The organism is Chitinophaga sp. RAB17, assembly GCF_052114225.1.
Lineage (GTDB): Bacteria > Bacteroidota > Bacteroidia > Chitinophagales > Chitinophagaceae > Chitinophaga.
This window is the reverse complement of the sequence record NZ_JBFREI010000012.1, coordinates 1-57671: the sequence shown is the minus strand read 5'-3', so window position 1 is coordinate 57671 and position 57671 is coordinate 1. Positions and strand designations below refer to the sequence as shown.

At 45.1% G+C, this 57671-nt stretch carries 51 protein-coding genes (1 of these 51 running past the window's edge); 26 read left to right on the top strand and 25 right to left on the bottom strand.

Annotation, left to right across the window (positions count from 1 at the left end):
• A protein-coding gene (locus AB4Z08_RS29165; RefSeq protein WP_441577319.1) for a M15 family metallopeptidase crosses the window boundary here: on the bottom strand, window positions 1-128 show its 5' end (the start). The gene continues 550 nt to the left of window position 1, outside the view; the window shows 128 of its 678 coding nt (coding positions 1-128); the start codon lies at window positions 126-128; its stop codon lies off the left edge, out of view.
• A gap of 146 nt (window positions 129-274) precedes the next feature.
• Between AB4Z08_RS29165 and AB4Z08_RS29160 the strand changes: the two genes are divergently transcribed.
• The 9 genes from AB4Z08_RS29160 (at window position 275) to AB4Z08_RS29120 (ending at window position 8041) form a co-directional block, all read left to right on the top strand.
• Window positions 275-1057 (top strand): SDR family NAD(P)-dependent oxidoreductase, encoded by a 783-nt coding sequence (locus tag AB4Z08_RS29160; protein ID WP_441577318.1) that lies wholly within the window; start codon window positions 275-277, stop codon window positions 1055-1057.
• 75 nt (window positions 1058-1132) lie between these two features.
• Complete coding sequence (locus AB4Z08_RS29155; RefSeq protein WP_441577317.1) at window positions 1133-1879, top strand: hypothetical protein; 747 nt, start codon at window positions 1133-1135, stop codon at window positions 1877-1879.
• A 24-nt stretch (window positions 1880-1903) separates the two neighbouring features.
• Entirely contained in the window at window positions 1904-2755 is an 852-nt protein-coding gene (locus AB4Z08_RS29150) for a fumarylacetoacetate hydrolase family protein (protein ID WP_441577316.1), read from the top strand.
• A gap of 5 nt (window positions 2756-2760) precedes the next feature.
• Window positions 2761-3090 (top strand): L-rhamnose mutarotase, encoded by a 330-nt coding sequence (locus tag AB4Z08_RS29145; protein WP_441577315.1) that lies wholly within the window; start codon window positions 2761-2763, stop codon window positions 3088-3090.
• Window positions 3091-3221: 131 nt separating this feature from the next.
• Window positions 3222-4049, top strand: a complete 828-nt coding sequence (locus AB4Z08_RS29140) for an amidohydrolase family protein (RefSeq protein WP_441577314.1) — start codon at window positions 3222-3224, stop codon at window positions 4047-4049.
• A gap of 20 nt (window positions 4050-4069) precedes the next feature.
• Window positions 4070-4852 (top strand): SDR family oxidoreductase, encoded by a 783-nt coding sequence (locus AB4Z08_RS29135; RefSeq protein ID WP_441577313.1) that lies wholly within the window; start codon window positions 4070-4072, stop codon window positions 4850-4852.
• A gap of 60 nt (window positions 4853-4912) precedes the next feature.
• Window positions 4913-6151 carry a sugar MFS transporter gene (locus AB4Z08_RS29130; RefSeq protein WP_441577312.1) on the top strand — a complete coding sequence of 413 codons (1239 nt, stop codon included), beginning with the start codon at window positions 4913-4915 and terminating at the stop codon, window positions 6149-6151.
• 67 nt (window positions 6152-6218) lie between these two features.
• Window positions 6219-6995 (top strand): MbnP family protein, encoded by a 777-nt coding sequence (locus AB4Z08_RS29125; protein WP_441577311.1) that lies wholly within the window; start codon window positions 6219-6221, stop codon window positions 6993-6995.
• A complete protein-coding gene (locus AB4Z08_RS29120; RefSeq protein ID WP_441577310.1) occupies window positions 6992-8041 on the top strand; it encodes a cytochrome-c peroxidase in 1050 nt (349 codons plus the stop codon). The genes AB4Z08_RS29125 and AB4Z08_RS29120 overlap by 4 nt, the downstream gene beginning before the upstream one ends.
• 43 nt (window positions 8042-8084) lie before the next feature.
• Here AB4Z08_RS29120 and AB4Z08_RS29115 read toward each other — a convergent pair whose 3' ends face one another.
• From AB4Z08_RS29115 to AB4Z08_RS29100, 4 genes are all read right to left on the bottom strand, one after another.
• Window positions 8085-8663, bottom strand: coding sequence for a DNA-3-methyladenine glycosylase I (locus AB4Z08_RS29115; protein WP_441577309.1), 579 nt, complete (start codon window positions 8661-8663; stop codon window positions 8085-8087).
• On the bottom strand, window positions 8651-10852 hold the full coding sequence (locus tag AB4Z08_RS29110) for a DUF4954 family protein (RefSeq protein WP_441577308.1): 2202 nt from the start codon (window positions 10850-10852) through the stop codon (window positions 8651-8653). Before AB4Z08_RS29110 ends, AB4Z08_RS29115 begins: the two co-directional genes overlap by 13 nt.
• 114 nt (window positions 10853-10966) lie before the next feature.
• Window positions 10967-12802, bottom strand: coding sequence for a glutamine--fructose-6-phosphate transaminase (isomerizing) (glmS, locus tag AB4Z08_RS29105; RefSeq protein ID WP_441577307.1), 1836 nt, complete (start codon window positions 12800-12802; stop codon window positions 10967-10969).
• A gap of 263 nt (window positions 12803-13065) precedes the next feature.
• Window positions 13066-15435, bottom strand: coding sequence for a prolyl oligopeptidase family serine peptidase (locus AB4Z08_RS29100; RefSeq protein WP_441577306.1), 2370 nt, complete (start codon window positions 15433-15435; stop codon window positions 13066-13068).
• Between the two features lie 102 nt (window positions 15436-15537).
• On the opposite strand from AB4Z08_RS29100, the gene AB4Z08_RS29095 reads away from it, so the two are divergent.
• On the top strand, window positions 15538-16071 hold the full coding sequence (locus tag AB4Z08_RS29095) for a histidine phosphatase family protein (protein ID WP_441577305.1): 534 nt from the start codon (window positions 15538-15540) through the stop codon (window positions 16069-16071).
• A 102-nt stretch (window positions 16072-16173) separates the two neighbouring features.
• On the opposite strand, the gene mgtE is transcribed toward AB4Z08_RS29095, so the two are convergent.
• Together mgtE and AB4Z08_RS29085 are read right to left on the bottom strand one after the other, a co-directional pair.
• Window positions 16174-17550 carry a magnesium transporter gene (mgtE, locus tag AB4Z08_RS29090; RefSeq protein WP_441577304.1) on the bottom strand — a complete coding sequence of 459 codons (1377 nt, stop codon included), beginning with the start codon at window positions 17548-17550 and terminating at the stop codon, window positions 16174-16176.
• A gap of 58 nt (window positions 17551-17608) precedes the next feature.
• Entirely contained in the window at window positions 17609-18487 is an 879-nt protein-coding gene (locus AB4Z08_RS29085) for a bestrophin family protein (protein WP_441577303.1), read from the bottom strand.
• 125 nt (window positions 18488-18612) lie between these two features.
• Here AB4Z08_RS29085 and AB4Z08_RS29080 point away from each other — a divergent pair, with 125 nt between their 5' ends.
• From AB4Z08_RS29080 to hutG, 6 genes are all read left to right on the top strand, one after another.
• Window positions 18613-19014 carry an SET domain-containing protein gene (locus AB4Z08_RS29080; protein WP_133809085.1) on the top strand — a complete coding sequence of 134 codons (402 nt, stop codon included), beginning with the start codon at window positions 18613-18615 and terminating at the stop codon, window positions 19012-19014.
• A gap of 247 nt (window positions 19015-19261) precedes the next feature.
• The gene (locus AB4Z08_RS29075) at window positions 19262-19741 is read left to right on the top strand and encodes a MarR family winged helix-turn-helix transcriptional regulator (RefSeq protein WP_441577302.1); all 480 of its coding nucleotides are present in this window, start codon (window positions 19262-19264) and stop codon (window positions 19739-19741) included.
• A 30-nt stretch (window positions 19742-19771) separates the two neighbouring features.
• Window positions 19772-21340, top strand: coding sequence for a histidine ammonia-lyase (gene hutH, locus AB4Z08_RS29070; RefSeq protein WP_441577301.1), 1569 nt, complete (start codon window positions 19772-19774; stop codon window positions 21338-21340).
• On the top strand, window positions 21318-22991 hold the full coding sequence (hutU, locus tag AB4Z08_RS29065) for a urocanate hydratase (protein ID WP_441577300.1): 1674 nt from the start codon (window positions 21318-21320) through the stop codon (window positions 22989-22991). The genes hutH and hutU overlap by 23 nt, the downstream gene beginning before the upstream one ends.
• Before the next feature lie 102 nt (window positions 22992-23093).
• On the top strand, window positions 23094-24323 hold the full coding sequence (gene hutI / locus AB4Z08_RS29060; protein ID WP_441577299.1) for an imidazolonepropionase: 1230 nt from the start codon (window positions 23094-23096) through the stop codon (window positions 24321-24323).
• Between the two features lie 3 nt (window positions 24324-24326).
• Window positions 24327-25331, top strand: a complete 1005-nt coding sequence (gene hutG, locus AB4Z08_RS29055; RefSeq protein ID WP_441577298.1) for a formimidoylglutamase — start codon at window positions 24327-24329, stop codon at window positions 25329-25331.
• Between the two features lie 84 nt (window positions 25332-25415).
• Here hutG and AB4Z08_RS29050 read toward each other — a convergent pair whose 3' ends face one another.
• Entirely contained in the window at window positions 25416-26246 is an 831-nt protein-coding gene (locus tag AB4Z08_RS29050) for a CHAD domain-containing protein (protein WP_441577297.1), read from the bottom strand.
• Between the two features lie 79 nt (window positions 26247-26325).
• On the opposite strand from AB4Z08_RS29050, the gene AB4Z08_RS29045 reads away from it, so the two are divergent.
• Window positions 26326-26913: a hypothetical protein gene (locus AB4Z08_RS29045; protein ID WP_441577296.1), complete on the top strand. Its 588-nt coding sequence runs from the start codon at window positions 26326-26328 to the stop codon at window positions 26911-26913.
• 121 nt (window positions 26914-27034) lie between these two features.
• On the opposite strand, the gene purU is transcribed toward AB4Z08_RS29045, so the two are convergent.
• Complete coding sequence (gene purU, locus AB4Z08_RS29040; RefSeq protein WP_441577295.1) at window positions 27035-27904, bottom strand: formyltetrahydrofolate deformylase; 870 nt, start codon at window positions 27902-27904, stop codon at window positions 27035-27037.
• Window positions 27905-27959: 55 nt separating this feature from the next.
• Here purU and AB4Z08_RS29035 point away from each other — a divergent pair, with 55 nt between their 5' ends.
• Together AB4Z08_RS29035 and AB4Z08_RS29030 are read left to right on the top strand one after the other, a co-directional pair.
• Window positions 27960-28430 carry a metallophosphoesterase family protein gene (locus AB4Z08_RS29035; RefSeq protein ID WP_441577294.1) on the top strand — a complete coding sequence of 157 codons (471 nt, stop codon included), beginning with the start codon at window positions 27960-27962 and terminating at the stop codon, window positions 28428-28430.
• 31 nt (window positions 28431-28461) lie between these two features.
• Entirely contained in the window at window positions 28462-29514 is a 1053-nt protein-coding gene (locus AB4Z08_RS29030) for a DUF4421 domain-containing protein (protein ID WP_441577293.1), read from the top strand.
• Here AB4Z08_RS29030 and AB4Z08_RS29025 read toward each other — a convergent pair.
• The 3 genes from AB4Z08_RS29025 to AB4Z08_RS29015 form a co-directional block, all read right to left on the bottom strand.
• Complete coding sequence (locus tag AB4Z08_RS29025; protein WP_441577292.1) at window positions 29511-30092, bottom strand: TIGR00730 family Rossman fold protein; 582 nt, start codon at window positions 30090-30092, stop codon at window positions 29511-29513. The genes AB4Z08_RS29030 and AB4Z08_RS29025 overlap by 4 nt on opposite strands.
• Before the next feature lie 9 nt (window positions 30093-30101).
• Window positions 30102-30731, bottom strand: coding sequence for an HD domain-containing protein (locus AB4Z08_RS29020; protein WP_441577291.1), 630 nt, complete (start codon window positions 30729-30731; stop codon window positions 30102-30104).
• An 86-nt stretch (window positions 30732-30817) separates the two neighbouring features.
• Window positions 30818-33088: an aconitate hydratase gene (locus AB4Z08_RS29015; protein WP_441577290.1), complete on the bottom strand. Its 2271-nt coding sequence runs from the start codon at window positions 33086-33088 to the stop codon at window positions 30818-30820.
• Between the two features lie 343 nt (window positions 33089-33431).
• Between AB4Z08_RS29015 and AB4Z08_RS29010 the strand changes: the two genes are divergently transcribed.
• The gene (locus tag AB4Z08_RS29010) at window positions 33432-33653 is read left to right on the top strand and encodes a PspC domain-containing protein (RefSeq protein ID WP_089894158.1); all 222 of its coding nucleotides are present in this window, start codon (window positions 33432-33434) and stop codon (window positions 33651-33653) included.
• A gap of 117 nt (window positions 33654-33770) precedes the next feature.
• Here AB4Z08_RS29010 and AB4Z08_RS29005 read toward each other — a convergent pair whose 3' ends face one another.
• Entirely contained in the window at window positions 33771-34196 is a 426-nt protein-coding gene (locus tag AB4Z08_RS29005; protein ID WP_441577289.1) for a hypothetical protein, read from the bottom strand.
• Window positions 34197-34322: 126 nt separating this feature from the next.
• Entirely contained in the window at window positions 34323-35138 is an 816-nt protein-coding gene (gene kdsA / locus AB4Z08_RS29000) for a 3-deoxy-8-phosphooctulonate synthase (protein WP_441577288.1), read from the bottom strand.
• A 248-nt stretch (window positions 35139-35386) separates the two neighbouring features.
• On the opposite strand from kdsA, the gene AB4Z08_RS28995 reads away from it, so the two are divergent.
• Window positions 35387-36325 carry an NAD-dependent epimerase/dehydratase family protein gene (locus AB4Z08_RS28995; protein WP_441577287.1) on the top strand — a complete coding sequence of 313 codons (939 nt, stop codon included), beginning with the start codon at window positions 35387-35389 and terminating at the stop codon, window positions 36323-36325.
• A gap of 72 nt (window positions 36326-36397) precedes the next feature.
• Here the strand turns inward: AB4Z08_RS28995 and AB4Z08_RS28990 are convergent, their stop codons facing one another.
• The 9 genes from AB4Z08_RS28990 to AB4Z08_RS28950 all read right to left on the bottom strand — a co-directional run bounded on the left by AB4Z08_RS28990 (window position 36398) and on the right by AB4Z08_RS28950 (window position 44267).
• Complete coding sequence (locus tag AB4Z08_RS28990; RefSeq protein WP_441577286.1) at window positions 36398-37645, bottom strand: sulfate adenylyltransferase subunit 1; 1248 nt, start codon at window positions 37643-37645, stop codon at window positions 36398-36400.
• Window positions 37646-37756: 111 nt separating this feature from the next.
• Window positions 37757-38665 carry a sulfate adenylyltransferase subunit CysD gene (cysD, locus tag AB4Z08_RS28985; protein WP_441577285.1) on the bottom strand — a complete coding sequence of 303 codons (909 nt, stop codon included), beginning with the start codon at window positions 38663-38665 and terminating at the stop codon, window positions 37757-37759.
• A 49-nt stretch (window positions 38666-38714) separates the two neighbouring features.
• The gene (locus tag AB4Z08_RS28980) at window positions 38715-39398 is read right to left on the bottom strand and encodes a phosphoadenylyl-sulfate reductase (protein WP_441577284.1); all 684 of its coding nucleotides are present in this window, start codon (window positions 39396-39398) and stop codon (window positions 38715-38717) included.
• Between the two features lie 318 nt (window positions 39399-39716).
• The gene (locus tag AB4Z08_RS28975) at window positions 39717-40133 is read right to left on the bottom strand and encodes an RrF2 family transcriptional regulator (protein WP_331966330.1); all 417 of its coding nucleotides are present in this window, start codon (window positions 40131-40133) and stop codon (window positions 39717-39719) included.
• A 200-nt stretch (window positions 40134-40333) separates the two neighbouring features.
• On the bottom strand, window positions 40334-41044 hold the full coding sequence (dapB, locus tag AB4Z08_RS28970; RefSeq protein ID WP_441577283.1) for a 4-hydroxy-tetrahydrodipicolinate reductase: 711 nt from the start codon (window positions 41042-41044) through the stop codon (window positions 40334-40336).
• 43 nt (window positions 41045-41087) lie between these two features.
• Entirely contained in the window at window positions 41088-41681 is a 594-nt protein-coding gene (locus tag AB4Z08_RS28965) for a DUF5683 domain-containing protein (RefSeq protein WP_441577282.1), read from the bottom strand.
• Window positions 41682-41796: 115 nt separating this feature from the next.
• Window positions 41797-42714 (bottom strand): ParB/RepB/Spo0J family partition protein, encoded by a 918-nt coding sequence (locus tag AB4Z08_RS28960; RefSeq protein WP_441577281.1) that lies wholly within the window; start codon window positions 42712-42714, stop codon window positions 41797-41799.
• Window positions 42698-43519 carry a ParA family protein gene (locus AB4Z08_RS28955; protein ID WP_441577280.1) on the bottom strand — a complete coding sequence of 274 codons (822 nt, stop codon included), beginning with the start codon at window positions 43517-43519 and terminating at the stop codon, window positions 42698-42700. Before AB4Z08_RS28955 ends, AB4Z08_RS28960 begins: the two co-directional genes overlap by 17 nt.
• Before the next feature lie 67 nt (window positions 43520-43586).
• Window positions 43587-44267, bottom strand: a complete 681-nt coding sequence (locus AB4Z08_RS28950; protein WP_441577279.1) for a metal-dependent hydrolase — start codon at window positions 44265-44267, stop codon at window positions 43587-43589.
• Window positions 44268-44857: 590 nt separating this feature from the next.
• On the opposite strand from AB4Z08_RS28950, the gene AB4Z08_RS28945 reads away from it, so the two are divergent.
• The 4 genes from AB4Z08_RS28945 to lon all read left to right on the top strand — a co-directional run bounded on the left by AB4Z08_RS28945 (window position 44858) and on the right by lon (window position 50491).
• Window positions 44858-46102, top strand: coding sequence for a metallophosphoesterase (locus AB4Z08_RS28945; RefSeq protein ID WP_441577278.1), 1245 nt, complete (start codon window positions 44858-44860; stop codon window positions 46100-46102).
• 113 nt (window positions 46103-46215) lie between these two features.
• Window positions 46216-47124, top strand: coding sequence for a hypothetical protein (locus AB4Z08_RS28940; protein ID WP_441577277.1), 909 nt, complete (start codon window positions 46216-46218; stop codon window positions 47122-47124).
• Window positions 47125-47237: 113 nt separating this feature from the next.
• Complete coding sequence (locus tag AB4Z08_RS28935) at window positions 47238-47846, top strand: porin family protein (protein WP_441577276.1); 609 nt, start codon at window positions 47238-47240, stop codon at window positions 47844-47846.
• 242 nt (window positions 47847-48088) lie between these two features.
• Window positions 48089-50491 carry an endopeptidase La gene (gene lon / locus AB4Z08_RS28930; RefSeq protein ID WP_441577275.1) on the top strand — a complete coding sequence of 801 codons (2403 nt, stop codon included), beginning with the start codon at window positions 48089-48091 and terminating at the stop codon, window positions 50489-50491.
• A gap of 249 nt (window positions 50492-50740) precedes the next feature.
• On the opposite strand, the gene AB4Z08_RS28925 is transcribed toward lon, so the two are convergent.
• Both AB4Z08_RS28925 and ahcY read right to left on the bottom strand, forming a co-directional pair.
• Window positions 50741-51469 carry a pyridoxine 5'-phosphate synthase gene (locus tag AB4Z08_RS28925; RefSeq protein WP_441577274.1) on the bottom strand — a complete coding sequence of 243 codons (729 nt, stop codon included), beginning with the start codon at window positions 51467-51469 and terminating at the stop codon, window positions 50741-50743.
• A gap of 153 nt (window positions 51470-51622) precedes the next feature.
• Window positions 51623-52951, bottom strand: a complete 1329-nt coding sequence (gene ahcY / locus AB4Z08_RS28920) for an adenosylhomocysteinase (RefSeq protein WP_441577273.1) — start codon at window positions 52949-52951, stop codon at window positions 51623-51625.
• Between the two features lie 517 nt (window positions 52952-53468).
• Here ahcY and AB4Z08_RS28915 point away from each other — a divergent pair.
• On the top strand, window positions 53469-57668 hold the full coding sequence (locus AB4Z08_RS28915; RefSeq protein ID WP_441577272.1) for a Calx-beta domain-containing protein: 4200 nt from the start codon (window positions 53469-53471) through the stop codon (window positions 57666-57668).
• Window positions 57669-57671 lie beyond the last annotated feature (3 nt).

Here is a 57671-nt window from a genome sequence, read left to right as displayed (position 1 = left end):
TTTATCAGCTGATCATATTGCTGTCGGGTGCTGAGCACAGCTAATCCGTATTTATTAACCGATATTTTTTGTGCACTGGCCTGGCTTAAAAAGGCACACAGGAGCGTGAGTATCCCGAATATTCTCATGGGCTTAAAATTCCGTAAAAAGGCCCAAATTCTTGCGTAATTATTGAATTTTGCAAAAATTAGGCAAGAAAGTATGAAATACAGTGAAAATACAATTGCAATCACCTTATATTAATAGGTATTTTAGAACCCTTAAAATTTTTATGATGGAACTGTTCAGATTAGATAATAAAGTGGCAGTTATCACAGGTGGTGGTAGCGGTATAGGACAGGCAATAGCGAAGACATTTGGATCTCAGGGTGCACAGGTGCACATTATAGAGCTGAATGAGGAAGGTGGTAAAGCTACAGCGGAAGAAATCAAAGCAGCAGGTGGTGAGGCGACGGTGCATGCCTGCAATGTAGCCGACCAGGCCGCCGTGATAGGAGTAATGGAGGGTATTGTGAAAACAGCCGGCAAACTGGATATCCTGGTAAACTGTGCAGGTATTGCCCATGTGGGTAACCTGGAAAATACAGGTGAACAGGACTTCGACAGGGTATACCAGGTAAATGTAAAAGGTACTTATAACTGTATGTATGCAGTTATTAAACAAATGAAAGCACAGGGTGGTGGTGTGATTCTCAACGTAGCATCTATTGCTTCGAGTGTGGGCATACCGGACAGACTCGCCTATTCCATGAGTAAAGGCGCGGTGTTGACGATGACCTTGTCAGTAGCAAAAGATTACCTGGGCGCTAATATCCGTTGCAACTGTGTATCCCCGGCAAGGGTGCATACACCGTTTGTAGATGGTTTTATCGCTAAAAACTATCCGGGTAAAGAAGCAGAAATGTTTGAAAAACTGAGCAAAACACAACCGATTGGCCGCATGGCGAAACCGGTGGAAGTGGGTCATCTGGCTTTATTCCTGTGTTCTGATGAGGCTGGATTTATTACCGGTACCGACTATCCGATTGATGGTGGATTTATCAGGCTCAATAATTAATGTAATGACCGTTTCAAAGTGCGGACGATTACCCGTATCTTTCAAGTTATTCATTCATTAATTTTTACTTACATCATGCAACATTTTCGAGTAGGGCTGGCAATAGCAATAGCCGTATTATCTGCTTGTAATTCAGGGAATCAAAATGCTAACGGTAACGCAACAACGGATGCAGCCGTACATCCTGCTACGCCAGCAGGAACAATAGCAGTAACAATTAAAGACCGTGAAAAGGATACAGCGCAGGTAACCATTAAGTTTAAAATAAATGGTCAGGAAAAGGAAAAGACCTTTGAACAGAGCCTGTTAAGCAACGCCGCGGATGCAGACCTTTACAAGGTATTATGGGATGCACCCAACAGTTGTTATGTAGGGGTGATGAAAGCGAACCATCAGCCACGTTATTATCACGCATCTGTGAGTGAAAAAAACGATCTGAAAATATTATGGTTTGCTTCTCCTGATAAGCGTATCTGGAGCTATATGGAAGATTCCATGGGGCTTGGTAAAGTAACCGCAGGTGGTGACATGCTGCAGAAGTATAGCAAGAACTTCCAGTCAGGAAAAATCCTGGCAGATTTTATTGCAGAAATTAAGCGGGATGCATCACCAGACAGCGTAGAGCTGTATGTAGAATACGGCGGGTTCAGAAAGAGCATGTATATGCCTGTTCCAAAAGGATCTAAAGCGGTGATCCAGCCAACAGGAGAGGTGGATCATGTATACTTCTCTTTTGTAGCAGATGGTAAAGCAGAACCGGTGATAGATCTGCATGTGGAAAATGGAAGATTGCAGGTGAAAACATTGAAAGAAATAAAGTAAGACTAACAATAAAAAAATATTGAAATGAAACTGATCAGGTTTGGTTTACCGGGAGAAGAAAAACCGGGTGTTGTAACAGATGCAGGTATGTTTGACGTAAGTGCATTTGGTGAAGATTTCGGAGAAAAATTCTTCGCCACTGATGGACTGGCCCGCCTGTCCAAATGGTTTTCCGCACATGCCGGCGAATGCCCGCAGGTGCCTGCCGGTACCCGTTTGGGATCGCCTCTTCAGCGCCCATCCAAAATTATCTGTATTGGTCTTAACTATGCTGATCATGCCCGGGAAACCAATGCGGCTATTCCGGCAGAACCTATCGTATTTTTCAAAAGCACTTCCGCACTGGTAGGTCCGAATGATGACCTGGTGATTCCACGCAACAGTCAGAAAACTGACTGGGAAGTAGAACTGGTAGTAGTTATCGGCAAAAAAGCCAGTTATGTAGAAGAAAAAGATGCGTTGGATTATGTGGCCGGTTACTGTTTGCATAACGACTATAGCGAAAGAGCTTTCCAGATCGAAAGAGGTGGTCAGTGGGTGAAGGGTAAAAGCTGCGATACGTTTGCTCCCCTGGGTCCATGGCTGGCTACCAAAGATGAAATAGCAGATGTAAACAATCTTCGTTTATGGCTGACTGTTAACGGTCAGAAAATGCAGGACGGTAACACCTCTAACTTCATTTTCAATGTTCCGTTTGTAGTAGCTTATCTGAGCCAGTTTATGACCCTGCTCCCGGGAGATATCATTTCTACCGGTACACCGGCAGGCGTGGGCCTGGGCATGAATCCACAGGTATTCCTCAAAGCGGGCGATGTAATTGAACTGGGTATCGATGGCCTGGGTACTTCCAAACAAACAGCCGTAGCATATAAATAGTAATTATGAAAAGATATTGTCTGGCACTGGACCTGGTAGATGACCCGCAGATGATCAACGAATATGAAGCGTATCATCGCAACGTATCTGCTGAAATTAAGAAGAGTATCACAGACAGTGGTATTACCGTAATGGATATTTACCGTTCCGGCAACCGCCTGTTTATGATCATGGAAGTAGACGATACCTTCTCTTTTGAACGTAAAGATGCCATGGATGCCGCTAATCCTGCCGTACAGGTATGGGAGCAGCTGATGTGGAAATACCAGCAGGCATTGCCGGTAGCGAAAGAAGGAGAGAAGTGGATTATTATGGATCAAATCTTTGCATTATAGGATATGAATTACGAATCAGGAATTATGAATTACGAATCTGTGCGAAGATAGTAAACGCGAAGGCTGCTTATATCTACCCACAGATCCGTAATTCGTAATTCTCAATTCGTAATTCTCAATTCAATCTTTACATGGTTATTGACGCACACCAACATTTCTGGCAATATGAGCCTGTCCGCGACGCCTGGATAGATGATTCCATGCAGGTGATCCGCCGGGATTTTTTACCGGAACATCTGGCGCCGGTGCTGGAAGACAATGGTGTTCACGGTTGTATTGCCGTACAGGCAGATCAATCAGCAGATGAAACCGCCTTTTTATTGTCGCTCGCAGAAAAGCATGATATCATTAAAGGAGTAGTAGGCTGGATAGACCTCCGCGCCGATAATATCAATGAACAACTGTTACAGTATACAGCTCATCCGAAGCTGAAAGGCTTTCGCCATATTGTACAGGGAGAAAAAGATAACCGGTTTATTCTGGGAGAACATTTTTGCCGTGGTATCAAAGCGTTATCGCAGCATCAGTTTACCTATGATATTCTCGTATATCCGAAACAGTTACCTGCAGTAGAAGAATTTGTATTACAGTTTCCGGAGCAGGCGCTGATCATAGATCATCTCGCCAAGCCGGATATAAAAGCCGGTGAACTGGCAACATGGGCTGCACATATGCGCCGCATTGCACAGTCGCCGCATGTATACTGCAAGCTGAGTGGCCTCGTAACAGAAGCCGACTGGCAGCAGTGGGAGCCGGCACATTTCAGGCCATTCCTGGAAGTGGCGCTCGAAGCTTTTGGTGCAAACAGATTGCTGTATGGCTCTGACTGGCCCGTATGCCTGCTGGCAGCGGAATACCACGAGGTAAAAGGAATCGTTACAGATTTTATCAGCACCTTATCAACAACAGAACAAAACCAGATAATGGGAGGAAACGCGCTCTCATTTTATCATCTATAAAAAATAATATCATACATACTATGGATTTAGGATTACAGGAGAAAGTGATTATTGTTACCGGTGGCGCCAAAGGAATTGGAGAAGCAATATCCAAACTAATCACGGCAGAAGGCGGCATTGCTGTCATTGCCGGCAGAAGCACGGCGGATAACGAAAAAACAGTAAACGAAATTATCGCCGCTGGCGGTAAAGCACTCGCTATTACTGCAGAACTGGGGAAAGTGGAAGACTGTAAAAAAGTGATCGCTGAAACTGTAGCCACGTATGGTAAAATTGATGGCCTGGTAAACAACGCCGGTGCCAATGATGGCGTAGGCCTGGAAAGCGGTAGCCCGGAAAAGTTCATGCAGTCACTGCAGAATAACTTATCCCACTACTACAACCTGGCTCATTTTGCATTGCCTTACCTGAAAGCTACCAAAGGAAACATTGTAAACATCGGATCTAAAGTAGCCAGCACCGGACAGGGTAACACCAGCGGCTATGCGGCTTCCAAAGGAGCGATCAATGCATTGACCCGTGAATGGGCAGTAGAAATGCTGCCATACGCTGTGCGTATTAATACCGTGATTCCTGCTGAAGTATGGACGCCGCTGTATGAAACATGGATCAACTCTTTACCAAATCCACAGGAGAAGTTGGCTTCCATTACCGCCAAAATTCCATTCGAAAAAAGAATGACTACCTCTGCAGAAATTGCCAATACCACTGTATTCCTGCTGTCACCACGTTCATCACATACAACCGGACAAATAGTATACGTAGATGGCGGTTACACGCATCTCGACAGATCCATCAGCTAAGGATAAAGAGCCAACACACGTTATCAATATACATTCACCTGAAACATTAAATTCTTCGTTATGGCCGGAGGCGCAGTAAGTAATTCCACCTATACCAGCAGTAAAGATACCGGCGTTAAACCGGGTAGCTACCTGTTCCCGTTTATTTTAGTAACCAGCCTGTTCTTTTTATGGGGCCTGGCCTATGGTCTGCTGGATGTGCTGAATAAGCACTTCCAGGAAGTATTGAATATTACGACCAAGCGTTCTACATTATTGCAGGGGGCCTATTTTGGTGCTTATTTCCTCATGGCGTTGCCGGCGGGGATGTTTATGAACAAATTCGGCTACAAGAAAGGAATCATCCTGGGTCTGTTGCTGTATGCTACCGGTGCCTTTCTCTTTTATCCGGCTGCAAGTGCGCTTAATTTCGATTTCTTTTTGCTGGCATTATTTATACTGGCCTGTGGATTAGCTTGTCTGGAAACGGCTGCCAATCCTTATGTAACTGTGTTGGGTGCTAAAGAAACTTCTGAGCAACGTTTAAATTTATCACAGTGCTTTAATGGTCTTGGTTCTTTCCTGGGACCTATCATTGGTGGTAAATTATTTTTCGGTAGCGGCAAAGGAGATCTGACTACCGTGCAGCTGACCTATATCGTGATTGGGATTGTTGTTTTGCTGATTGCAGCTTTCTTCTATAAAACACCTTTACCGGAAATTAAAGAAGCGGAGCAGGAAGGAAAAGAGGTAATGGAAGATACCCGTCCGCTTTTTGCTCACCGGCATTTTGTGCTGGGCGTGGTAGCGCAGTTCTTTTATGTGGCAGCACAGGTAGGTGTGGGGGCCTTATTTATTAACTATGTAACTGCTTACTGGCATGGTATTACCACTGAAAAAGCATCTTACCTGTTAGCAATAGGGATGGCGTTATTCATGGGCGGCCGTTTTGTAGGCACAGCGCTGATGCGTAAAATTGCCCCTAATCACTTACTGGCACTATATGCATTTATTAACGTGGCATTATGTGCTTTTGTAATGACTGGTAGCGGTGCAGCGTCTGTATATGCGTTAATTGCTGTTTTCTTCTTTATGTCTATTATGTTCCCCACCATTTTTGCGTTGGGAGTAAAAGATCTGGGAAAACATACCAAACGTGGTGCTTCCTTCCAGGTAATGTCAATTGTAGGTGGTGCTTCCGTACCTTATATAATGGGCATTGTAACGGAATGGCAATCGCTGGCTGTCTCTTACGGCATTCCTACTTTCTGCTTTGCCATCGTATTCCTGTACGGCTGGAAAGGCTATAAGAGGATCTAATCAATTGATTTCTTTTTAATACATAATCCGCAAAAACATGTAACTTCCTTACACAAAAGAGGACACCATGGTTTTGCGGATTTTTATTGCCTATGCTTGCTGGTTCCTGCTGGTAAACACCCTGTTTGCGCAGACCTCTCCTGATACCCACCGGGCATCTTCTTCTCTGCAATTATCTATTAAACATATAATGGGACAGCAACCCCTGGTAAGAAATCAGGTAACTTATATCAATGCTGCCGGAGAGCCTTTTACGATCAGCCGTTTCCGTTATTTCCTCAGTAATTTTTCATTGGAGTCTGCCAGTGGTGATACGGTGGTTTTACCGCCTGCTTATTTTCTGGTAGATGATGCTATAAATACTTCTACAACAATACGGTTAGACAACGTTCCTGCCGGGCAGTATAAATGCATCCGGTTCCTGATAGGGGTAGATAGCATCCGCAATATGAGCGGGGTACAATCAGGCGCATTGTCGGTAGAAACAGGCATGTTCTGGACCTGGAACAGTGGTTATATCATGGCGCAGATAGAAGGACATTCAACGGCTATTGCTTCACCCACGAAGGAATTTTTGTTTCATGTCGGTGGTTATAAATCCAAAGACCAGGTATTGAAATATGTATCGCTTCCATTTCCACAGGCAGTTACTATCACTGCCAGCAACCAGCCCTGCATTCACCTGAGTGCTGATGTGGAAAAATGGTTTTTACCAGATACTGTAAGTTTTAAAAACATAGCCGTGATCATGGCACCGGGCATGAAAGCAAGACAGGTAGCTGGCAATTATCAGCACATGTTCCAGGTAACCGGTATTACCAAAGTCAACACTATTAAGGATTGAGGCATAAAGGAATATATATCGCGGGGGCTTTCTGCCTTTTGCTGATACTGGTGCAGGCCGGTGTCAGGAAGAATAGTGCCGCCGGCCCTGAGCCTTACCTGCTGCAACTGCCAGCCAACTTTCCTAAGCCGGTATATGATTTTTCCCGTAACCCACTCACTAAACCAGGTGTGGCGCTGGGGCGGTTTATGTTTTACGATTTCCGCCTTTCAAAAGATAGTACTGTTTCCTGCGGGTTCTGTCATCAGCAGTTTGCCGCCTTTGGTCATTTTGATCATGCGCTGGCACATGGCGTAGGAGGGCAGCAGGGAAACCGTTCCGTTCCGGTACTGTTTAATATGATCTGGCAAAAAGCATTTATGTGGGATGGTGGCGTAAATCACCTGGAAATACAACCACTTACGCCACTGACAGACCATAACGAAATGGCGGTGGATCTGAAGGAGCTGTTACAGAAAATGCAGGCCGATACAGCCTACCGCAGCAAGTTTAAAGCGGCATTTGGTTCGGAAGAAATTACCAGCGAACGCATGTTCAAGGCTTTTACACAGTTTGTTGCCACCATGGTATCTGCCGGTTCCAGGTATGATAGCGTGATGTTGAAACTACCGGGTGCTGTTTTTTCGGAAGAAGAAAAAGCCGGATATACCATTTTCCAGGAAAAATGCGCGGGCTGTCATAAAGAACCGTTGTTTACAGATTTAACCTACCGGAGTAACGGGTTGCCTTACCTGCCTGCATTGAATGATGTGGGTAGAATGAAAGTCACCGGTAATACAGATGATAATCTTCGTTTTAAGGTGCCTTCCCTGCGCAATATTCTCAAAAGCGCCCCTTATATGCACGATGGTCGTTTCTTCGATATTTACCAGGTATTTGACTTCTATGATCATGGTGTAAAGACGACCACCACTACCGACCCGCTTGTGAAGAATGGTATACCGCTGTCGGACAAGGAAAAAAGGCAGTTGTATTTCTTTTTGAATACGCTGACGGATTATGCATTTATCAGTAATCAGGGGTTAAGTGAAATACTGATTAACTAGCAAGCGGGGTATCTTGTTGCAGATACGCCCCGCTTACCGGAAATTATTTTTTGGGCTTGTGCTTTTTCCAGCAATCTTCCAGGTGATCATCTACCATGCCGGTAGCCTGCATATAGGCATAACAGATGGTAGATCCCACAAATTTAAACCCACGTTTCAGCAAGTCTTTGCTCATGGCATCTGATATAGGTGTTTTCGCAGGAACACCAGACATGCCTTTGTAATGATTCACAATGGGTTTGTGATTGACAAAAGACCAGATATACTGATCGAAGCTGCCGAATTCTTTTTGCACGGCGAGGAAAGCCTTCGCATTCGTGATGACGGAATTTATTTTCAGGCGGTTGCGGATGATGCCTTCATTCTGCATCAGCTGCTCAACCTTTTTTTCGTCATACTTTATTATTTTTTTAGCATCCCATTTATCGAATGCTTTGCGGTAGTTTTCTCTTTTTGTGAGTACGGTATACCAGCTTAGGCCGGCTTGTGCGCCTTCCAGGCAAAGCATTTCAAAAAGATGCTGATCATCATGATTAGGAGTACCCCATTCTTCATCGTGGTAGTCCTGGTATAACTTGTCTTTGGTAGACCAGCTGCATCTTATTTTTTCTACAGTTCCCATTCGCCTATAATTTGGTTAACCTTTGTTTTATAGTCGGCAAGATCGGAAATTGTCTGTTTAATAAAGCTATTATCTTCCAGGCTACCTATTACGGCATTCATTTCTTTTTCGCTTTCATATGCCAGCTGACGGAACGGATTTTTATAATCTTTTTCCCTGGAGCGTTTTATCTGTGCAGTGATCCATTCCATGGTCGCCGCAGAGTCGTTCATCCATTGTGCCAGATCAGCGGTGGTCATATTTTTCAGGGCTACTTCTTTTATTTCGAGTAAACAGGCCACTGCATGTTGAAGCTTATCTGCTGCATATTCATTTCCTATTTCTTCGTAGGCCGTATGCAGTTGAGGCCAGCCACTGATCTTGTTCTTTTTAATTTTTGTTTTAAGGAGAGCTACTGTTTCAGCTTTCATTAACTGGCCACCTATGTTGAGCCAGTCGCCGCGTTTAGCGGTTTTTACCGCAGCCTGTAATGCCAGGAAAGAAGGTTTGTTGGCAGCCAGGATGTTTTTGATGCCATATAGTACAATCATCTCCTGGAACAGTGGATAGGCACGATGTACTTTTAGCAGTTCCACATCGCGGGTACTGTTTTCAAAACCTTTGGTGAGGATGGTAAGTTTAGCTACTTCTTCCAGGTTGTTTTTAAGTAGGTCCTTCCCTTTTTTGCGTATATCCTTTTCCGTTAGTTCTTTCTTTGATGCATTTTCCGGTAGTGCATACCAGGCCTTTCCGGTAGCGGTTTCCATGATAGCCAGCGCCTGGAATAATTCTTCTACAGAATCAGGTGCCAGGTAATCGTATTCAATATGTTGAATTTTGTCGGTGCGTTTATCGCGGTCTACATATTTCCAGGAGTTTCTGGCAATAGCATACATATTATACAGGAACCAGTAGGCAGGCATTACTTTCAACCGGTCAGCATGTTCGTCATTTACCACCAGGCTAAACGGAATGGGGATGTTCAGTTCTGACATGTAATTGCCTTTGGAGATCAGCGTGAAACTGGCAAAGCGGGAGTTATGTTTCAGACTCACACAGAGGCCGGGCCAGAACCCTCTGCCGGCAATGATTTCACCATCTGCTCCGCGGGAGTTGTGATTGGAGCCAATGGTAGCACCTGCCGCCATATTACTTTGTCCCATAATCAGTGCAGCACAGAGGAAAGAGTTGTTATGATGCTGCTCATGTGCCGGGAAGATCAGTGAATTCAGTACTTCGCAGCAGGATATGGTGGCATTGTTACCGAGATAGGAGTTGATAAGACGGGCGCCATATTTCAGCTGTGAATGGGAAGCCATCACAAAGCGCACTGCTTTTACGCCGTAAAACACCCGGCAGCCGAAACCTACTACGCCATTCACCATTTCGCATCCTTCTCCGATTTGTGAAGAAGCTTCGCTGTTACTGTTGATAGTAAGATTTTTCAGTTTGTTGGCGCCTTTCAGGTAAGCATCGGTACCAATGGTAACGTCTTTGATCATTTTACAATTCTTGATCACCGTACGATCACCCACCATGCCATAGTAGCCGCGTCTTTTGTCGAATTGTTTTTCGGTAAACAGTTTGAACTGATGCTGTAATTGTTCATCATCGCGGTAGCGGGTCCACAGGTAGGCATCTCCGGGGAGCATACCATCAAATGGCATCACACTTCTGCCACCGTTTTCATTGCACAATTCCATCCATATGCGGCCACTTTCCTGCTCTCCTTCTTTCAGAATACCATTACCAAATTTGGCATAGTCCGTTGTTGCCATTTCGTTTACATTGGCTACGATGACTTCATTACCAAGTATATAATGGGAGAGATAATTAACGTTATGTACCACTACGTTATCCCCGAAATCGCAGGCGCAGATCGTGCTGTTATATAAGCCTACCGGCATGCGCAGGTTATGGAATTCCAGGTAATATGGCTCCAGTTTTCCGATACGCACCATGCCAAAAAAGTGGCAGTGCTGTACCAGTTGCGGATTAAATTCGTTGGATACAAAAATAATATTCCAGTCGTCAGAAGTATTGTCATTGCGTACCAGCGCCTCTACTTCATATGCTGTTAACTTCCTGTACTGATCTTGTCTGCTCCATTGTTCATTACGGAGATAATATTCGTCTTTGCCTTTCGGTAACGTGGTTTCAATAAAGTTATACCCCAGATCGGAGAGGGGTCTTTTTTGGATATTGTTCATGAGGATACATCTTTGGAGCTTTTAGCCATTAGCTTTTAGCTTTTAGGAAATGCAGCAAAGATTACGTTATTTGATATCCGCTTTATTTACTAAAAGCTAATGGCTAAAAGCTATTTATTCTACTGTAACAGATTTTGCAAGATTCCTGGGCTTATCTACGTCCAGTCCTTTTAATACACCTATATGGTAGGCGAGCAGCTGTAAAGGTATTACAGAGATGATGGGTGCTACCATTTCATCTGCGGCTGGCACAAAAATTACATCATCCGCCATTGGGGGAATGGTGTTATCACCTTCTGTTACGACTGCTATCACCTTGCCTTTGCGGGCTTTAATTTCCTGGATATTGGAGACTACTTTTTCGTAGTAACTGTCTTTTGTGGCTACTATCACTACCGGCAGATGTTCATCCACCAGGGCAATAGGGCCATGTTTCATTTCTGCAGCAGGATAACCTTCTGCGTGTATGTAGGAAATTTCCTTCAGTTTGAGCGCTCCTTCGAGGGCTACCGGGAAGTTATATCCGCGGCCCAGGTAAAGGAAGTCGCGTGCATCTTTATATTTGGCGGCCACCTCTTTGATTTGATCATCGAGTTTCAGCGCGGTAGCTACTTTTTCAGGAACCTGGTCCAGTTCATCCAGCAGGTGCTGAAAACGTTGTGGGGTGATGGTACCTTTGTCGACAGCCAGTTTCAGGCCTACGAGGCAAAGAACGGCCAGCTGCGCGGTAAATGCTTTGGTGCTGGCAACGCCTATTTCAGGGCCAGCATGTGTATAGGCACCCGCATGCGACAACCGCGCAATAGAAGAACCTACCACATTACAAACACCGAGGATGATGGCGCCTTTTTCCTTGGCACTTTCAATAGCTACCAGTGTGTCAGCTGTTTCGCCGGACTGGGATACTGCAATGATTACATCGCCTTCCCCTACTACCGGGTTGCGGTAACGGAATTCAGAAGCATATTCTACTTCAACCGGGATACGGCACAATTCCTCAATCATGTATTCTGCTACCAGCCCCGCATGCCAGGAGGTACCGCAGGCTACAATGATAATGCGTTTGGCATTGCTCAGGATATCAGCATACTCCCGCATACCACCCATGGTAAGTGTACCATGTTTGGCATCCAAACGACCACGTAAGCTATCGAAGATAGTTTGCGGCTGTTCAAATATTTCCTTCAGCATGAAATGATCATAACCACCTTTCTCAATAGCAGCCAGCTCTATATCCAGCTTCTGTATGTAAGGTGTTTGTCTTTCATTGGAAATATTTTTCAGGATCAGTTCATCGGCTTTGATGATGGCTATTTCATAATCGTTTACATACACTACTTCTTTCGTGTATTCAACGATGGGAGAGGCATCTGATGCAAGGAAATGTTCTCCTTTACCTACACCTATTACCAGCGGGCTTCCCTTGCGGGCAGCAATGAGGGTATCCGGATTATCTTCATCTATCAGTACAATCACGTAAGCGCCTACCACACGTTTTAAAGCGATGCGCAGTGCTTCTTCCAGTGAGCACTGATTTTGTTTTTTGATTTCTTCAATGAAGTGCAGCAGTACTTCTGTGTCAGTATCACTCTTAAACGTGTGGCCCTGTTTTACCAGTTCCTGTTTCAGCTGAATATAGTTTTCAATGATGCCATTGTGGATCATGGCCAGTTTACCATCGCCCGATAAGTGGGGATGTGCATTGCGGTCACAGGGTTCGCCATGTGTTGCCCAACGGGTATGCCCGATAGCAATATGACTCCGCATGTCTTTACCTGCCACGAATTCTTCCAGGGCAGCCACCTTGTCTTTTCTTTTGTATACCTGCAACCCATTGTTGATCAGGGCTACACCCGCGCTGTCGTATCCGCGGTATTCCAGTCTTTTAAGGCCTTTCAATACTACCGGGTAGGCTTCTCTCTGCCCGATATAAGCTACTATTCCACACATAAGGTTTTTGGATTTGTGCTAAGGTTTATCATTGCAATATCGCATTAATTGTTAAAATCACATCAGAAAATGTGAATATTGTTTAAGTTAAAGATATGGTCAGCATGGCATTCTACGTGGTCCGAATGTAAAATGAAAAAGGGAATACAGAAACGATTCCGATGAAAATTAAGATATCTTAACATTCACCTGACATCATTCACTGTATTCCCTTTTGTATTTTTTTTATTTAGTAACTAAATAAAAAAATTTAAAATGCTCCATTATTTCAAGAGTGTACTCTCGAATAACAAAAGTATTCTTTTATATTCATCTGTCCAGCTACTGGGTGTAGTAAATCCGTGATCTTCTACCGGAAATACTGCCAACTCCCAGTTATTTTTTCCTAATTCAATCAAACGTTGTGATAAACGTACGATATCCTGGAAGTGCACATTGGTATCTATCATTCCATGGCACATCAGCAATTTACCTTTCAGTCCATCTGCATAGTAGATGGGAGAGGAGCGGCGGTAAGCAATACTGTCTGTAAATGGTTCATTCAGTATGTTGCTGGTATAACCGTGATTGTAATGTGCCCAGTCGGTTACGGAGCGTAAAGCTGCTCCGGCAGCAAATACGCCGGGCTTCGTAAACATGGCCATCAAGGTCATGAAGCCACCATAACTTCCGCCATAAATACCGATGCGCTGCGCGTCCACCTGCAATTTTTCGGCCAAATATTTTGCGCCATCTACTTCATCATCAAGATCCTTTCCTCCCATATAACGATAAATACCGGTGCGCCAGTTGCGGCCGTAACCCGCACTGCCACGGTAATCCAGGTCAAGCACCGTATAGCCTTTATCCGTTAGCAGGTTATGAAACATATACTCCCGGAAATAGCTGCTCCACCATTTATGTGCATTCTGCAGGTAACCTGCCCCATGCACAAAGATGACAGCAGCCCCGTTATTTTTGGCCGGGTCCGGTGTGTATAACCGGGCATATACCGGCTGTTGGTCGCGTGCTGTAAAAGTGACTACCTGCGGATCGCGCCAGTGGTATGTTTTAAACTCGTCGGACTGTGCCAGGTTGGTAACCTGTACCGCCTTTGCTCCCGGCGTATTAGGCTGCAGATATAGCTCCCAGGGCTTATTGGAATAGGAATAACGGAAGGCCAGCCATTTGCCATCGGGTGAAACACTTACTTCATTAGCGCCAGGTAAGGTGGTAATCCTTTCAGCTTTGCCACCGGAAATGCCTACACGATAAAATTGTTTTTCTCCCGGATGTACTTCGTTGGTGCTGAGATAAAAATATTTTTTATCGGGAGATAGTTGTGCATCCTGTACTTCATAATTGCCACTGGTTAGTGGGGTAACCGTTCCATTATTTACGTTGCTGGTGTACAGGTGGGAGTAGCCGGTGGCTTCAGATTGAAACCAACAGGTATTTTCATCTATCCAGCCAATGTTGGCGCCACCCATGGTCCAGCCAATACCGGGACCGGCCACCCAGGCTTCATCACGCTGGCGGTTCAGTGTTTTTAAGGTGCCGGTAGCTGCATCCAGCAATACAATCCAACGGTCTTTGTTATCCAGTGAACGGATATCTGCTATGGCATGAGTGCCCTGGTCTGACCAGTAAGGACCATTCATCACCACGTCTCTTACATGCGGTGTGTCTTTCTTCGTATAGTCTTTTACGTAGTCCGGGAGGTCTTTGATTCCTGGAAGGTCGGTTGTTTTAACAGGAAGCACGGTATCGCGCTGCCGGTCGTACACATAACTTTCAAAAGTGCCTTGTGGTGCACCTACCTTATCGCGGGAGGGGATATCCGTTGTATAGCCGGAAGCCGTTACAAATTCCGGTACAATGGTATTGCGGGCATCGGCAGGAGCGTTGAACAGGCTGTAGGTAATGAAACGGCCATCAGGACTGATTTGCAGGTTCATTAGTCTTTTACCCTGCAGATACAGTTGCCTTAACGTTTTGTTTTCATGTGCTTTATTAAAGGCGGTAGCCGCATCTTTGCGGGCTTTCTTATCACGAACCACCTCCATCAGCTCCAGTTGCTGGGCTTTCAGGAATTTCTCTTCTGCATTGCCTTTCTGGCTCTCTTCTTTTTCAACAGGTTTGCTGCCGGTGTCAAAGCTGGTCAGCTGGCTGATGAGGCCAGATGCACGATCCCAGGCATACAGGTCACGGTTTTGCTGAAACACCACCTGTTTGCCGCCGAAGCTGAATGCCGGATTGAGAGAAGTGGCAGTAGTATTGGTGATGCGGGTGGTCTTACCGGTTCTTATCTCCAGTAAATAAATATCCCCCTCATAGCTATACGTTAGTAATGTTTTATCGGTATTGTAAGTACCACCTGACCGGGCAGTGATGAGCGCGCGCTCATCTGCAGCCGTTTTGCGGGGAGTATTGTTTTTAATACCGGTATAGTAAAGAGAGTCGGTCAGATTTTTGTCGGGATTCCAGCTGAAATAGACGGTCTGATTGTCAGTGCCCCAGAAAACATTATCAGGAGAAGTTCCTATCCATTTAGGATCGCGCATAATCTTTTCTACAGTAAGCGGGCCTGCCTGTTGGGCATAGATGCGGTTGGCTGATAAAAAAATAATGGCGGGTAATACCCATTTTCTCATATCGGTTCATTATTTTGTTGGGGAATAAATGTAACGGTTTAATCATAAATTGCCGTAACTTTTGGATGGACGTACTGCGGTCATCTGCTCTAAATCCGCTCTATGCGCATACTGCCAATCTTACTTTCCCTCTTGCTCTTTGTGGCCTGTAAGCCCGGAAGACCAGCCCGGCAGCCCGTGTTGGTATCAGAAGATACTACCTTTTTAACCGGTACATTTTACGTGATCAGGCATGCAGAAAGGAACCCAGGCCCGGATTCTACCTTAACGATAGCCGGTGAGGAACGAGCAGGGGCACTATACCGGTTGCTGAAAGATTCCGGTTTGAATAAAATCTACATTACGCCTTATAAAAGATCGGTGGCTACCGCCGACAGTCTCCGGATTCACTTACACCTGGATACCTGCTTTTATGCCGCCGATACCAGCGGTGAATCCTTTATTTACCAGGTAACCCGGCATGAAGACTGGGGCAAACGTATCCTGGTAGTAGGCCATTCCAATACCATTATCCCCATTTTGCATAGCCTGAGAGCAAGGCCTCATACGGATTCTATCGGGGAGAATGAATATGACCGATTGTTTATTGTAAGAAAGAATAAGGATGGAACGACATTAAAAGAGATATGTTATTAGGAGCTTTTAGCCGTTAGCTTTTAGCTTTTAGAAAATGCAGCGAAGACCATATAACACCTTCTTCGCTGCATTTTCTAAAAGCTAAAAGCTAACGGCTAAAAGCTATAACAAGATTCCTTTCATCAAAGTATATGCTACCGTAAAGTAGATCAGTAACCCGGTAACATCCACCAGGGTGGCCACAAAGGGGGCAGAGGACGTAGCCGGATCCGCACCACATTTCTTTAATACCAATGGCAGCATAGAACCGGAAAGGGTACCCCAGAGCACCACGCCTACCAGGGAAATGCCTACTGTAGCGCCTATCAATACGGTGTGTATACCATAAGTGTGGAAGAAAGTATTCCAGAGCAGGATACGTATAAAGCCAATGGAGCCCAGTGCTCCGCCCAGGATCAGACCGGAAATGATTTCCCGGCGCATCACGCGCCACCAGTCACCTACCGTGATTTCGCCGAGGGCCATGGCTTGTATAATAAGGGTGGAAGCCTGCGAGCCACTGTTACCTCCACTGGAAATGATGAGTGGAACAAAGAGTGCCAGCACTACCGCCTTGGCAATTTCGTCTTCAAAGAAGCCCATGGCAGTTGCAGTCAGCATTTCTCCGATAAATAATACTACGAGCCAGCCTACACGCTTTTTAATCAGTTTCAGGATAGGCATATCGAGGTAGGGTTCATCCAGTGCCTCGGTACCACCTATCTTCTGAATATCTTCTGTATGTTCTTCGTTGGCGATCCACAACATATCGTCAATGGTCACAATACCCAGCAATATGCCCTGATCATCTGCTACAGGCAAGGCTACCCTGTTTTCCATCCGGAAAACCTGTATGGCCTCTTCCTGGTCATCGTTGGCATGGAGCGACACAAACCGGTCATCCATGAGGGTATGCACCACGGTATCCGGGGATACGAGCAGGAACTCCCTGATCCGGAAGTCATCCAGCAGGTGTCCCTTTTCGTCAATCACATATATTACGTCAATCGTTTCACTATCCTTACCATGTTCGCGGATATAATCCAGCACCTCTTTCACAGTCCACTCTTCCCGTACTGCGATGTAATCGGGCGTCATGATACGACCCACACTGTTTTCCTTGTAACCAAGGAGAGAGAGGGTAATACGCCGCTCTTCCGGGTCGAGCAGCTTGATCAGTTCTTTTACCGCCTCACTCGGAAGCTCTTCCAGGAAGGCTGTACGGTCATCCGCCGGTAGCTCATTCATGAGCTCCGCTATTTTAGCGGCCGATAAAGTGCGGATAACATCTTCCTGCAATGGAAAGTCCAGGATACGAAAAGCCGCTGCCGCTCTGCTGATCGACAGGTTATTAATGATGACATCTGCTTCATCAGGATCTTCGTGAATCAGTTCGGCTATATCCGTTATCAGCTGGTCGTCCAGATATACTGACAGTTCGCGGTAATTCTTTTCTTCTGTCAGTGTCTGGAATTTTTCCAGTAAAGCTTCATTTTCCATGTACAAATTGCCTCTATCTGCGAAAATAAGTTAAAATAGCACGCTGCCGGGACAGTCGTTATAATAATTCTGATACATGCAGTCGGATATTGCTGCAAATAGTATCTATGGGCAGATCATTGGCGTCTTTGCCAAACGGATCCTCAATTTCTTCTGCAATCAGTTCCAGGCTCGCCAGTACAAAGAAGATGAACACAATCATCGGAATGATCAGGTACCCCAGGCTGAATACATAGGCAAAAGGCATAGACATCACATAGAAGAATATAAACTTTTTAATAAAAACGCTGTAGGAGAAAGGGATAGGCGTATTTTTAATACGCTCACAGGCGCCACATACATCAGCAAAAGACTGTAACTCAGGGTTCAGCAAAATCAGCTGATCGCCCGTCAATTGCCCGTTGCGATATAGTTCCATGGTTTTGCCGGTGATCAGCTGGGCCAGCTGATTAGGTACATGCTTACTGATATCCATGTGCTGTGGCTCCACTCCCGGAATGGTTTCCATTTCGTCATGCAGGTAGGTTTTCCGTAAATGATTTTTCAAACCATAGGCAAAATTCGGAATCATCACTTTAAAGAATAACCGGTCGGCGTGGTTGTCTGCAGGTAACATCGCCTGTATCTTCATCGCCAGGTTGCGGCTGCTGTTGACAAGGGCGCCCCACTGCCGGCGACCTTCCCACCAACGGTCATATGCGGTGTTGGTACGGAATACCAGCAACATGGAAATCACAAAACTCAGCAATCCATGCATCAGCGATATCTTGGAAATTTCACTGTTGGCCGATAGTTTCCATACTTCCAGCTCCAGCCAGGCGATGAAAGCTGAATAGACAGAAAGCGCAATGAACATAGGAAACAGCTTTCTGACGGTGTCCGCTTTATGAAGGCGAAAAATAAACGTAAACCATTCTTTCGGGTTATAATTGATCATATATACTGCTTGATAATAGGCAAAAAAAATAATTTCCGGGTCGCAAACCTAAATTTTTTAAACATGATTTTGATAACTTCTTCCTTTAACTTTACTTTACGTCTTCTTTTATTTGAAATTGAGCTATGATAAAGCCGTACTTGTACATTGATAAGTCTAAGGGAAGAGGCAGAGGAGTCTATACAAAAGAAAAGATCCCGGCCGGAACAAGAATAGAGACTTCACCCGTGCTGGTTCTCTCTTACGATGATACTGAAATTGTGGATAAAACAAGACTCCATAATTATATTTTCCTCTGGGGCGCGAAAGAAACCCGTTCTTGTGTGGCTTTGGGCTTCTGCTCTATCTACAACCACGATTATCACCCGAATTGTGAGTATGAAATGGACTTCACCGAAGAAACCATGAGCATCATCACCCGGCGTGATATCAAAAAAGGTGAAGAACTCTCCATTAACTATAATGGCGATGTAACTGATACTTCCCCCCTTTGGTTTGATATCAAAAAGAAACAAACAGCCAAGTAAAGAATTACGAATTACGAAGGGCAGGGAAATCTTAGCGGATATTAGCTGCTAACCTGCGTATTTCGTTTTTCTTTTATAAAATTGTATAAGTGCTTATATAATATTTCAACTGTTATAATATTTCCATTTTTCTTTCGTAATATTGTATAAGTGCTTACATAATATCAATGGTTGTTGTAAGGATATATAATAACATTCGATGATATCTCCCTACTATTCCGTAATTCTTAATTTGTAATTCTTCCTCATGTCATTCTATCCATCATTAGGCTATCTTGTTTTTGGCAGCCGCCTGCGCCGCCTGAGTGAATACTTCCTCATGGAAGTGAATAAAGTATACGAACAGGCGGGGATTCCCTTTGATGCCAGCTGGTTCCCGGTATTCTACCTGTTGTCAAAACAACAGCCGGTACCCATGATAGACATTTCAGAACAACTGGAAATCTCCCATTCGGCCGTTAGCCAGATGGTCACCAACCTGAAAAAGAAAGGATTGCTGAAAACTACGCCCTGCAAAGAAGACGGTCGTCGTCAACTCGTGGCATTCTCCAAAAAAGGCGAAGAACTCCTGCATCAGATACAACCCGTTTGGGACGCTATCACCGAAGCCATGAACGAACTGGTCATGGAAAATAAACAAAGCCAGCAGGTGCTGGCTGCCATCGCACAAATTGAACAATCAGTGCAACAAACTTCTTTATCAGAAAGAATTAAGAAACAACTATAATCCTTCATACACCAGAAAAATTGACTGACCATGAGTGATATTTTTAAGTACGGTATAGACCAGCTCACTGTTGCCACCGCCATTGATATTGCGGCCGGCAAAGTGAAAGGCATACTGGTACCGGAAGTAGTTACACGCGTACAAACCAGCTTCGGGTATGTACAAACTATCGTAGCTCAGCATACTACGGTATATGGTATTAACACTGGCTTCGGTCCCTTGTGTGATACCAAAATTTCGGAAGAAGATACCCGCGCCCTGCAGTATAATATCCTGCAAAGCCATAGTGTAGGCGTAGGAGAACCTATTCCGGAAGAAATTGCCCGCATCATGCTTATCACCAAAGTGCATGCATTGGCACAAGGTTTTTCCGGCGCAGCATTGGCTACCCTGGAACGCATTATCTGGCATATCGATCATAAAGTAACGCCACTGGTGCCTGAAAAAGGCTCTGTGGGCGCATCCGGTGATCTTGCGCCATTATCGCACCTGTTCCTGCCACTGATAGGTTTGGGACATGTATGGTATAAAGGACAAAAAACAGATACGGCAGCCATGATGCAGCAGGAAGGCATCGCCCCGATTGTACTGGGCCCTAAGGAAGGCCTGGCACTGATCAACGGTACACAGTTCATCCTGTCGTTTGCGGTGAAGGCGGTACAACGCCTGCACAATGCATTGGAAGCAGCGGATATTATCGGCGCTTTATCCCTCGAAGGATTGATGGGAACCGCCAAACCTTTTGATCCGCGTTTACATGCCATCCGTCCGTTCCCCGGCAATCAGCTGGTAGCGCACCGCTTGAAGACATTGCTGGAGCATTCAGAGATCATGTCCTCCCATGTGGACTGTGGCCGCGTACAGGATCCTTATTCCCTGCGTTGTATGCCACAGGTACATGGCGCCTCACGTACGGCCTGGCAACACCTGCAGGAACTCACCACTATTGAACTGAATGCCGTTACAGATAACCCGATTATTTTCAGTGCAGAAGATACCATCAGTGGTGGTAACTTCCACGGTCAGCCAATGGCTTTACCGCTGGACTATGCTACTGTGGCTGCTGCGGAACTGGGTAATATCTCCGACAGGCGTTGTTATATGATGATTGAAGGGAGATATGGATTACCAAAATTACTCATCCAGGACGCCGGTCTGAACTCCGGTTTCATGATCCCGCAGTACACCACTGCCGCCCTGGTAACGGAAAATAAAACACTGTGTTTCCCTGCCAGCGCAGATAGTGTGCCTACCTCCCTGGGGCAGGAAGATCATGTATCCATGGGATCTATCAGTGGTCGTAAATTGAACCAGGTAATTGGCAATCTCGAATATATATTGGCGATAGAATTGCTGTATGCTGCACAGGCAGTGGATTTCCGCCGCCCGCTGAAATCCAGCCCGGTGCTGGAAGCAGTACATCAATATACGCGGGAGAAGGTAAGCTTTGCTACCAAAGACCGCATCTTCGCCTACGATATTGCAGCGTTGCACAATATCATCACTGACCAGTCACTGGTGCGCGTAGCCAATGAAGCTGCGGCCCAACATCAACTCAACTTAAACGGACTTTATAATGACCAGTTTGGACTTTATTAAAACATACGCAGCTCACCCGCATTATAAAGCGCCACATGGTGCACAGCTGCATGCCAAATCATGGCAAACCGAAGCGCCTTTGCGCATGTTGCTCAACAACCTCGATGCAGAAGTAGCCGAAAACCCCGATGAACTGGTGGTATACGGTGGCATCGGCCAGGCCGCCCGCAACAGGGAATCGCTGCAAAAAATTATAGAAATATTACTGGAGCTGGACGAGGATCATTCCTTGCTGGTACAATCCGGTAAACCGGTTGGTATTGTCCGCACACATCCGCAGGCGCCACGCGTCATGCTGGCCAACAGTAACCTGGTGCCCAAATGGGCTACCTGGGACCACTTCAATGAACTGCGCGCCAAAGGCCTGATGATGTATGGTCAGATGACTGCCGGTAGCTGGATCTATATCGGCACACAGGGCATTCTGCAGGGGACCTATGAAACCTTTATGGAATGTGGCAGACAACATTTTAACGGCAGTCTCGCCGGCAAACTGCTGGTGACAGCAGGTATTGGCGGTATGGGCGGCGCACAGCCACTGGCGGCCACCATGGCCGGCGCCGTATTTATTGGTGCTGATATCGATCCTACCCGTATCCAGAAAAGACTGGATACCCGCTACATCGATCGCATGACGTATTCTTATGAAGAAGCGATTCAATGGGCCCGGGACGCACAGGCGAAAGGGGAAGCATTGTCTATTGGTTTGGTTAGTGATGCCGGCGATATGCTGGAACGTATGCTGAAAGATAATATCATACCTGATATCCTCACGGATCAGACTTCCGCACATGATCCGCTGAATGGCTATGTACCCAATGGCATGACGCTGGAAGCCGCACTGGATCTGCGTAAAAAAGATGCAGCTGCCTACCGCGAACTGTCGCTCAAAAGTATGGCCCGCCACGTAGGCTTCATGCTGCAAATGCAACAGAAAGGTGCTGTAACGTTTGATTATGGTAACAACCTGCGTGAATTTGCCCGTGAAGGGGGAGAAGCCAATGCATTCAACTTCCCGGGATTCACACCGGCGTACATCCGCCCGCTGTTCTGTGAAGGAAAGGGTCCTTTCCGTTGGGTGGCCCTCTCCGGTGATCCGGAAGATATCTATACTACTGACCAGGCGCTGATAGAAGCGTTCCCGGAAAATACCCACCTGATCAACTGGCTGAAAGAAGCGAGAGAGAAAGTGGCCTTCCAGGGATTGCCTGCCCGCATATGCTGGCTGGGTATGGGAGAACGCGAAAAAGCAGGTTTGATTTTCAATGAACTGGTGAGAACCGGTAAAGTGAAAGCGCCGATTGTAATTGGTCGGGATCACCTCGACTGCGGCTCCGTAGCTTCTCCTAACCGCGAAACAGAATCTATGAAAGACGGCTCTGATGCAGTAAGTGACTGGACCTTGCTGAACCTGATGGCCAATACCGGTGGTGGTGCTACCTGGGTATCTTTCCATCATGGTGGCGGCGTAGGAATGGGATATTCCCAACATGCCGGTATGGTAGTACTGGCCGACGGTACAGACCGCGCGGCCGCCTGCCTGAGCCGCGTACTGTTCAATGATCCAGCCCTGGGAATTTTCCGCCATGCAGATGCCGGATATGAAAAAGCACAGGAATGGGGAGCAAAATTTGATATCAATATTTACTAAGCTGTTGGCTTTTAGCTTTTAGCAGTTAGACTATAGCGAATAAGTATCCGCTAAGAGTTTTCCGCTACAGGCTAAAAGCTAACTGCTAAAAGCTAAAAGCTAATGAAAACTTTACTCGGTCCTTTTGCTCAAATCCTGCCAATGACAGGTCTGTCGCTGAAAGGCACGTTGCAGGATGAGCAGTTGGCAGTGATAGAAAAAGGTGGTGTGGTAATGGAAAACGGAGAGATCATCGCCGTTGCAGACTACAAGTCATTGCTGAAAAAATATCCGGACAGTGAGATCGCTTTCATGGATACGCCCCTGGTATTATTGCCCGGCTTTATCGATTGTCATACACACATTTGTTATGATGGTACACGTAATCGTGATTATGCGATGCGCATAGCTGGTAAGAGTTACCTGGAAATAGCGCGTGCGGGCGGCGGTATCTGGGATTCCGTTACTAAAACACGTATAGCCGATGTCGTTACCCTTACCGAAAATACGGTGGCCCGTGCCAACCGGCATTTAAAAGAAGGGGTGACCACCATTGAAGTGAAAAGTGGCTATGGCCTTAATCTCGAAGGAGAGTTAAAAATGTTGCGCGCCATACAACAGGCAGGCATGCATACCAAAGCTACACTGATTTCTACCTGTCTGGCCGCGCATATGAAACCACGTGATTATGCCGGAAGCGAAACTGAATACCTGCAATGGGTAGTAAGCGAGCTGTTGCCGGTATTGCAGCAGGAGCAGCTCAGCAACCGGGTAGATATTTTCATTGAAGAAACAGCCTTTTCTGCATCCGCAGCGGCTGCATTTTTGCAACAGGCCATGCAACAGGGATTTGCAGCTACCGTACATGCCGATCAGTTTAGTGCAGGTGGTGCAGCCGTAGCGGTGACTGCTGGTGCCTTATCGGCAGATCACCTGGAAGCCAGCAGTGAAAAAGAAATTGTCTTACTGGCGAATTCCAATACAGTTGCCGTAGTTTTGCCGGGTGCTTCATTAGGTTTGGGTATGCAATATGCACCGGCGCGTAAGTTACTGAACGCCGGCGCAAGTGTTGCGATAGCAAGCGATTGGAACCCGGGATCAGCGCCTATGGGCGATTTGCTGATACAAGCCGCCGTGATGAGTGCCGCAGAAAAATTATCCACAGCAGAAGTGTTGGCCGCGCTTACTGTAAGAGCAGCCCCTGCATTGCAATTAAAAGATGCAGGTCAGTTGGTAGCCGGATATGCTGCAGATCTGCAGGCATATCCTACCAGTGATTACCGGGATATTCTTTATTATCAGGGTAAGATGAAACCTGCTATGGTCTGGAAAAAAGGAGAACTAGTATCGTAATTTATGATAACAAAGGATAGCTATCAGCCAACAGCAACTACTTCGTGGACCGGTCGCATAGATGGCACCGTACCAGATTTGCTGCGTTGGCACCAGGTCATTAAAGTAGTAGACCTGTTACAGGCACCACTGCCGGCATTGCAGCCGGAAGAAAAAGGGATCGTGTTATTGGGCTTCGCCAGCGATGAAGGGGTACGCCGTAATAAAGGCAGAACCGGTGCGGCAGAAGGCCCGGCAGCATTGCGTAAAGCCATTGCCAACTTCCCGGTACACTTTAACGAACAAACGATTTTACTCGATGCAGGAGATATTCTTTGTGTGAACGGCGAACTGGAAAATGCGCAGCAGGTATTGAGTGAAGCCGTAAATGCCATACTCACAGCGGGATACCTGCCACTGCTACTCGGCGGCGGACATGAAATTACGTACGGGCATGCCAGTGGTATACGCCGCTTTGCTTCGCAGCAAAAGATAGGCTTCATTAATTTTGATGCACATTTTGATATCCGTATTCCGGGAGAAGAAGGCCCCAGCTCTGGTACAGGCTTCTGGCAACTGGCACAGGATGCCAAACAGGCTGGTACTCCTTTTCATTACCTGGCATTAGGTATTCAGAAGAATGGAAATACCCGACAGCTCTTTAATATCGCCGGTGAAGAAGATACTACCTATGTAAGTGCAGATGCCTTTCACCTGCAGGATAAAGACACTTTATTTGCCGCTATTCAGCATTTCCTCGGACAGGTGGATAAAGTATATCTGACTACCTGCCTGGACGTATTTGCGGCTCCTTTTGCACCTGGTGTAAGTGCTACGGCCTATAACGGGATCATGCCCGGAGGATTATTCCTGCAGTGCTACCGCAGAATTTTACAAAGCGGAAAAGTAGCAGGTACTGATATTGCAGAACTCAACCCTTCATTGGATATCGACAATCGTACTGCCAAACTCGCAGCCTCCCTCATTTTTGAAATAGTAATGGCTTACAGCGGCGAGGAACCGTTTTAGCTGTTAGCTTTTAGCAGTTAGCTTTTAGATTATAACGAATAACTCTTAGCAGATACTTATTCGCTATAATCTAAAAGCTAAAAGCTAACTGCTAACTGCTATCAGTTGCCTTAGCTGCACAGTGCACAATGCCAGTTGCTCCTTCACATCCAGCTGTAGTAATTGTACCAGTTGAGATGCATTCATCGGTAAGGTGATTTTTTCTTTCTTCAGTTGTGCGATCGTTGCTTTTGTGAATAACAATAATTCGCTGGTATCATGCCATTGTCCCAGTAGTTCGCCTGCTTTCTTCGTATGTGCGGTGAGTACATCGGTGTGGGCAGAGGGGAGTACCTGTTCCAGTATGGTGAGCTGATAATATAATGCCTTGGTATCTTTTCGTACTCCATGCCAAACAGTATGATGGGCCCTGCTGGCGGGCAGTGTAATACGCTGGTGTTGTTGCTGCAAAAATTTGATCAGCACGGTTGTAGCGGCAGTATGATCGGTATCGGCAATGGCTTCCTTAAATTTTTCAGGTAGGGAACCTAACTTTTTAAGAGAGCAGTGTTTTATGGTAGCCTGTAATAGCTCGTCAGCAGTGGCCTGTTTGTTTTTAAGCAACAAATGTGCAAACGAAAAGCGCCACTTTACTCTTTTCTCATAGTCCCGGAGGTGTTTCTCCTGTAGCTGTGTATCCCTGGAAGCTCCGCCTATTGCCTGTATGAGTCTTACCGTATGCAAATGTTTACCGGCTCCAAAGGAGTAATCCGGTAGTTGCTTTACGAGCGAAAAAAAAGCCCGTAGTTTTTTTACGCCCACCCGCATTTCATGTATCGCACCGGCATCACCGGGCAACTGTTGCAAGGTGGTATATGCGGTGGTGACGGCATCGCATTCCTTGCGGAGATAATGATATAAAGCAGCTTGTAGCATCTCTTTAAAGATAAAATAAAATTCCCGGGAGTGAGTGGTATCTAGATAATTTCAATATTTTTGCTTCAAATTGTATGTTATGCAACTACTCCCCAAAATGGCAGTCACAGTACTGCTAACTACGCTTTGCATCCCCGCAATGGCGCAAAAAATTAAACTGGTAGACGGAGACCTCGCTACCCTGAAAGATCAGAAAGAACTCAATGTTGAATTTACGTATGATCATCTGTCTGTTGGCAAAAACAGTGAAGAGGATTATATCAGTAAGAAAACAACGGAGTACAACAAGAAAGAAGACGGGAAAGGTGACACCTGGGCCAAGGCATGGAAGGAAGACCGGAAGGATAGGTATGAGCCAAAGTTTGATTCGCTGTTCAATGATAACGGTGATTTAAAGGCAGGAAAGTTTCCAAATGCAAAGTACACCATGATTTTTCACACCACTTTTATTGAACCGGGATTTAATGTGGGGGTAGCACGTAAAAACTCCTATATTGATGCTGAAGCTACGATCGTGGAAACCGTTGACAGAAGTAAGGTGGTCGCTAAAATATCCATTGAGGATGCACCCGGCCGGATGATGGGCTTTGACTATGATACCGGTATGCGGATTATGGAATCCTATGCAGTGGCTGGAAAGAAGTTAGCGAAGTTTATAGCCAGATAGTAATCGTCTTTATTAATCGTGGTAGCTGGTAAAAAAACGGCTACGTTCATGAAGAATGAAAGGCGGGAAAGGATAAACTTTCAGGGGCTGACAAACGCCAAATTCGTCAGCCCCGTTTTTATCAGAATACAATAGTCTTGTTGCCATGCAGGATCACCCGGTTATTCACGTGTGCTTTTACTGCCCTGGTCAGCACCTGCCGCTCGATATCACGTCCCAGCATGACCAGGTCTTCTACTGTATGTTTATGGCTTACCCTGGCCACATCCTGTTCAATAATAGGCCCTTCATCCAGTTCATTGGTCACATAGTGGGCAGTAGCGCCAATCAGTTTTACCCCTCTCGTATAGGCGTTGAGGTAAGGTCTGGCACCCGCAAAAGCTGGTAAAAAAGAATGATGAATATTGATGATGCGCTGTGGATATCGGCTAACAAATTGTGGCGATAATATCTGCATATACCTGGCTAGTACGGTAAAATCTATCTGATGTTCCTCCAGCAGGCGGATAGCAGCGTCTTCCTGTACCGCTTTGGTAGCGTTGGTAACCGGCAGGTAATGAAACGGAATCTCCATTGCCGTACATTCCTTTTCCAGCAGGGAATGATTGGAAATAACGAGCGGAATATCGACCGGCAGTTCCCCGCTTTTCCATCTCCATAAAAGTTCCAGCAAACAATGATCATAGGCGGAGACCATAATGGCCATCCGCATACGGCGGTCGCTGTAATCAATTTTCCATTCCATTTGTAACGGAGTGGCTACCTGCTGCTGGAAAGCAGCTTCCAACGCCGGCTTATCCAGGAGGTCCAGCTGGAATTCCATGCGCATGAAAAATAATCCTTCACGGGGATCGGTACTGTGTTGACTTGCATCAAGTATATTTGCACCCAACTGGTAAAGGAACTGGGATACGCCAGCTACTATGCCGGGACGATCAGGGCAGCAAATAAGCAAACACGCAGTAATAGGATGAGCGTTTTCTTTAGACATATAACTACAAAGTAAAAAATATTAATATAATTCTCCCTTGAAAAAAATAGGACTCATGTCGGATACGCATAGCTATTTGCATCCGCAGGTATTTAAGTACTTTGAAGAAGTGGATGAGATCTGGCATGCCGGCGACATCGGTAATGTGGAACTGGCGGATAAACTGGAAGCCTTTAAGCCGTTCAGGGCGGTATATGGGAATATTGACGGCGCGGATATCCGTATCCGTTATCCCGAAACGCTGCGGTTTAACGTAGAAGGAGTAGAGGTGATGATGACACATATTGGCGGTTATCCGGGGAAATATGCCCCCGGTGTGAAAGAACAGTTGAAACAACACCCCCCCAAACTCTTTATCTGTGGCCATTCTCATATTCTGAAAGTGATGCCCGATGCGGCATTGCATTTGTTACATATGAATCCGGGTGCATGCGGACAACAAGGGTGGCACAAAGTTAAAACGCTCCTGCGCTTTCAGGTAGCTGAAGGCAATATTCAGAACCTGGAAGTCGTTGAACTTCCCTGATCATCAACATCGGAATTAACCTACAACGTTTATGAACCTACGAATTTTAGTATGGCTGATCGTATTTTTGACAGGAGCTGCGCAGATGCAGGCTCAGGGCCGCTTTTGGAAGTGGTTGAAAACAGAAAATGATACGGCTTATATAGAAGATCATACGGAAGATATCACCGGCCGGCTGTATGGTTCCCGTAAATACACGAAATTTGATATCCTCGACAGGAAACAGAAAAAAGATATCCTGTACAGACCCAATACCCCCTTTAATATTGGATTTGGTGCGAACTACAGGTTTGTTGGGATTAACCTGGGCTTTAATCTGCCATTCATTAATCAGCAAAATGATAAATACGGAAAGACAAAGTACATTGATCTGCAATCGCATATTTATCTTCGTAAAATAGTAGTGGATTTCTACGGACAATATTACAAAGGCTATTATATAGCCAATCCACAGGAAGTATTTGGCAAAGCATATGCTGCTCAAAACCCTTATCCTCAGCGGCCGGATATAAGGAATATAGATTTCGGACTGAATGTGCAGTATATTTTCAACGACAAACGTTTCTCCTATCGTGCACCAAACCTGCAGAATGAATACCAGAAAAAAAGTGCCGGCTCTTTTATCGTAGGCGGAGAAATGTTCCTGGGCCGGGTAAAGGGAGATTCTTCGCTGATCCCATCTATTATGGCAGATACGAACTTTCTGCGGGAGGAACACTATTATAAAACAGGTATTTCCTCTCTGGCTGCCAATGTCGGTTATGCCTATACGTTTGTATTACAACAGCACTTCTTTTTGTCGCTGTCCCTCACAGCAGGTTTAGGAGGTAATGTGACCAGTCTTTATTTGGAAAGCGGAGAAGTCAGCCGTAAGGTGGGCTTACAATTCAGTAATACTGTAAGGGCCTCTCTTGGCTATAATTCCAGCCGTTATTTTGCAGGGGTGCATTACGTGGGAATGAACATCCGCAGCGGTATGCCGATACCGCATACCTACCAGACATTTGGTACCGGCAATTTCAGGGTGAGTCTGGTGCGCAGGTTTGCACTGAAGAAACCACTGTGGAAAGCAAAAGAGATTTAACTCTGCGCCGGCGAAATCCATTTGGAGTTAGCCGGTGGCTCGTATTGCTCCATTTGCTGCAATAAATCATTGATATCATTACTGCATAACAGCATATCCCGGTTTTCTGCTTTGAGGAAACCGTTGCTGGTCATGGTTTTCGAAAGCTCAATCAGGGCATCATAAAAGCCGTTGATATTGAGGAGGCCAATAGGCTTTTTGTGCAGACCTAATTGACCCCAGGTGAGCATTTCAAACAGTTCCTCCATAGTACCGAACCCGCCGGGTAGTGCAATGACACCGTCACATAATTCATTCATTTTGGTTTTACGTTCGTGCATGGTATCTACCAGGATCAGTTCCGTCAGTCCTTCATGCGCCAGTTCTTTTTGTTGCAGAAAATGGGGTAATACACCGATTGCCTGTCCGCCGGCATTCAGCGCGCCATCGGCTACTGCTCCCATGAGTCCTACTTTAGCGCCGCCGTATACCAATGTAAGCTGGCGTTCTGCCAGTGCTGCGCCCAGTAATTTAGCCTGTTCCATGTAAACGGGGTCCTTTCCTGCACTTGAACCACAAAAAACTACGATTCGTTTCATATATCCTGATTATAAAGTGTCAATTTCTGCCTGGATGTTATTCCGGGCGCTTTCTTCATACAGTTCCCTGAAAACAGGAGTACGGAAAATGGCCGGCATTTCCAGAAAATGCTGCAATACCCTTTTACGACCGGGTTTATATAACAGGTCCGGGTAGATACTGTATTCCTGTCTTATTTGTCGGGTGTATTGTTGATAAGCCTCCGGAGAAGCCCCTAATATCTGCAGATCGAAGTCGAGGAAATAATCCAGGTCCGGATTGTTCTGCGGATTGATATGTGTTTTGGTAGCTATTATGAAGTCATTTACAGCAGTTGTCTTCTCCGCTGGAAAGCCAATTTTTCGGAGATGTGTAACGGCGGCGGCTGCACTCATTTCTTCGTTATCAGAACGCTGCGCGTTATATATAATATCATGGAAGAAGATGGAGAAAAGGACCACTTCATTGTCCAGGATACGATCGGTATAGGCTTGTTGTAGGGATACCAGCTGTAAAATATGCGAGATATCGTGGTAATGGCGTTTCTCCTCCTGGTAGGCCATCATCATGGTAACGTAGGACTGGTTAATGAACATCAGATCATCCGTGTAGGGGAAGTTGGTTTGGGTCCAGGGGGCTCTTAATTCTGATACTTGCATATGCCGGGTTCTTTTTCCGCGCTCAATTTAAAAAGAAAACGGGCAGAAAAAACTTTCTGCCCGTTGCTTTTATGCTAAATAGTTAACTATGCTTTTTTAGCGGCTTCTGCACGGATAACGTTCAGTGCACCACCTGCTTTAAACCACTCGATCTGTTGTTCGTTGTACGTGTGGTTTACAGGGAATTCATCTGTGCTGCCGTCTTTATGGTGAAGGACAACAGTCAGTTGTTTACCTGGAGTGAAAGAGGTCAGACCATTGATGTCGATGGTATCATCTTCCTGGATTAAATCATAATCTTCTTTGTTAGCGAAGGTCAGACCCAGCATACCCTGTTTTTTCAGGTTTGTTTCGTGGATACGGGCGAAAGATTTCACCAGGATAGCACGAACGCCAAGGTGACGTGGTTCCATTGCTGCGTGTTCGCGGCTGGAGCCTTCACCGTAGTTTTCGTCACCAACTACTACTGCACCAAAACCGTGTGCTTTGTAGTCGCGCATGGTAGCAGGAACTGCACCATATTCGCCGGTGAGGGAATTCTTAACGGTATCGCTTTTATCGTTGAATGCGTTGATCGCACCAATGAGCATGTTGTTGGAAATGTTGTCCAGGTGACCACGGTATTTCAGCCATGGACCAGCCATAGAGATATGATCCGTTGTACATTTACCTTTCGCCTTGATCAGGAGTTTCAGGCCTTTCAGGTCTGTACCTTCCCAGGCGGAGAATGGTGCCAGGAGTTGCAGACGGTCGGAGGTAGGAGATACTTTTACCTGAACACCGCTACCATCGGCAGCAGGCGCCTGGTAACCAGCGTCATCTACGGCAAAGCCTTTCACGGGCAGTTCGTAACCTACTGGTTCATCCAGCATCACTTCTACGCCATTTTTGTTCTTCAGTTTGTCTGTCAGCGGGTTGAAGGTGATATCACCTGCAATGGCCAAAGCAGTAACAATTTCCGGAGAAGCTACGAATGCATGGGTAGAAGCGTTACCATCATTTCTTTTCGCGAAGTTACGGTTGAAGGAAGTGATGATAGAGTTCTTGCGGGTAGGATCGTCAATATGACGTGCCCACTGACCGATACAGGGGCCGCAGGCGTTTGCCAGTACTACCCCACCAACCTGGTCGAAAGTATTGAGTAAACCGTCTCTTTCAATGGTAAAACGTACCAGTTCAGAGCCGGGAGTGATGGTGAATTCAGATTTCATATCCAGTTGCTTGTCGATGGCTTGTTGTGCCAGGGAAGCAGAGCGGGAAATATCTTCGTAGGAAGAGTTGGTGCAGGAACCGATCAGGGCTACTTCCAGTTTCTCAGGCCAGTTGTTTTCTTTCACAGCCTGTGCAAATTTGGAAATCGGCCATGCCAGATCCGGTGTGAACGGACCGTTTACATAGGGTTCCAGTTCGTCCAGGTTGATTTCAATTACCTGGTCGTAGTATTTGGCAGGGTCTGCATACACTTCTGTATCCGGACGCAGGTGTTCTCTAACGCCGTCAGCCAGGGCAGCAACATCAGCTCTGCTGGTCACTTTCAGGTAGTCAGCCATTTTGCTGTCGTACGCGAAGAGGGAACAGGTAGCGCCGATTTCAGCACCCATGTTACAGATAGTACCTTTGCCGGTAGCGCTCAGGCTATCAGCACCTTCACCAAAGTATTCCACGATAGCGCCGGTACCACCTTTTACAGTGAGGATACCAGCCACTTTCAGGATAATGTCTTTAGCGGAAGTCCAGCCACTCATTTTACCTGTCAGCTTCACACCGATCAGTTTCGGCATTTTTAGCTCCCATGGTAAACCAGCCATCACATCTACCGCATCGGCACCACCAACACCAATCGCTACCATGCCTAAACCGCCGGCATTAGGAGTGTGGGAGTCAGTACCGATCATCATACCACCCGGAAACGCATAGTTTTCCAGTACTACCTGGTGAATAATACCAGCACCTGGTTTCCAGAAACCAATGCCGTACTTATCAGAAATAGAGGAAAGGAAATCGTAAACTTCTTTATTGGTGTCAATAGCAGTCGCAAGATCTTGTGTAGCGCCAACCTTGGCTTGTATAAGGTGATCACAGTGTACAGTAGAGGGAACCGCAACTTTATCACGGCCGCAGGTCATAAACTGGAGCAACGCCATCTGGGCAGTTGCATCCTGCATAGCTACGCGATCCGGAGCAAATTCAACATAGGATTTACCTCTTTCGTAGGGCGTGGGAGTAGGTGCATACAGATGAGCGTACAAAATCTTCTCAGCAAGCGTGAGCGGGCGACCTAACATCTTACGGGTTGCTTCCACCTTACCCGGTAATGCCGCATACACTTTTTTAATCATGTCAATATCAAACACCATGGCAAAAAAATTATTTAAGAGCGGTTAAAAATTGCACGCAAAATTAACTAAAAACAACAAGTTTTTAAATTAAATACTTAAGATATAGTGAACTGTGCATAAACTGCGGCTACTTTAACAGTTCCTTAAAATACAGGCAGATCAAGGAAAAGGAAGGTTTTTATCTCCCTGGAAAATTATCAAAAACTATTATATTAAATTTATCTCCCCTGTTTGCAGTTGCTTTCTTATGCACAGAAACACCCACCGGGAGCAAAGATGCTGATATTCAGCCCACTAAATAGTTAGTGTCCACTACCGTTTTTCGCTTGGTTTTCCAGCCGGAATTTGATAAATTTGATGTATGAACCGGATAAAAGATTTTGTGGAATGGAAGGCGTTCGGTGTTTGTGCCGCTATTGGAGATAAACTGGGCGTGGCCACATCCCGTATACGCATCTTTTTCATCTATGCCACTTTTCTAACAATGGGGTCCCCGCTCATTGTATATATGATTCTTGCGTTCTGGGTGAACATGAAAAATTATATCCAGAATGCCAGAAGGAATCCCCTTCGTTATTTGTGATTTTAATTTAATGTGTTTGGATGGCGTAACACCACCCTCCACATGAAAAATAGAAAGAGGGAGTGAAAATAAGCGATGCTTAATCTCACTCCCTCTTTTATTATTTTATAGTACGGGCTATTCCAGGTGATACAGCGTCATACCATGATAATGATTCTGCAATTCATTCAGGGTGATAGGCGCATTCAGATTCCGGGTTTCATCCCGGTAGTGCAGTTGTATGAGGGGCTTATGGCCTGCCTCAAACCAGCGGACCGAAAAAGGGCCTCTTACATACAGGGTCCCTCCTGATGCAGAAGACGCCGCTTCGTCTTTATGGAACTGTAGCTTTAACAGGGTCGCTTCTGTTAAATGAATGGGTAAAAGGTTGTCGAGATCGTACCAGTACTCATTTTCATCCGTAGCCACCAACACTTTCTTATCTTCATGATCTACCTGTAAAATCTTTCCCTCTTTTTCCGCGCCTCCGTAATTTGTGATAACGGTATCACCTGATTTTAATTCGTGAATACTAATCATAGTGAGCTGAGTTTTGTGTTTCATGAATATAATAAAAAAAGCCGAAGGCATAAAGCAAAAAGCTATTGAAGCGAATGATCAAAGCGGGAAATAATATTCGCTCTGATCATTCGCTTCAATAGCTTTTTGCTTTATGCTTTACACCTTCGGCTATCTTACGACCCTGCGGATCTCTACTAATTTCTCCAGCAGTTCTTCCAGCAGATCAAGACGCAGCATATTAGCTCCATCAGATTTAGCTTTGGAAGGATCAGGATGTGTTTCTATGAACAGGCCATCTGCACCGGTAGCAATGGCTGCTTTGGCAATGGTACTGATCATTTGCGGGTTACCACCTGTTACACCGCTGCTTTGGTTAGGCTGCTGTAAAGAATGGGTACAATCCATCACCACCGGCTCGCCCAGGTGTTTCATGATAGGAATGTTACGGTAATCCACTACCAGATCCTGGTAACCAAAAGTGGTACCACGTTCCGTCAGGATGATATGATCGTTACCGGCACCTTTGATTTTTTCTACGGCAAATTTCATAGACTCGCCACTCAGGAACTGACCTTTCTTTACGTTCACCACTTTACCTGTTTCCGCCGCTGCCAGCAGGATATCTGTCTGACGGCAAAGGAAAGCAGGGATTTGTAATACATCTACGTAAGCGGCTGCCATGGCAGCTTCTGCGGCAGAGTGAATATCTGAAGTCACAGGTACGTTAAATGTTTTACCTATTTTCTGCAACAGTTCCAGTCCTTCTACATCACCAATACCGGTAAAGGAATGTACACTGGTACGGTTAGCTTTACGGTAAGATGCTTTGAAAATATAAGGGATCGCTAATCGTTTACAGATAGCCGTTACTTTCTCTGCTACTGTCATCAGTATTTCTTCCTCCTCAATTACACAGGGTCCGGCAATCAGGAAGAAATTTTCAGGGTTGTATTGCTCTTTGAATAATGATTTTAAATGCTTCATATCTTGAAAAAAATTGGGTCATTTAATTGAAGGTGCAAAGATAGTCATTCTACCGCAAAGGCAGGCAGCGTAAAGCCTGCCGTTTGGCTTAATTGTCATGATATTGTAATCCGGAACGATGCAAAACACGCATTGTAGTTTTTATTGTTATAGCATTGTCATGCGCTGTGATGTCATGAACGGAAATAGCTGCGAACCCGTTAATATTACGGTCCGATTTAAAAAATAGCTTACTATTATATTTTTGTATGAAGAAAGATAAGATTCTGGTAATTGGTGCCTGTGGACAAATTGGCGTAGAGCTGACCCTGGCTTTAAGAAAGATGTATGGAGATACCAACGTTGTCGCTTCGGATCTTCGTGAAGAGCACGATTTGCTGAAAGGAACAGGTCCCTACGTGTCGTTGGATGTTATGAACAAGGAGATGTTGCATGTATTGGTTATCCGCCATAACATTACCCAGATCTACCTGCTGGCAGCGATTTTATCTGCTACTGGTGAAAAAAATCCTTTACTGGCCTGGCATATCAATATGCAAAGCCTGCTCAATGTACTGGATATTGCGAAAGAAGAAAATCTTGATAAAATATACTGGCCTAGTTCCATCGCGGTATTTGGTCCTAATTCACCTGCCGCGGAAACACCACAGCACACTATTATTGAGCCTACTACCATTTATGGTATCAGCAAGTTTGCCGGTGAACGCTGGTGCGAATATTACAACCACCGCTTTGGAGTGGATGTAAGAAGCTTACGTTACCCGGGTCTGATCAGCTATAAATCAGCACCAGGCGGCGGTACCACGGATTACGCGATTGAAATTTTCCATGAAGCAAAAGAACATAAAAAGTACACCAGCTTCCTGTCTGAAGACACTTACCTTCCGATGATGTATATGCCGGATGCGATCAGGGCTACGATTGAACTGATGGAGGCTGATGCGTCCAAAATTGCCATACGTTCTGCTTATAACCTCTCTGCCATGAGCTTCTCTCCAAAGGAAATCGGTGCAGAGATTCAAAAACATATTCCTGATTTCACAATGTCTTACGCGCCTGATTATCGTCAGCAGATTGCGGATGGCTGGCCTAACAGCATTAATGATGGCCAGGCTCGTCAGGATTGGGGCTGGAAACCAGAGTATGATCTGGCCCGGATGACGGAAGATATGCTGAAGAACATCTAAGCATATTTTACAAAAAGGAAAGCAGCTAAGTTATCCCATCTTAGCTGCTTTTCTATTTATAGTAATGGCTGATTACTCAATAAATCCTACTGCCACGGTGGTATTATTAAACTCATCGATGAGAATAAATGCCCCGTTAGCAGGATTGGTATGGTAAGAATCTGCGAATACAGGAGCCGCTGTTTTCAGCGAAATTCTACCGATATCGTTCAATCCCATTTCTGTTTTGTTGGCTGTTTGCAGGTGATTGGTTACATCTGTGATGTAATGGATCTGCTGCACTTTTGCTTTTACACGGTTCACGCCATGCTGCAGTAAATAAGTTTTGCCAGACACCAGTTTTTGCTGATCCATCCAGCAGATGTTAGCATTTACTTCCTTCAGCTGCGCAGGTACCTCATCTGTTTTTACGAGCATATTACCTCTGCTGCTGTCTATTTCATCTTCCAGTGTGATCACTACACTTTCACGTGCATGCGCTACCGTTAGTTGCTTCTCAAACTGTTCAATGGTTTTAATACGGCTCTTTGTTCCGGAAGGCAGTGATATTACTTCATCGCCTACGGTGAAATGGCCGCTGGCAACTTTGCCGGCAAAGCCACGGAAATCGTGGTATTCGGTGGTTCTGGGTCTGATCACACTTTGTATCGGGAAGCGTGCCGGATGAAGACGGTCTTCATGATCAAAGGAAACCTGTTCCAGGTATTCCAGCAGTGTCGCACCCTGGTACCAGTCGATAGCACCGGTGCGGGAAGCCACATTTTCACCATACAGGGAAGAGATAGGAATGAACTTTACTTCCTGTCCTTTAAACCCGGCGTTGTCCAGCATTTGCTGGAAATCTTCCACTATCTGGTTAAAGCGTGCTTCACTGTATTCTACCAGGTCCATTTTATTTACACATACCACGAGGTAAGGAATACGCAGGAGGTTGGCAATAAAAAAGTGACGGTGGGTTTGTTCTACAATTCCTCTGCGTGCATCAATGAGAATCAGTGATACCTGGGCATTGGAAGCGCCGGTGACCATGTTGCGGGTATATTCAATATGCCCGGGTGTATCAGCGATAATGTATTTGCGGGTAGGAGTGGAGAAGTAAATGTGCGCCACATCGATGGTGATGCCTTGTTCACGTTCTGCTACCAGCCCGTCTGTCAACAGCGACAAATCTGTAAAGTCAAGCCCCTTACGCTTGCTGGCGGCATGGAGTGCCTCCATTTTATCTTGCGGAATAGAATTGGTATCGTATAATAAACGGCCTATTAAAGTGCTTTTACCATCGTCTACACTACCGGAAGTGGCTATACGTAAAACCTCCATATTGTTCTAGCTTTTAGCTTTTAGCGGTTAGCAGTTAGTGCCAACGCAAAAAAATGTGTTCAAATTATTAAAAGGACTCCTTGCTCAGAAACGCTACTAGCTAATAGCTGTTTAGAAATATCCTGCCTGTTTTCTCTTTTCCATGGCAGCTTCTGAGCGTTTATCATCTATACGTGCGCCACGTTCAGAAATCTTGGCTTCCATGATTTCAGCGATGATATCTTCCAGTTTGTCCGCTTCGGAAATAACGGCTGCGGTACAGGTCATATCGCCTACGGTACGGAAACGTACTTTCTGGAGATAAGGTACTTCATCAGCGGTGGTATTGAGGTAAGGAGAGTAAGGCCAGTAGAGACCATCTCTCTCTATGATTTCTCTTTCATGGGAGAAATAGATAGAGGGGATTTCCAGCTTTTCGCGAACGATGTAGTTCCATACGTCCAGCTCTGTCCAGTTGGAGATCGGGAATACGCGTACGTTTTCGCCGATATTAATTTTACCATTGAGGATATCAAATAATTCAGGGCGTTGCATTTTGGCGTTCCATTGGCCGAATTCATCCCGTACAGAAAAGATTCTTTCCTTGGCACGTGCTTTTTCTTCATCTCTACGGGCGCCACCGATGCAGGCATCAAATTTACCTTCTTCGATCGCATCCAGCAGGGTAACGGTTTGCAGGGCATTTCTGCTGGCGTATTTGCCGGTTTCTTCCTGCACTTTTCCCTGGTCGATGCTGTCCTGTACATTTCTCACGATAATATCCAGTCCAAGTGAATTGACAAGCCAGTCACGGAAGGCGATGGTTTCCGGAAAATTATGTCCGGTATCCACATGCAATAAAGCAAAAGGAATTTTACCTGGGTAAAAAGCCTTTTGTGCGAGTCGTACGAGTGTGATAGAATCCTTTCCGCCGGAAAACAGCAGCACTGGTTTCTCGAACTGTGCTACGGTTTCGCGAAGGATGTAAATTGCTTCATCTTCCAGTGCCTGTGGAAACTCCCAATTTATTTGATTAGTCATGGACTATAATTATTTATTCTAAAAGCTAATTTTTTAATGACGGTAACGGTTATCCGTGCAGTCCGCATTCTTTCTGTGATTGTTCCCACCACCAACGGCCGGCGCGCGGGTGTTCTCCCGGTTCGATGGCACGTGTACAGGGTGCACAGCCAATGCTTACGAAGCCTTTGTCGTGCAGCTTGTTGTAGGGTACTTTATGTTGTTCCAGGTAAGCCAGTACTTCATCAAAGCCCCAGTGGATCAGTGGATTGTATTTGTAGAGATGGCGATGCTCATCCCATTCCAGTGTTTCCATGCCCTGCCGGTTATCAGACTGTTCTGCCCTGAGGCCGGTGATCCATACTTTTACACCCTCCAGTGCCCTGTTAAGTGGAACTACTTTGCGGATGCCGCAACATTCCTTGCGGTTTTCCACTGATTCATAAAAGCTGTTGGGTCCTTTGGCGGCTAATAGTTTTTCGATGGCAGCGGTTTCCGGGTAATACACTTCTACAGGTTGCTTATAACGGGCCATAGTGAGGTCCATTACATCGTATGTTTCCTGAAAAAGGCGGCCCGTGTCAAGGGTAAAAACTCTAACCGGCAAGTGGTTACGCCAGATAATATCTGCTATTACCTGGTCTTCCTGGCCAAATGAGGTGGAAAACGCCACTGCGCCCGGGTATTGCTCCAACAGGTACTGTATGGCTTCTTCCACCGGCTTGTTGACCAGCGCGGTGGTAATGTCTGTCATGTAGATCTTCCTTATTGATTGATGTGTCTAGTGCCAGCGGAGTAATTACGGTCACTCCTCTAACAAAAATACATAAAACCTATAAAAAAGATAGACTAATAAGATAAAAATTTATTTCTTTCTTACGGATCCGCTGTGGTGGCTGGTATTATTATGAGTTTGATATGTGATTTATTTTCAATAAATCAATGATAATGAGCAGGGGGAGTTAGGAGCGGTGCTCTGTAGTTATCCGGGAATGCAAAGAGATGAGGGAGCATTAGTCAGGCAGGTAGCCGGCCATATCAGCCGGCTCTTACAGTACCTGTAACCAGGACTTTAGTTCCGGGTCAGGATATCTTTTAATGTTTTGTTCTCCAGTATTTTAAGGGCGGAGTCCCTCACTTTTCCCATTACTTCATTGAGACCGCAAACGGCTTCGTCACGGCAGTTTTCGCAACGTTCGTAATAATTCAGGCTCACGCATGGAAGCAGGGCGATAGGGCCATCCAGCAGGCGGATGATTTTCGCCAATGCAATCTCCTTAGGAGCGCGCATCAGGTAGTAACCGCCACCTTTTCCTTTTTTACTGCCAAGGATGCCGGCATTCTTCAATTCCAGTAATATATTTTCCAGGAATTTGATAGAGATATTTTTTTCCTGCGCGATTTCAGATATAAGGATGGGACCTTTATCTACATTCTCTGCCAGGTGTACTAATGCGTGAAATGCGTATTGTGTTTTTTTCGATAACATACTGACTGATTTGCATCCCTCCCGGATGAACTAATAGTGCGGTGCACACTTTATATTCCTGTAAAGATAAGCAGTTTTTAGCTAGTAGGTGTTCAGCTTTTAGCCATTAGCTTTTAGCTTTTAGGAAAATGCAGCAAAGAAGGTGGTAAATATTGAACTCCGCTGCATTTCCCTAAAAGCTAATGGCTAAAAGCTAAACGCTATAATCCCAATACCTCCCGCATGGTAAATACGCCGGTTTTTCCTTTCAGCCATTCTGCCGCTACTACAGCTCCGGCAGCAAAGCCTTCCCTGGAATGCGCTGTATGGGTGATGGTAATATCATCGATATCGGAAGTGTAATTGATCGTGTGTGTGCCCGGTGCCGGATCTATCCTTTTGGAAATAATAGACAGTGTCTCGGGTTGGTTGGTTTCTTCGTTTACCCAGCCGTTTTTACGGGTAACGGATGCCAGTAGTTGTTCTGCCAGTGTGATGGCAGTACCACTGGGTGCATCTTTTTTATGGGTATGGTGGATTTCTTCCATCCATACATTGTATTGAGGCTGGCTGGCCATGAGGGCTGCCAGTTTTTTATTCAGTTCAAAGAATATATTTACGCCCACGCTGAAATTGGTAGCATGTAAAAAAGCCTGCTTCTTTTCCAGGCAGATGGCATTTATTTCAGGTAACTTATCGAGCCAGCCGGTTGTACCACAAACTACGGGTACATTGGCTTCAAAGCATTTTAAGATATTCTGGTAGGCTGTTTCAGGTACAGTAAACTCAATAGCTACATCTGCCTGTTCCAGCTCTTCTTTTGTCAGGAGGTGCTTACTGTTTGCCCGGATAACAATTTCATGCCCTTTAGCAGTAGCAATAGCATCTATTGCCTTTCCCATTTTACCATATCCGATGAGCGCAATTTTCATGACCCTTATTAGTTGTATGTGATGTTGATGGATAAAAGAATGATCAGCGGCCGGCAAAGTAGCGGCTTCCCCTGGCTTTTTTGCCGCCTATGGATATATTAACCCCAATACCCAGTGTACGGTTATTGATCAGGGTAGGAGAGATACGCATACTGAGATCATCGGACATATCGAAGTTGCGCAGGTGCGCAAATACAGTAGCATCCACTATATTCAGGCCGTAGGCCAGTATAAAGAACAATACACTATAATCCACATATTGACGGAACTGATCCCGGTATATCTTGATGGATTCCGCATCCAGTCCCACAGTCAGCTTATTGGTATCATTGGTATCCGGATTACCATCCTGTCGCAGGCGGTAAGCATCCCGGAATATCTTATACGTATTCATGTTATCAATAAAGAAGTAAGTACAGGTACCAATGGCCGCATAGACCAGTGGCATTTTCCAGTATTCTTTATTGTATGCCTGACCTAATCCCGGGAATACTGCCGAATAAAGTGCTGCTTTACGCGGGCTATGTGGCAGTTTGGAATTGGGGATGTAAGCAGAATCTGTAAAGATGGCTTTATTGGCACTTGCTTTCGCTGTATCTGTGCCGGGAGCCGGTATAGGCCGTATAAGTGTATCCATTGTTTTTGCAATAGGACGTAAGGTATCCTGTGCCCGGAGAGGAACAGCAAGTACCATCGTAAGCAAAAACAATAGAGCGCAACGTTGTAGTGAATGAAGTATGTATTCCGCCTTATTAGCCACCGTATATATCTATTTTTTCCAGGATGCTATCCAGTTCTTCATCTGAATAGAATTCAATTAAAATACTGCCTTTGCCGCTTTTCCCTCTGTCCAGTTTTACTTTGGTAGAGAAGTGAGTAGCGAGTTTGTCCTGTATTTTCTGAAAAGCAGGTGCTAACTTTAATTTGGCAGATTTCTGCTGATGATTCTTGTCGGACTGATTAATCCTGCGCGCGAGTTCTTCTGTTTGTCTTACTGACAATCCACTTTTCAGGATTTCATTGTAGAGGAAAAGCTGGTTTTCCACATTTTCCACGCCGGTCAGTACACGGGCATGCCCCATGCTGAGTTGACCATTGCGTACTGCTACCTGGATATCCGGTGGCAGTTTGAGTAAACGTATATAATTGGTTACGGTACTTCTTTCTTTGCCCATACGGTCGGCTACCTGCTCCTGTGTGAGGGTGCATTCTTCCATTAACCGTTTGTAGCTCAGGCCAACTTCAATGGCATTGAGGTTTTCGCGTTGGAGGTTTTCCAGCAGGGCCAGTTCCAGGAGTTCCTGGTCATTTACCTGACGGATGTAGGCCGGAATATCTTTCAGACCAGCGAGTTTGCTGGCTCTCAGTCTTCTTTCACCGGCAATCAGCTGAAATTTCTTATTGCTGATTTTAGCGATGGTAATAGGCTGAATAACATCGTGCAGTTTGATAGACTGGCTTAACTCCTGTAAAGAAACCTCATCAAAGTCACGACGCGGCTGTTTCGGATTGGTAACAATCTGATCGAGCGGAATGCGTTCTATACCGGTAGCAGCAACTACTACCTTATCACCCAGGGCGCCGGCAGTTTGCTTCAGATCTGTATCAATGTTTTGAAGCAGTGAGCGGATGCCTTTACCCAATGCCTCTTTCTTACTTGGATTGGTCATCGTTGATAGCTAGGATTTTGTCTTTGGATTTAATTTTAGTGTAATTATGTTTTTGCAGAATTTCTTTGGCCAGGTTCAGGTAATTGATCGCACCGGTACTGGCGGCATCATACATAATTACGGATTTACCAAAGCTGGGAGCTTCGCCCAGTTTGGTATTACGGTGAATGATCGTATTAAATACGCTTTCTTCAAAATGTTGTTTTACCTCATCCACTACCTGGTTGCTCAGGCGCAAACGACCATCATACATGGTCATCAGGATACCTTCAATTTCCAGTTCTATGTTTAATCTGCTCTGCACAATTTTGATGGTATTGAGCAATTTTCCCAAACCTTCCAGTGCAAAAAATTCGCATTGTACGGGAATAATCACAGAGTTGGATGCCACGAGTGCATTAACGGTGATCAAACCGAGAGAAGGAGAGCAGTCTACAATCACAAAATCGTAATCAGCTTCAACAGTATCAATTACCTGTTTCATCACTCTTTCCCTGCTGGGGTGATTGATGAGTTCCAGTTCAGCACCTACCAGGTCAATATGGGAGGGCAGTACTTTCAGGTTGGGTGTATCTGATTCAAGTATCACGTCTTTGGCCTGCACATCGTTCACCATACAGTCATACAAACTCTGCTGCACATTACGCAGGTCGAAACCCAGTCCTGTGGTGCTGTTTGCCTGAGGGTCCGCGTCTACCAGCAATGTTTTAAATTCCAGCACAGCCAGGCTGCTTGCCAGGTTTATTGCACTTGTAGTTTTTCCTACGCCACCTTTCTGGTTAGCGATTGCGATTATTCTAGCCATTGTGTAATTTAAAAATTCAAGGTTATCTTATAGGATAAAGGATAAATCAGTAATGATCACTTCTTCCTCAAACCTCTATGGTACTTCCTATTTCAGGAAGTAACAGATCCAGACCGGCATCTTCAAACTGTTGCACGGCAGCGTCAACATCAATCTTAACGTAGCCGAAAGTATTGTAGTGTACACCGATTATCTTATCGCATTCTATTAGTTCTGCTGCTGCAATTGCATCTTCAATGCCCATCGTGAAATTATCACCGATAGGTAGTACGGCAAAATCCAGAGAGGCAATTGCCGGTACCAGCTCCATGTCTAATGTGAGCGCAGTGTCACCTGCATAATAAAAACTCCCTTCTTCCGTCATAAATATAAAACCCATCGGGTTGCCACCATAAGTGCCATCCGGTAAGCTGCTGGAATGTTGTGCCACTACACATTTCACGGTGCCGAAATCAAACTTCCATTTGCCGCCGGTATTCATGGGATGCAATTTCTCAACCCCCTGTTTTCCCGCCCAGGTCACAATCTCATAATTTGATACCACAGTGGCATTGGTCCGCTTGGCCAGATCTACCAGATCCGCGGTATGATCATCATGACCATGCGAAACAAATATATAATCCGCCGTTATGGCATGGACGTCTACTTTTTGGGCCAGTTCATTATGCGTAATAAAAGGATCAAAAAGAATTTTTTTCCCTTTTATCTCCACTGCAAAACAAGAATGTCCGTAGCAAGTATACTTCATAATCAATCCATTTGAGTGAACTACCCGTTTGCCAAAACAAACGAATTTCGCTTTTCAACGGCCAGACTTCCTTTTGAAAAGACTGATATTACCCTGAAACGCGTGATCGGAGCGTTCTTCCCCGATTTAATAAATTACGAAAATGATTTTGGGGAGATATACTGCTCCGTATTCCGCAATTAATCTACACCTTATATTTAAAAGTAACCCTATTAAAAGTAGCTTAATCGGACAAAAATACAACGATTACATAAAAATCAGGTGCTGCAGTATATTTATTTATACACAAACTGTTCGCAGAACAGGTCCCTCAATATGTTAACGGGTTAGTTTTTAACCAGTTTAAGCAGGGGTAAGTTTAATATATTATTAAAATATTAAAATTATCTATTGTATACTGGTCAGCCAGCAAATGTACTGTTTCTCTTAACTTAATAAAAAAAATAAAAACATACAATTCTTCCCGTTGTTATTCGTCTGTATACTTACAGATACCGGTTTTAACTTTTAAAACCAGATTACTTGTGTTAAATTGCCTGATTATTATATATCTATATTAAATTTTCATAATGCGACCTGGGCTGAATTCTATGATACTAGTTGTTTTCCTCCTACTGTTGGATATTTACGTGTTCCAGGCTATCAAGGCGATGGTGTACATGTCTGCCCCCAGGGTAAGAAACATTACTTTTTCCATTTACTGGTTCATATCCATCAGCTGTCTGTTGATGATCGCTTTACTGCCMTATATCAACTGGCATAACTGGCCTGCAACGCTGAAATCTTACCTGATGGCCATTTTCATTGGTCTGGTACTGGCAAAGCTGCTGACAGCGGTATTTCTGCTGTTAGATGACGTGAGAAGGGGGGTATTATGGGTGATCCGTCGCTTTTCGGGCAACCCGGCGCCGGACACCACCGGGGTAGTAAGTGGACTGTCGCGTTCCCAGTTTCTCAGCAGGCTGGGACTCATTACCGGAGGAACACTCTTCGCCACGCTGATTTATGGATTCTCCAATAAATACAATTACCGGGTACATAAAATTAAAATGGCGTTTAAGCAACTGCCAGCCTCATTTAAAGGGCTACGCATCGTGCAGATCTCCGACATCCATTCCGGCAGCTTCGCCAACCGCGAGGCGGTACTGAAAGGTATAAAAATGATCAATGATCAAAAGGCCGACCTGGTGCTGTTTACCGGCGACCTGGTGAATGACCGGGCGGATGAAATGACCGAATGGATGGATGCATTCCGACAGGTGAAGGCACCAATGGGCGTGTATTCTACCCTGGGTAACCACGACTATGGCGATTATTACCCCTGGCCGGATAAAACCCCTAATGGATATAGCGCCATGCAGCACGAAAACCTGGAACGCCTCAAAGCACTCCACGGAGAATTGGGCTGGAAGCTGATGATGAATGAAAATGTGGTGCTGGAGCGCAGCGGAGAACAGATCGCCCTGCTGGGAATAGAAAACTGGAGTGCTATTAAACGTTTCCCCCGCTATGGTGACCTGAAGCGCGCGTATGAAGGGGTGGGACATATTCCATTTAAAATCCTGTTATCACATGATCCTACCCATTGGGATGCGCAGGTGCGTACCGAATATCCGGACATTGCGCTCATGCTGGCCGGCCATACCCATGGTATGCAGTTCGGGGTGGAAATTCCGGGGCTGAAATGGAGCCCGGCCCAGTATTTCTATAAAGAGTGGGCCGGATTATATAAGAAAGGCGAACAATTCCTTTATGTGAACCGTGGATTCGGTTTCCTGGGCTATCCTGGCAGGGTAGGTGTACTCCCGGAAATTACGGTCATAGATCTGGTATAGCAGCCGGTTGACCGACAGAAAAGCATTGTTTAACCACACATTCGTCCCGTTCGTGGGATCGTCTGTGTTAAATGCTGAATTACGCTTATATTGCGGCTACGTACTCATTAAACATGCGCCTATACTTCTTAACCTTCCTGTTGTTATGTAGCCGTATTGCAACGGGGCAAACTTTAGCAGAGCTGGAGAAACAGCTTGATTCGCTGTTGCAGAAACAGCAAAAAAGTGAAGTAGTGGCTGGTATCGGGTATGGCAATAATCCAGCTTATGGCAGTAAAGTAACCAACTTCGAGTCTCCGATTGTTTTAAAAACATTTGTATCTCCTTCACTGAGTTATTATCATAAAAGCGGCTTCTATGCCGGGGTTAGCAGTTATTATCTTTTTAATTCCATTAATAACCCATGGTTTGAATGGGATCTGACCGCCGGTTACGACTATACGAAAAACAAGGATTTCCTGACAGGAATTTCTTATACACGCTATATATTTTCTGATTCCAGCGATGTACCGGCAACGCCAATCAAGAATGAAATATTTGCCTATTTCTATTATCGCAAGTGGTGGCTGCAACCTGGTATCAGTCTCGATTACGGATGGGGAAAAGATGTAAACCAGGCAGCACATCTCCAGGAAACCCTGCGTGGCAATGATTTTAATATTATTGCAGCAGTGCGGCACCCGTTTATTTTTTCTGGTATGCTGGGGCGAACGGATGTATTGATGTTTACGCCTTCCGTTAATTTAACCATGGGAACAGCCAACTATTACAGCAACCTCAAAGCTTTCCAGTATATCACCCGATCCCCCAAGCTCATGAAGACTAAAAAGCATGTGGGTAAGGAATTGAATTTTGAAGATCATACCGAATTTGAACCCCGCGCGGTAGATGTTACCATGAGTCTTTCTTATTTTCTCGGCCGCATTAATCTCGCACCGTCCTTCACTGTTTTCAAGTCTTTCACCGGTACAGATCAGGGTATTATGAGTTATTTCACTGCTCGTATGGCATACAGTTTTTAATTTCTTTAACAAATAGCACGGAATTTGTATTTACGGAAATCGTAAATACGGAATAGGGGTATCGTTTACCTGGAACGTCTATATTTTAACCATTACTCAACAATACATAATTTATGAAAAAACTGTTTCTAGCCGTAGCAGTGCTGATGATCGCTGCTGTATCAACTGTTAACGCTCAGACTAAATTCCTCCGCTTTGGTGTAAAAGGTGGTGCCAATCTTGGAAAACTGGATGGAAGTGGTTTTCAGGATGGATTTAAATTAGGTTATCACCTGGGTGCTTTTGCACAGGTAAACCTGGTAAAAGGTTTTGGAGTACAGGGAGAGCTGGTATTCTCTTCTACCAAAGCTGAAACTACCGATAATTACAGCGATATCTACAAAGGTGTAAGTACTGCTGAAGACCGCAAGAAAATTAACCTGAACTATCTGAGCATTCCATTACTGGCCAATATTGATTTAGGTACACCGCGTTTAAAACTCCAGGTAGGTCCTCAGTTTGGCGCTTTGGTAAGTGACAAAAAAGTACTGGGTGCTGCCAAGGAGGCTTTTAAAGGTGGTGAAATTTCTGGTGTTGCCGGTTTATGGTTGCAATTACCAATTATTAACATCAGTGCCCGTTATATCATTGGCTTTAATGATGTGAAAAATGCAGAAAGCGTTGTTACCACCAGCAACTGGAAAAACCAGAGCATACAGCTGGGTGTAGGCGTAAGCTTCTAGTCGTTTTCAGCCATTAGCTTTAGCTTTTAGCAAAATACAGCGAATATAAATGCAGCGAGGATAAATGTGATTCACATTTATCCTCGCTGCATTTTTGTTAATGGCTTGTAAATATGGGCTAAAAGCCGGTCTGCCATCAAGTCACTTGGCATCAAACTTGACAATATAGGGATACATTAAAAAAAGAGGACGTACACAGGATTGTCTGACAGAATGTCCTCATGAGGCTTTAAATATCTCAGATGAACAGATTTTATTTAGGAAATTCGGAAGATGAAATGGAGTTCATGCCTATTATCCCTTTGAATGAAGATGGGGAGGGACAGGAGGATGAAAACATTCCCGATGAACTGGCATTATTACCATTAAGAAATACAGTATTGTTTCCGGGTGTTGTACTGCCAATTACGGTAGGCCGGGATAAATCTATAAAAGCGGTAAATGACGCCTACAAAACTGATAAGTCTATCGGTGTAGTGGCGCAAAAAGACAGTACAATAGAAGATCCGGCTGTAACGGATCTAAGTGATGTGGGTACCGTGGCACGTATTGTTAAGCTCATTAAAATGCCCGATGGTGGCACCACTATCATTATACAGGGGCGTAAGCGCTTTAAAATAGATGAAATAGTGACGGAAGATCCGTACTTCAAAGCCAAAATTACTGTTTTGCAGGACGAAGCTGCAGAAGATGATTCTGAGTTTGAAGCATATATTTCTTCCATCAAAGACCTGGCAGCCCAGATCATTCAGCTGTCGCCCAACCTGCCTTCAGAAGCCAGCATTATATTGAAGAACATTGAAAATCCATCGTTCCTGGTGCATTTCGTTTCTTCCAATCTTAATTCTGATCTCAAAGACAAGCAGCAACTGCTGGAGATTAACAATCTGCGCACCCGTGCGGAACTGCTGATGAAGCTGTTGCAAACAGAATTGCAACTGGCAGAACTCAAAAACAAGATTACCAATAAAACCAAGGCGGACCTGGACAAGCAGCAGCGGGATTATTTCCTGCAGCAGCAGATGAAGTCTATCAAGGAAGAATTGGGTGGTGATGCCAATGACAGGGAGCTGAAAGAAATGAAGCGTAAGGCAGAAGAAAAGAAATGGCCTGCTGCTGCCGCTGAAGCTTTTGCCAAAGGTATCGAGAAACTGGAGCGTATGCACCCCAGCACTCCGGATTACAGCGTGGTGTATAATCACCTGGATCTTTTGCTGGATCTGCCCTGGGGCGAATATACCACTGATAGCTACGACCTGAAAAAGGCGAAGAAGATACTGGACCATGACCATTACGGCATGGAAAAAATCAAAGAGCGCATACTGGAATACCTGGCGGTGCTGAAACTGAAAGGGGATATGAAGTCTCCTATTCTGTGTTTTGTAGGCCCTCCGGGTATTGGTAAAACCTCCCTCGGCCGTTCTATCGCCAATGCAGTTGGTCGTAAGTACGTGCGTCTCAGTTTAGGTGGTTTGCATGACGAAAGTGAAATCAGGGGACACCGTAAAACTTATATCGGCGCTATGCCGGGTAGAGTGGTGCAGTCTATCCGCAAGATTAAATCATCCAATCCGGTGATGATACTGGATGAAATTGATAAAATAGGGAATGATATGCGTGGCGATCCAAGTTCAGCATTGCTGGAAGTATTGGATCCTGAGCAAAACAGCACCTTTTATGATAACTATCTTGAACTGGAATTTGACCTGAGCAGGGTATTATTCATTGCAACGGCCAATAACATCAATTCTATTCATCCTGCGCTGCGCGACAGGTTGGAGATCATTGATCTGAGTGGTTATTCTATTGAAGAAAAAGTAGAGATCGCCAAAAGGCATCTGCTGCCTAAGCAGAAGGATGCACATGGTTTGAACGATGCTAAAGTAAAGATCGGCAACCCGGTTATTGAGCAGCTGATTTCTGATTATACCCGTGAGAGTGGTGTACGTGAGCTTGACCGGCAGTTTGCTGCCATCATGCGTAATATGGCGAAGCAATTGGCTATGGAAAAACCTTTACCGGCATCACTGACAGAAACGGATTTGCAGCGGATATTGGGTAAGCCTCGTTATTCCAACGAGATTTATAAAGTGGGTAATCCTCCTGGTGTAGCAGTGGGCCTTGCGTGGACTTATGTAGGAGGTGATATTCTATTTATAGAAAGCAGCTTGAGTGAGGGTAAAGGTGATCTGAAACTGACAGGGAACCTGGGTAACGTTATGAAGGAGTCGGCGGTAACAGCGCTGAGCTATCTGCATTCTCATGCAGTGGAGCTGAAGCTGGATCCCAAGTTGTTTACTACAAAAAGTGTACACGTACACGTGCCGGAAGGAGCGGTGCCGAAAGATGGTCCTAGTGCGGGTATTACCATGCTTACTGCTTTGGCATCTGTATTCACCGGGCGTAAGGTGAAATCTTACCTGGCGATGACAGGGGAAATTACTTTGCGAGGTCAGGTATTACCGGTGGGGGGTATCAAGGAAAAAATACTGGCAGCCAAAAGGGCAGGCATCCGGGAAATTATTCTTTGCTGGCAAAATGAAAAAGACATCAAGGAAATTAATCCTTCTTATATCAAGGGGATGAAGTTCCATTATGTAAGGCAAATGAACCAAGTGCTGGAAATTGCGTTATTAAAGAAGTAATTGCGCGTAACATTGCTGTCAGTCATGACAGCAAATTATATACTGTTCATATCGGTTTTGTTGTGACCCCGCTATGAACTTCATGTTGATTGTTTTAAGGGTTATAAAGCCATTCCAGATTAACGGAATGGCTTTATTGTTTTAGCTTTTAGGCATTAGCTTTTAGCTTTTAGCAAATGCGGCGAAGAAAATGTTATGTATTCTCCGCTGCATTTGCTAAAAGCTAAAAGCTAATGGCTAAAAGCTATTTCATGATAATTGTCTCTTGTATAATTGGATGGTATTTTCCAGGCCGAAGTAGAGTGCATCTGCAACGAGTGCATGTCCGATGGATACTTCTTTCAGCTGTGGAATATGTAGTTTGAAGAAGCGTAGGTTATCCAGGTTCAGGTCATGGCCGGCGTTGAGGTCCAGGCCAATCGCGGTGGCTTCTTTCGCCGTATTTTTATAGTCATTGAACAGCTGCAGGTTTTGCGGCTGTGTGCGTGCGTTCGTATATTCTTCAGCGTAAGGGCCGGTGTACAATTCAATACGATCAGCTCCGGCGGTTTTGGCGCCTTCAACCTTGCTTACATCTGCATTGAGAAAGATAGATACGCGTATACCTGCTTTTTTCAGGGTAGAGATCACGTCTTTCAATTGTGACTGATAGGCGATGGTATCCCAGCCGGTATTGGAAGTAATGGCATCTGGCGGATCAGGAACCAGCGTACATTGATGTGGTTTTACGGCCAGTACCAGGTCCATAAAGTCCTGTGAGGGATATCCTTCGATATTGAACTCTGTGGTCACCAGTGGTTTCAGGTCTCTTACATCCTGGTAACGGATATGGCGTTCATCCGGGCGGGGGTGAACGGTAATACCATCGGCACCGAAGCGTTCACAATCCTGTGCCACTTTTAATATATCTGGTAGATTGCCTCCTCGTGCATTTCGCAGGGTAGCAAACTTATTGATGTTTACACTCAGCTTTGTCATGATGCAAAAATACTTCTTATGGCAGAAAGCACAAAGCAGAAAGCGGAAAGCAAAAAGCAATTAAGGCGAATGACCTGAGCGGAATTAATATTCGCTTTGATCATTCGCCTTAATTGCTTTTTGCTTTATGCCTTCAGCTTTGTGCTGCCGGGCTTAGTATCTGTAGTAATCTGGTTTGAACGGACCTGCTACCGGAATACCGAGGTATTCAGATTGAGCGCTGGTCAGGGTATCCAGTTCCACGCCTACTTTCTTCAGGTGCAAACGGGCTACTTTTTCATCCAGGTGTTTAGGCAGTACATATACCTTGTTTTCGTAGTTTTCTGAGTGCAGCCACAGTTCCAGCTGAGCCAGTACCTGGTTGGTGAAAGAGTTACTCATTACGAAAGAAGGGTGACCAGTAGCGCAACCCAGGTTAACCAGGCGGCCTTCAGCCAGCAGGATGATATCTTTACCATCGATAGTATATTTATCTACCTGTGGTTTGATTTCAACTTTAGTGTTGCCATAGTTCTTATTTAACCAGGCTACATCAATTTCGATATCGAAGTGACCGATATTGGAAACGATGCATTTATCTTTCATCAGTTTGAAGTGTTCGCCGGTGATGATATCGCGGCAACCGGTGGTAGTAACGATGATGTCAGCTTCTTTTACTGCATCGTTCATTTTCTTTACTTCATAGCCTTCCATCGCAGCTTGTAAAGCACAGATAGGGTCAATTTCAGTAACGATAACGCGGGCGCCTGCACCTCTCAGTGATTCAGCGGAACCTTTACCTACGTCACCAAAACCAGCAACAACAGCCACTTTACCGGCAATCATTACATCTGTAGCACGACGGATCGCATCTACGCAGGATTCGCGGCAACCGTATTTGTTATCAAATTTAGATTTGGTAACAGAGTCATTGATGTTGATAGCAGGCATTGGTAAAGTACCAGCTTTCATACGCTCGTATAAGCGGTGAACACCGGTAGTGGTTTCTTCACTTAATCCTTTGATATGCTGGATCAGTTCAGGATATCTGTCGAATACCATGTTGGTCAGATCACCACCGTCATCCAGGATCATGTTCAGCGGACGGTCAGCACCACCGAAGAACAGGGTTTGTTCGATACACCAGTCGAAATCGGCTTCATTCAAACCTTTCCAGGCAAATACAGGTACGCCTGCAGCAGCAATCGCGGCAGCAGCGTGGTCCTGCGTTGAAAATATGTTACAGGAGCTCCAGCGTACTTCAGCGCCCAGGTGAACGAGTGTTTCAATTAATACGGCAGTCTGAATAGTCATGTGCAAGCAACCAGCAATACGTGCGCCCTGTAAAGGCTTTGTATTACCATATTCTTCTCTCAGTGACATCAGACCAGGCATTTCTGCTTCTGCCAGTTCTATCTCCTTACGACCCCAGGCCGCTAGAGACATATCTTTTACCTTGTATCCGAGGTTAAAATCAATGTTGGATTTCGCAATTGTAGACATTCTGAATTGTTTTTTGCAAATCTAGGGTTATTTTAACTTTTAACATAATGGTACCGTTCCCGTACTGCAGTCAAAGGAATAAAATTTTGTTAACCAATCACTTAGGAGGGTACATATCTTTTCTTCTGATAAATTATTTGATTTAATATAAATATTGCTATAGATTTGCTAAATAAAATATATGATTTTATATTTAATTATTTATGTGTGTGCTACAGGTGGAAGGATATAAAATAATTATAGGAATCATAAAAAAAGCCATAAATGCGTCTCGGGCATCCCTCCACCATTAGATTGAGACATTAACATAATTGCCGGCGGCTGGTTTTTCAGGTTTACCAGATGATATTAAGAACAATGCTTAAGCTGCCGGGAGAGCCAATTACAGAGATCCGCATATAGGGTTTTACAAAGGACTGTTTCTCACATTTTTGACTAAAAATCTATATGTATAAATAGAAATTTACACGCTTATATGTTACTCCTTTCCTATCCTACGAAATTAAATGAGCAAGGTATGCCCCATCGTATCCACGTGTTCCTGCTTCGGGCAATATTCCTGATAGCCACCTTTTTTACTATAAGCATTGGTGTAAATGCGCAAACTTATCCTGTTGTTATTAATCCCGGAGGTGGTACAAGTGCTACTGATGGATTAAGGATTGAGATAAATAGTGATGGTAGCTACCGGGTATTCAGAAATGGAAAGACAGAAACGGCGAAAGATCCGCTGACTGGATACGTAGGAGCAAGAACTCACATAGGTATTAATGTTATTGTGCCTCCTCAACCAGGAGCCCTTCTTGACGTTAATTATAATGCTGTTTCTCCTTTAATGGGGAGTGGTTCAGTTAGTGATCCCTACCAGGTTAGCATGATCGGTAATGTAATTAGCGTTGATCCTACGGACGGGCAGAGCTATCCTACCACGGTTGCTATGACGATCACGTACATTAAACCTAACAAGTATTATACAATTGATTATACAGTATACAATACGAACTACTACATTGAACCGCATGTTTTTGTGAATGAATATGCGACAATGCAGGATGATCCCGTTTTGCCGAAAGCAAGTAATAGCTCTGTACAACATGGCTATATTGAGGGAGGCGGGAGTAATCCAACAGTTGTAGGTCTCACGAGAAGCACTAACGTATTTGGTACTGATGCAACGCCAGGTCCACTCACTCATACTTATCATGCATCCGGGAATTTTAGTTCATTTTATGTCGGTGCCTTCGGAGCGAGGATGACGCGAGATCCTGGTACAGGTCTTCTGAGTAATTCTATTTCAGTGGCTGATGTAGATGATCCCTCCAAGAAAGGAATGGCCGTAGATGTGTTCATGGGTCGAAAAGAAGAAGAAACCAAAGCCGTTAGCACCAGGATTGGTGTGGCTTACGATGACAGCCCTACCGCTGCTGTCATACCGGTACCTGCAATATCTAATAGCAGTACCTATAGCACTCCGCTTACTGTTGCTTTTGAAATAACGGATACATCCGGATTGGAAGGCAATGCCGGGGATATACATGCGCCCCTCAATCTGAACCTTAAGGTGAAATCCAATTCATCCTTAAAAGTGCCTACCTATGTAAAAATAAACCTGGTTCCCGCAGATCCTGCTGATCCCCGTGCCGCCGTGCCGGGCACCGACTTTACTTTCCAGGGAGGTTATATGATTCCGCCGGGAGACTATGTTATTGGGGATGTTATCCCTTTGAAAAATATCCGCATTATAGGTAATAATAAACTGGAGTACAGCCGGCATTTCACCATACAGCTGGAACAGGTAACGGACAACCAGCTGGTGACTATTGACGCCGGCGCCACCACCTGCACTTATACTATTAAAGACGATGAACCAAAGAACATCGTACTTACCACGCCAGCAAAAATCAAGGAAGGTTTTATTGATAGCGTTCGTGTAGCACTGCCTCCGGGTGTACATGCTTCAGAAAGAACGTTAGTAACCCTGTCTGTCGAAAGCGGTACCCTGGCAACAGTTGGTACTGATTTTACATTTGGTCAAACTGCATACATAGAAATAGATTCCAATGGTGTAAATATTCCGGTAAGAGCAACACTGGACAGCATCATTGAAAAAGATGAGCTGATTAAGTTTAAAGCGGATGCCGATGTAATGGGTGAACCGCAAACTTTTTCACAATCGCTGATCCTGCAGGATTCAACAAGATTGAACCCTACATTAACAGCCGTATCCATTAAAGCAGATGCGCCAGCCTTACTGAAAGAGCCTTATGATGGGCTGCTAACTTTTAGTCTGCCACCTCATGTGACTACTGATCTGCCTATTGGTATCAAAATAAATAAACTGGGTACCTCTACTGCTACTGATGTTGCGGACTATCAATTGCCAGATACCGCATCAATTATTACTGGTGGAAATAATACTACCGTTGCGTTTAAGATTATAAATGACAATAAGATAGAAGGGACTGAGCATCTCAATCTTTCTCTGACGCTCACAGAAAGTGCTGCCAACACTGCTTTGACCAACACTCCTGCTGCGTTGGATATTATTGATGCACAGCTGCCAATGACGGCTCCCATCATTTTACATATTTCTGCTGCCAGCGTAAATGAAGGTGTGAATCCAACCATATGGGCGGAGTTACCTTCCGGCATTTCCACCCAGATTCCAATCAAGGTGAAATTTACTCCTGACGGATCTTCAACTGCTTTGCCCGGCACCTATACTTTTGCCACTGATTCAGTCACCATCCCCGCCGGCCGCACGTTATCCGATACAATTTCGATCACCAATACAGCTAATAATGTATTTGATGATACCCGTGACCTGGTGTTGGTGGGAAGTTCTCCGGATAATGGGATCCTGGTAACTGGCAATGTTAAAGTAACCATCGTTGATAATACAGATGCTTCGAAAAAGGTATTGACATTGACCGCAGATAGCTTAACGCTGAATGAAGGTAACAGTACCGCATTCAAAATGTCGTTGCCGGCTGGTTACCATTCGGCAAAACCATTGACTATTACATTAACAACGAATGCAACAGGTACAGAAGCTGCTGCGACCGATTACCAATACCTGCAGACATCGATCGTGTTCCCGAAAGACACGTCCGTATTTACGACTACAGCTGCAGTGATCAAAGCGACTACGGATCAGATCATAGAAAAAGATGAGCAGCTGAACATAACCGGTGCTACTGTTACCGGTTATACCGTAGTAGATGCACAACTGAAGATTTATGATGCTACCCGCAGAGATGCGACTAAAACAAAGATCACATTCACACCGCCTGCTGCCGGTATGCCGGAAGGCAATACCCAACAGATTGGGTTTAGTTTGCCAGCAGGTGTAAGTACAGAAATACCTATTAAAATATCGCTGCCATCTACAGGCGCCGCTACCCGTGGCACCGATTACAGTCTGCCAACAGATACCAGCTTTACCGGTACTTCCGGTGCCGCTGAACTGAAAGTAGCAGCTGATATTTTTGTAGAAGATGTGGAAGATATTCATCTGAATCCAACAGTCAGTGATGTTTATAGCACGGTGTACACCTTTGCACCGGCTACGCTTGACCTGACAATTAAGGATGCACAGTATCCATTCCCTGCCGGTGATTCCATCAAATTGAGCAGCGTACCGGATAGCGTGAACGAAGGACAAAGTGCAGTGATCACCGCCACGTTACCAAATGGCTGGAAAGCCGGTAAAGCCTGGACGGTGAACCTGACCAAAGATGTGGTGTCTTCTACCATCGCAGACAGCCGTTATACGAGTCTCCCTACTACTATTACCATTGCCAACGGAGCGGATCACGGTGATGCCGCAGCAATTCAGACATTGACCAATAATGTGTTTAATGATGAAGGGCTTTTAAATGTAGATGGTAATAATGGCAATGTAAATATGCCTGCTACCAGCGCGCATATTTATGTTAAAGATCTCACGGACCCAGCGCAGAAGAAACTGACACTGACACCAGATAGCTTAACATTGAATGAAGGCAACAGCACCGCGTTCAAAATGTCGTTGCCAGCTGGTTATAGCTCTGCTAAACCAGTGACCATTACYTTAACAACGAAAGTGGCCGGTACWGAAGCAGCTGCAACTGACTTCCAATACCTGCAAACGTCGATCGTATTCCCTAAAAACACGGCAGTATTCACTACTACGGCTGCAGTGATCAAAGCGATCGCAGACCAGATCATAGAAAAAGATGAGCAACTGAATATCTCCGGTGCCGCCAGCGGTTACACGGTAACAGATGCACAACTGAAGATTTATGATGCTACCCGYAGAGATGCGACTAAAACAAAGATCACATTCACGCCGCCTGCTGCCGGTATGCCGGAAGGCAATACCCAACAGATTGGGTTTAGTTTACCAGCAGGTGTGAGTACAGAAATACCTATTAAGATATCGCTGCCATCTACAGGCGCCGCAACCCGCGGTACTGATTACAGTCTGCCAACAGATACCAGCTTTACCGGTACTTCCGGTGCTGCTGAACTGAAAGTAGCAGCTGATATTTTTGTAGAAGATGTGGAAGATATTCATGTAAATCCAACAGTCAGTGATGTTTATAGCACGGTGTACACCTTTGCACCGGCTACGCTTGACCTGACAATTAAGGATGCACAGTATCCATTCCCTGCCGGTGATTCCATCAAACTGAGCAGTGTACCGGATAGCGTGAACGTGTACCGGATAGCGTGAACG

Excerpts from the sequence above, each read along its gene's own strand:
- AB4Z08_RS28925 (WP_441577274.1), bottom strand. The coding sequence starts at position 51,469 with ATGACAAAGCTGAGTGTAAACATCAATAAGTTTGCTACCCTGCGAAAT.
- AB4Z08_RS29075 (WP_441577302.1), top strand. The coding sequence starts at position 19,262 with ATGTCATTCTATCCATCATTAGGCTATCTTGTTTTTGGCAGCCGCCTG.
- AB4Z08_RS29100 (WP_441577306.1), bottom strand. The coding sequence starts at position 15,435 with ATGAGAAAATGGGTATTACCCGCCATTATTTTTTTATCAGCCAACCGC.
- AB4Z08_RS29085 (WP_441577303.1), bottom strand. The coding sequence starts at position 18,487 with ATGATCAATTATAACCCGAAAGAATGGTTTACGTTTATTTTTCGCCTT.
- kdsA (WP_441577288.1), bottom strand. The coding sequence starts at position 35,138 with ATGAAGCATTTAAAATCATTATTCAAAGAGCAATACAACCCTGAAAAT.
- hutG (WP_441577298.1), top strand. The coding sequence starts at position 24,327 with ATGATAACAAAGGATAGCTATCAGCCAACAGCAACTACTTCGTGGACC.
- AB4Z08_RS29145 (WP_441577315.1), top strand. The coding sequence starts at position 2,761 with ATGAAAAGATATTGTCTGGCACTGGACCTGGTAGATGACCCGCAGATG.
- AB4Z08_RS28965 (WP_441577282.1), bottom strand. The coding sequence starts at position 41,681 with ATGGATACACTTATACGGCCTATACCGGCTCCCGGCACAGATACAGCG.
- AB4Z08_RS29050 (WP_441577297.1), bottom strand. The coding sequence starts at position 26,246 with ATGCTACAAGCTGCTTTATATCATTATCTCCGCAAGGAATGCGATGCC.
- AB4Z08_RS29080 (WP_133809085.1), top strand. The coding sequence starts at position 18,613 with ATGATAAAGCCGTACTTGTACATTGATAAGTCTAAGGGAAGAGGCAGA.
- dapB (WP_441577283.1), bottom strand. The coding sequence starts at position 41,044 with ATGAAAATTGCGCTCATCGGATATGGTAAAATGGGAAAGGCAATAGAT.
- AB4Z08_RS28935 (WP_441577276.1), top strand. The coding sequence starts at position 47,238 with ATGAAAAAACTGTTTCTAGCCGTAGCAGTGCTGATGATCGCTGCTGTA.
- glmS (WP_441577307.1), bottom strand. The coding sequence starts at position 12,802 with ATGTGTGGAATAGTAGCTTATATCGGGCAGAGAGAAGCCTACCCGGTA.
- mgtE (WP_441577304.1), bottom strand. The coding sequence starts at position 17,550 with ATGGAAAATGAAGCTTTACTGGAAAAATTCCAGACACTGACAGAAGAA.
- hutH (WP_441577301.1), top strand. The coding sequence starts at position 19,772 with ATGAGTGATATTTTTAAGTACGGTATAGACCAGCTCACTGTTGCCACC.
- AB4Z08_RS29015 (WP_441577290.1), bottom strand. The coding sequence starts at position 33,088 with ATGGTGTTTGATATTGACATGATTAAAAAAGTGTATGCGGCATTACCG.
- lon (WP_441577275.1), top strand. The coding sequence starts at position 48,089 with ATGAACAGATTTTATTTAGGAAATTCGGAAGATGAAATGGAGTTCATG.
- AB4Z08_RS29110 (WP_441577308.1), bottom strand. The coding sequence starts at position 10,852 with ATGAACAATATCCAAAAAAGACCCCTCTCCGATCTGGGGTATAACTTT.
- AB4Z08_RS28980 (WP_441577284.1), bottom strand. The coding sequence starts at position 39,398 with ATGACAGACATTACCACCGCGCTGGTCAACAAGCCGGTGGAAGAAGCC.
- AB4Z08_RS28940 (WP_441577277.1), top strand. The coding sequence starts at position 46,216 with ATGCGCCTATACTTCTTAACCTTCCTGTTGTTATGTAGCCGTATTGCA.
- AB4Z08_RS29025 (WP_441577292.1), bottom strand. The coding sequence starts at position 30,092 with ATGAAACGAATCGTAGTTTTTTGTGGTTCAAGTGCAGGAAAGGACCCC.
- AB4Z08_RS29160 (WP_441577318.1), top strand. The coding sequence starts at position 275 with ATGGAACTGTTCAGATTAGATAATAAAGTGGCAGTTATCACAGGTGGT.
- AB4Z08_RS29150 (WP_441577316.1), top strand. The coding sequence starts at position 1,904 with ATGAAACTGATCAGGTTTGGTTTACCGGGAGAAGAAAAACCGGGTGTT.
- AB4Z08_RS29140 (WP_441577314.1), top strand. The coding sequence starts at position 3,222 with ATGGTTATTGACGCACACCAACATTTCTGGCAATATGAGCCTGTCCGC.
- AB4Z08_RS29130 (WP_441577312.1), top strand. The coding sequence starts at position 4,913 with ATGGCCGGAGGCGCAGTAAGTAATTCCACCTATACCAGCAGTAAAGAT.
- AB4Z08_RS29045 (WP_441577296.1), top strand. The coding sequence starts at position 26,326 with ATGCAACTACTCCCCAAAATGGCAGTCACAGTACTGCTAACTACGCTT.
- AB4Z08_RS28990 (WP_441577286.1), bottom strand. The coding sequence starts at position 37,645 with ATGGAGGTTTTACGTATAGCCACTTCCGGTAGTGTAGACGATGGTAAA.
- AB4Z08_RS29125 (WP_441577311.1), top strand. The coding sequence starts at position 6,219 with ATGGTTTTGCGGATTTTTATTGCCTATGCTTGCTGGTTCCTGCTGGTA.
- AB4Z08_RS29020 (WP_441577291.1), bottom strand. The coding sequence starts at position 30,731 with ATGCAAGTATCAGAATTAAGAGCCCCCTGGACCCAAACCAACTTCCCC.
- AB4Z08_RS29005 (WP_441577289.1), bottom strand. The coding sequence starts at position 34,196 with ATGAAACACAAAACTCAGCTCACTATGATTAGTATTCACGAATTAAAA.
- AB4Z08_RS28955 (WP_441577280.1), bottom strand. The coding sequence starts at position 43,519 with ATGGCTAGAATAATCGCAATCGCTAACCAGAAAGGTGGCGTAGGAAAA.
- AB4Z08_RS28975 (WP_331966330.1), bottom strand. The coding sequence starts at position 40,133 with ATGTTATCGAAAAAAACACAATACGCATTTCACGCATTAGTACACCTG.
- AB4Z08_RS28995 (WP_441577287.1), top strand. The coding sequence starts at position 35,387 with ATGAAGAAAGATAAGATTCTGGTAATTGGTGCCTGTGGACAAATTGGC.
- cysD (WP_441577285.1), bottom strand. The coding sequence starts at position 38,665 with ATGACTAATCAAATAAATTGGGAGTTTCCACAGGCACTGGAAGATGAA.
- AB4Z08_RS29095 (WP_441577305.1), top strand. The coding sequence starts at position 15,538 with ATGCGCATACTGCCAATCTTACTTTCCCTCTTGCTCTTTGTGGCCTGT.
- AB4Z08_RS29030 (WP_441577293.1), top strand. The coding sequence starts at position 28,462 with ATGAACCTACGAATTTTAGTATGGCTGATCGTATTTTTGACAGGAGCT.
- hutU (WP_441577300.1), top strand. The coding sequence starts at position 21,318 with ATGACCAGTTTGGACTTTATTAAAACATACGCAGCTCACCCGCATTAT.
- AB4Z08_RS29115 (WP_441577309.1), bottom strand. The coding sequence starts at position 8,663 with ATGGGAACTGTAGAAAAAATAAGATGCAGCTGGTCTACCAAAGACAAG.
- AB4Z08_RS28950 (WP_441577279.1), bottom strand. The coding sequence starts at position 44,267 with ATGAAGTATACTTGCTACGGACATTCTTGTTTTGCAGTGGAGATAAAA.
- AB4Z08_RS29135 (WP_441577313.1), top strand. The coding sequence starts at position 4,070 with ATGGATTTAGGATTACAGGAGAAAGTGATTATTGTTACCGGTGGCGCC.
- AB4Z08_RS28960 (WP_441577281.1), bottom strand. The coding sequence starts at position 42,714 with ATGACCAATCCAAGTAAGAAAGAGGCATTGGGTAAAGGCATCCGCTCA.
- AB4Z08_RS29155 (WP_441577317.1), top strand. The coding sequence starts at position 1,133 with ATGCAACATTTTCGAGTAGGGCTGGCAATAGCAATAGCCGTATTATCT.
- purU (WP_441577295.1), bottom strand. The coding sequence starts at position 27,904 with ATGTCTAAAGAAAACGCTCATCCTATTACTGCGTGTTTGCTTATTTGC.
- AB4Z08_RS29010 (WP_089894158.1), top strand. The coding sequence starts at position 33,432 with ATGAACCGGATAAAAGATTTTGTGGAATGGAAGGCGTTCGGTGTTTGT.
- hutI (WP_441577299.1), top strand. The coding sequence starts at position 23,094 with ATGAAAACTTTACTCGGTCCTTTTGCTCAAATCCTGCCAATGACAGGT.
- AB4Z08_RS29035 (WP_441577294.1), top strand. The coding sequence starts at position 27,960 with ATGTCGGATACGCATAGCTATTTGCATCCGCAGGTATTTAAGTACTTT.
- ahcY (WP_441577273.1), bottom strand. The coding sequence starts at position 52,951 with ATGTCTACAATTGCGAAATCCAACATTGATTTTAACCTCGGATACAAG.